General features: G+C 41.9%; 43 protein-coding genes and 1 tRNA gene (2 of these 44 cut by a window edge). 8 read left to right on the top strand and 36 right to left on the bottom strand.

Annotation, left to right across the window (positions count from 1 at the left end):
• The 6 genes from CC90_RS0119680 to CC90_RS0119650 form a co-directional block, all read right to left on the bottom strand.
• Positions 1-948 carry the 5' portion of a radical SAM/SPASM domain-containing protein gene (locus CC90_RS0119680; RefSeq protein ID WP_035315862.1) on the bottom strand. Its footprint begins 33 nt before the window's first position, so the window shows 948 of its 981 coding nt (coding positions 1-948); the start codon lies at positions 946-948; its stop codon lies beyond the left edge, outside the window.
• A 176-nt stretch (positions 949-1124) separates the two neighbouring features.
• Positions 1125-2645, bottom strand: a complete 1521-nt coding sequence (locus CC90_RS0119675; RefSeq protein ID WP_031392421.1) for a phospholipid carrier-dependent glycosyltransferase — start codon at positions 2643-2645, stop codon at positions 1125-1127.
• 137 nt (positions 2646-2782) lie between these two features.
• Positions 2783-4555 (bottom strand): DUF6044 family protein, encoded by a 1773-nt coding sequence (locus CC90_RS0119670; protein ID WP_031392420.1) that lies wholly within the window; start codon positions 4553-4555, stop codon positions 2783-2785.
• A gap of 78 nt (positions 4556-4633) precedes the next feature.
• Positions 4634-6058: a hypothetical protein gene (locus CC90_RS0119660; RefSeq protein WP_031392419.1), complete on the bottom strand. Its 1425-nt coding sequence runs from the start codon at positions 6056-6058 to the stop codon at positions 4634-4636.
• The gene (locus CC90_RS0119655; RefSeq protein ID WP_031392418.1) at positions 6042-6983 is read right to left on the bottom strand and encodes a glycosyltransferase family 2 protein; all 942 of its coding nucleotides are present in this window, start codon (positions 6981-6983) and stop codon (positions 6042-6044) included. Before CC90_RS0119655 ends, CC90_RS0119660 begins: the two co-directional genes overlap by 17 nt.
• Before the next feature lie 146 nt (positions 6984-7129).
• Entirely contained in the window at positions 7130-8467 is a 1338-nt protein-coding gene (locus CC90_RS0119650) for an MBOAT family O-acyltransferase (RefSeq protein ID WP_242843344.1), read from the bottom strand.
• A gap of 300 nt (positions 8468-8767) precedes the next feature.
• Between CC90_RS0119650 and CC90_RS0119645 the strand changes: the two genes are divergently transcribed.
• Positions 8768-9172 (top strand): VOC family protein, encoded by a 405-nt coding sequence (locus tag CC90_RS0119645; protein ID WP_031392416.1) that lies wholly within the window; start codon positions 8768-8770, stop codon positions 9170-9172.
• A gap of 8 nt (positions 9173-9180) precedes the next feature.
• Here CC90_RS0119645 and CC90_RS0119640 read toward each other — a convergent pair whose 3' ends face one another.
• The 3 genes from CC90_RS0119640 to CC90_RS0119630 form a co-directional block, all read right to left on the bottom strand.
• Positions 9181-9420: an acyl carrier protein gene (locus CC90_RS0119640; protein WP_031392415.1), complete on the bottom strand. Its 240-nt coding sequence runs from the start codon at positions 9418-9420 to the stop codon at positions 9181-9183.
• 80 nt (positions 9421-9500) lie between these two features.
• Positions 9501-11279, bottom strand: coding sequence for an HAD-IIIC family phosphatase (locus CC90_RS0119635; protein ID WP_031392414.1), 1779 nt, complete (start codon positions 11277-11279; stop codon positions 9501-9503).
• 171 nt (positions 11280-11450) lie between these two features.
• Positions 11451-12467, bottom strand: coding sequence for an SGNH/GDSL hydrolase family protein (locus CC90_RS0119630; protein WP_031392413.1), 1017 nt, complete (start codon positions 12465-12467; stop codon positions 11451-11453).
• A 293-nt stretch (positions 12468-12760) separates the two neighbouring features.
• Here CC90_RS0119630 and CC90_RS0119625 point away from each other — a divergent pair, with 293 nt between their 5' ends.
• Together CC90_RS0119625 and CC90_RS0119620 are read left to right on the top strand one after the other, a co-directional pair.
• Complete coding sequence (locus tag CC90_RS0119625; RefSeq protein ID WP_031392412.1) at positions 12761-14212, top strand: MBOAT family O-acyltransferase; 1452 nt, start codon at positions 12761-12763, stop codon at positions 14210-14212.
• Between the two features lie 8 nt (positions 14213-14220).
• Positions 14221-15264, top strand: coding sequence for a D-alanyl-lipoteichoic acid biosynthesis protein DltD (locus CC90_RS0119620; protein ID WP_157837570.1), 1044 nt, complete (start codon positions 14221-14223; stop codon positions 15262-15264).
• Here the strand turns inward: CC90_RS0119620 and CC90_RS0119615 are convergent.
• Genes CC90_RS0119615 through CC90_RS0119595 form a run of 5 tightly spaced genes read right to left on the bottom strand, consistent with a single transcriptional unit; the run spans position 15261 to position 21230 of the window.
• A complete protein-coding gene (locus tag CC90_RS0119615; RefSeq protein ID WP_031392410.1) occupies positions 15261-16358 on the bottom strand; it encodes a DegT/DnrJ/EryC1/StrS family aminotransferase in 1098 nt (365 codons plus the stop codon). The two genes, CC90_RS0119620 and CC90_RS0119615, sit on opposite strands and share 4 nt — an antisense overlap.
• On the bottom strand, positions 16342-17082 hold the full coding sequence (locus tag CC90_RS0119610; protein WP_035315861.1) for a glycosyltransferase: 741 nt from the start codon (positions 17080-17082) through the stop codon (positions 16342-16344). The genes CC90_RS0119615 and CC90_RS0119610 overlap by 17 nt, the downstream gene beginning before the upstream one ends.
• Positions 17083-17102: 20 nt before the next feature.
• On the bottom strand, positions 17103-18050 hold the full coding sequence (locus CC90_RS0119605) for a glycosyltransferase (protein ID WP_031392408.1): 948 nt from the start codon (positions 18048-18050) through the stop codon (positions 17103-17105).
• On the bottom strand, positions 18050-19180 hold the full coding sequence (locus CC90_RS0119600) for an FAD-dependent oxidoreductase (RefSeq protein ID WP_031392407.1): 1131 nt from the start codon (positions 19178-19180) through the stop codon (positions 18050-18052). The genes CC90_RS0119605 and CC90_RS0119600 overlap by 1 nt, the downstream gene beginning before the upstream one ends.
• A gap of 22 nt (positions 19181-19202) precedes the next feature.
• Positions 19203-21230, bottom strand: coding sequence for a DUF6311 domain-containing protein (locus CC90_RS0119595; RefSeq protein WP_031392406.1), 2028 nt, complete (start codon positions 21228-21230; stop codon positions 19203-19205).
• Between the two features lie 158 nt (positions 21231-21388).
• On the opposite strand from CC90_RS0119595, the gene CC90_RS0119590 reads away from it, so the two are divergent.
• Positions 21389-22651, top strand: a complete 1263-nt coding sequence (locus tag CC90_RS0119590; protein ID WP_031392405.1) for a hypothetical protein — start codon at positions 21389-21391, stop codon at positions 22649-22651.
• On the opposite strand, the gene CC90_RS0119585 is transcribed toward CC90_RS0119590, so the two are convergent.
• The 4 genes from CC90_RS0119585 to CC90_RS25035 form a co-directional block, all read right to left on the bottom strand.
• On the bottom strand, positions 22643-24022 hold the full coding sequence (locus tag CC90_RS0119585; RefSeq protein WP_132038504.1) for a DUF3329 domain-containing protein: 1380 nt from the start codon (positions 24020-24022) through the stop codon (positions 22643-22645). The two genes, CC90_RS0119590 and CC90_RS0119585, sit on opposite strands and share 9 nt — an antisense overlap.
• Complete coding sequence (locus CC90_RS0119580) at positions 24000-25235, bottom strand: protoporphyrinogen/coproporphyrinogen oxidase (RefSeq protein WP_031392403.1); 1236 nt, start codon at positions 25233-25235, stop codon at positions 24000-24002. Before CC90_RS0119580 ends, CC90_RS0119585 begins: the two co-directional genes overlap by 23 nt.
• A complete protein-coding gene (locus CC90_RS0119575) occupies positions 25232-25813 on the bottom strand; it encodes a GtrA family protein (protein ID WP_051869808.1) in 582 nt (193 codons plus the stop codon). Before CC90_RS0119575 ends, CC90_RS0119580 begins: the two co-directional genes overlap by 4 nt.
• 214 nt (positions 25814-26027) lie before the next feature.
• Entirely contained in the window at positions 26028-27536 is a 1509-nt protein-coding gene (locus tag CC90_RS25035) for a WecB/TagA/CpsF family glycosyltransferase (protein WP_330373255.1), read from the bottom strand.
• A 329-nt stretch (positions 27537-27865) separates the two neighbouring features.
• Here CC90_RS25035 and CC90_RS23410 point away from each other — a divergent pair, with 329 nt between their 5' ends.
• Both CC90_RS23410 and CC90_RS0119550 read left to right on the top strand, forming a co-directional pair.
• A complete protein-coding gene (locus CC90_RS23410) occupies positions 27866-32029 on the top strand; it encodes an Ig-like domain-containing protein (RefSeq protein WP_051869806.1) in 4164 nt (1387 codons plus the stop codon).
• Between the two features lie 967 nt (positions 32030-32996).
• Positions 32997-33069, top strand: a tRNA-Ala gene (locus tag CC90_RS0119550).
• Positions 33070-33170: 101 nt separating this feature from the next.
• On the opposite strand, the gene CC90_RS23405 is transcribed toward CC90_RS0119550, so the two are convergent.
• Positions 33171-35519 carry a type I phosphomannose isomerase catalytic subunit gene (locus tag CC90_RS23405; protein ID WP_051869804.1) on the bottom strand — a complete coding sequence of 783 codons (2349 nt, stop codon included), beginning with the start codon at positions 35517-35519 and terminating at the stop codon, positions 33171-33173.
• Between the two features lie 620 nt (positions 35520-36139).
• On the opposite strand from CC90_RS23405, the gene CC90_RS22685 reads away from it, so the two are divergent.
• Entirely contained in the window at positions 36140-38248 is a 2109-nt protein-coding gene (locus CC90_RS22685) for a collagen-like domain-containing protein (protein ID WP_081906063.1), read from the top strand.
• A gap of 562 nt (positions 38249-38810) precedes the next feature.
• The gene (locus CC90_RS23825; RefSeq protein WP_081906062.1) at positions 38811-40376 is read left to right on the top strand and encodes a collagen-like domain-containing protein; all 1566 of its coding nucleotides are present in this window, start codon (positions 38811-38813) and stop codon (positions 40374-40376) included.
• Between the two features lie 675 nt (positions 40377-41051).
• Here CC90_RS23825 and CC90_RS23395 read toward each other — a convergent pair.
• The 17 genes from CC90_RS23395 to CC90_RS0119440 all read right to left on the bottom strand — a co-directional run.
• Complete coding sequence (locus tag CC90_RS23395; RefSeq protein ID WP_031392396.1) at positions 41052-41939, bottom strand: AraC family ligand binding domain-containing protein; 888 nt, start codon at positions 41937-41939, stop codon at positions 41052-41054.
• 12 nt (positions 41940-41951) lie between these two features.
• Positions 41952-42893, bottom strand: coding sequence for a GDP-mannose 4,6-dehydratase (locus CC90_RS0119515; RefSeq protein WP_031392395.1), 942 nt, complete (start codon positions 42891-42893; stop codon positions 41952-41954).
• A gap of 62 nt (positions 42894-42955) precedes the next feature.
• The gene (gene gmd / locus CC90_RS0119510; RefSeq protein WP_031392394.1) at positions 42956-43987 is read right to left on the bottom strand and encodes a GDP-mannose 4,6-dehydratase; all 1032 of its coding nucleotides are present in this window, start codon (positions 43985-43987) and stop codon (positions 42956-42958) included.
• Positions 43988-44091: 104 nt separating this feature from the next.
• A complete protein-coding gene (locus tag CC90_RS0119505) occupies positions 44092-44571 on the bottom strand; it encodes a GtrA family protein (RefSeq protein ID WP_031392393.1) in 480 nt (159 codons plus the stop codon).
• A 36-nt stretch (positions 44572-44607) separates the two neighbouring features.
• Complete coding sequence (locus CC90_RS0119500; RefSeq protein WP_031392392.1) at positions 44608-45561, bottom strand: glycosyltransferase family 2 protein; 954 nt, start codon at positions 45559-45561, stop codon at positions 44608-44610.
• Entirely contained in the window at positions 45548-46474 is a 927-nt protein-coding gene (locus tag CC90_RS0119495; RefSeq protein ID WP_031392391.1) for an NAD-dependent epimerase/dehydratase family protein, read from the bottom strand. The genes CC90_RS0119500 and CC90_RS0119495 overlap by 14 nt, the downstream gene beginning before the upstream one ends.
• Before the next feature lie 2 nt (positions 46475-46476).
• A complete protein-coding gene (locus CC90_RS0119490) occupies positions 46477-48183 on the bottom strand; it encodes a thiamine pyrophosphate-binding protein (RefSeq protein ID WP_031392390.1) in 1707 nt (568 codons plus the stop codon).
• Between the two features lie 16 nt (positions 48184-48199).
• Positions 48200-49537, bottom strand: a complete 1338-nt coding sequence (rfbH, locus tag CC90_RS0119485; protein WP_031392389.1) for a lipopolysaccharide biosynthesis protein RfbH — start codon at positions 49535-49537, stop codon at positions 48200-48202.
• 18 nt (positions 49538-49555) lie between these two features.
• Positions 49556-50608, bottom strand: coding sequence for a CDP-glucose 4,6-dehydratase (rfbG, locus tag CC90_RS0119480; protein ID WP_031392388.1), 1053 nt, complete (start codon positions 50606-50608; stop codon positions 49556-49558).
• Positions 50608-51390 (bottom strand): glucose-1-phosphate cytidylyltransferase, encoded by a 783-nt coding sequence (gene rfbF, locus CC90_RS0119475; RefSeq protein ID WP_031392387.1) that lies wholly within the window; start codon positions 51388-51390, stop codon positions 50608-50610. The genes rfbG and rfbF overlap by 1 nt, the downstream gene beginning before the upstream one ends.
• Before the next feature lie 37 nt (positions 51391-51427).
• Positions 51428-53263 carry a hypothetical protein gene (locus CC90_RS0119470; RefSeq protein WP_031392386.1) on the bottom strand — a complete coding sequence of 612 codons (1836 nt, stop codon included), beginning with the start codon at positions 53261-53263 and terminating at the stop codon, positions 51428-51430.
• Between the two features lie 32 nt (positions 53264-53295).
• Positions 53296-54318, bottom strand: coding sequence for an acyltransferase family protein (locus CC90_RS0119465; protein ID WP_242843357.1), 1023 nt, complete (start codon positions 54316-54318; stop codon positions 53296-53298).
• A gap of 76 nt (positions 54319-54394) precedes the next feature.
• Positions 54395-55498, bottom strand: a complete 1104-nt coding sequence (locus tag CC90_RS0119460; RefSeq protein WP_031392384.1) for a DegT/DnrJ/EryC1/StrS family aminotransferase — start codon at positions 55496-55498, stop codon at positions 54395-54397.
• Positions 55499-55533: 35 nt separating this feature from the next.
• Positions 55534-56082: a GNAT family N-acetyltransferase gene (locus tag CC90_RS0119455; RefSeq protein WP_031392383.1), complete on the bottom strand. Its 549-nt coding sequence runs from the start codon at positions 56080-56082 to the stop codon at positions 55534-55536.
• 3 nt (positions 56083-56085) lie between these two features.
• Positions 56086-57021: a glycosyltransferase family 2 protein gene (locus CC90_RS0119450; protein WP_031392382.1), complete on the bottom strand. Its 936-nt coding sequence runs from the start codon at positions 57019-57021 to the stop codon at positions 56086-56088.
• Complete coding sequence (locus CC90_RS0119445) at positions 57021-57440, bottom strand: sugar 3,4-ketoisomerase (protein ID WP_031392381.1); 420 nt, start codon at positions 57438-57440, stop codon at positions 57021-57023. Before CC90_RS0119445 ends, CC90_RS0119450 begins: the two co-directional genes overlap by 1 nt.
• 6 nt (positions 57441-57446) lie before the next feature.
• Positions 57447-57671, bottom strand: partial view of a YfhO family protein gene (locus CC90_RS0119440; protein WP_031392380.1) — the 3' end only. It continues 2427 nt past the right edge of the window; 225 of the gene's 2652 nt are visible here — the last part of the coding sequence; its start codon lies off the right edge, out of view — the gene reads right to left on this strand; the stop codon is at positions 57447-57449.

Here is a 57671-nt window from a genome sequence, read left to right as displayed (position 1 = left end):
TATTTCATCATTATTCCTCAGTACATCGTCCACCGCATCCATACGGAGTCCTGCATCGATAAAGTCACAGTGCTTGCAGAACGGATAGTTCTGTCTCCCCGTCCGAATCGCCTCTCGAAGCTTCTGATACTTCTTGCTGTTCCACGCCTCTTTTAACGGCATCTCATGCAAATCTGCCAAATCCGTCACCTCTAAATTATCGCAGCAGCAAATTCCCAATTTCCCGTTCGGCATAATCCACATATCCGTGTAAGGCATAAGGCAAGTTTCAGTAATTACCTTCTCAGTGGCTTTCTTATTCGGAGCGCTGCCCGCACGGTTCGTAAGTACCTCTTTTAAATAGCGCATCTGAATTAGTATATCCACATCTCCAAACTCCTGCGGATGAGCCTTGATATAATCATAGACCACCTGAATGTTTTCGTGCAGCTTCATCTCCAGACTGTAATTATTTATAATGAGCTGGTCTACATATGGGATAACCGATTTCACCTTATCTACATCCAGCAAAAGTCCATTCGTAGACATGAAAATGAACGCCTCAGGAAGCTTTTCCCTTGCATATTTATGAAATTCCACGATGCGGGTGTCCAGCCACGGCTCATTATTACCATACATCGTCAGATGCCCTTTATATCCCCACTCTGCTAACTGGTCGATGATGCTGTAGAACAGCTCGTCTTCCATGCGCTTATAAGGCCTCTTTTCCGCATTTTTATTAGCCGTACAGAACTCACACGTGCTATTGCAGCGGTTAATCGTCTCCAAATTTACGACTAACGGCATGGGAACCTCTTCTCTTTCCATAAAATGATCTATGTAATTTTTCTGTAATTTTCTTCTTGTTATAAACTGAAGCTTCAGATAGCTTTCACTGGACAGCATCGGGAGATATTTCCTCGCGTTCCATCCTAATCTTCCCAAAAAGTTATGTATTCTTACCGCCATGTCTGTAAACGTTCTCCTTTCAAAAGTAAAAGAAACTCTGAAGTAATTCTGATTCTAAAAACCGCAAATCATGCAAGATATTATCGTATATTGCTCAATAGTAACGCCGATTTCTATCATACCATCCAACCTGAATATGGTCAAGATAAGGTATATCGCATGCTATATATAGGTATTTATGGCACAAAGACATTCCCATACATGGAAAACATGTTTTCTCCCTGCAAATAATACGGTATAAAGCGGTTAAAAAGACTGTAGGAAAAGGAAAGCATCACATATGCCATAATTCCCAGGCAAAGCAATTTACCGGCACTTCTCATCCGAATCCGTTCAAGTACTATACACGCCTTTTGAACTCCTATCGCCACCAGATACATGAACGGAATCAAAACCGGCAGGACATACCTTCCCTGAGGCTGAAATTCCCATGTATAAGAATAATAAATGCTAAGTCCAATCGTTATCGCGCAGAACAAGGCCATACAAGCATAAAAAACAACCGTATCCTTTTTACCCGTATTGCGATAAGACTCCCATATTGAAGCTTCCTCCTGCAGATTTCTCCCGCCTTTCTCAAATCCTTCACTCCTTCTTGCAAGTATCCCCCCTATTGCCTTAACCGGCAATAACGCCAATACACAAGCTATTATCCACAGACGCTTATAAAATATATAAATCAACCCATGCGTAGGAATCAGCATCGGCCCGAACATCGCGATGAAACTGTCTCTGAGCAGGGTGATATATCCCGTATCGAACAACATCTCATTTAAAGGAATCCCCTCTTTCTGATAGGTAAAGCGTGTCAAGGGATTAAACTCCGCCGTAGCGGTCTCTATGGCGCATTCCAGGCGGGCATTCATCGCTATCATATCTCCTCCGTAAAGAATCGCATTGCGGATAAACCACCAGCCGATACCGAGCAAAACAATAACGGATATAAAGCCGCCATTTCGTAACATTTGCCGCCATTTTACCTTTAGCTTCATGTTCCCGTCTTCGCCATCCTGAGCCGGCACCATGTTTATAAAACTTATGATAAAAATAAGTATCGCCGCCAAAATAATACCGTAAGCATTATAGTAGGACATTGCACACAGTATAATTCCTGCCGCCAACAGAAGACAGTCCTTCTTATCATAGCCCCTGCGCTGTGCACGCAAAAGAGCATAAAATATTATAGAGACCGATAGCATCGCCATAGAATCCGTATTGACATAGGAATGGATAAATATATTCTGCGGCAGGAAAACCACCAACAGCGTAAAAGTCCACTGAATATACGGGTTCCTCCACGCCTCCTTGGAAATAATGCGCACAAAATATGCCATTAGTACACCGAAACACACATTCACCATCCGCGCCGCAAGAAGAAGCACATATCCGTCAGCAGTAAACAGCCCCAGAAAACGAAGCAGATATCCTTGTATAATATAAGTCAATATAGGCTGAAAAGCATACGAAGCCCCATAACCGTTTAATATTACCTCCGGGTCCCCGCCATAAGGCAGCCTTCCATGATTCCTAATAAAGTTTACCACCTTGAACCGATTGATTTCATCCGGCGGGTCTCCATAGGTCTGAATCATAGCAAAACAAGCAATCGCCGCAAACACGAGCAAATAAAAAACGATCTCTGCCGCCAGTTCCCACTTCCTTTCATTCCCTTCCCGCGTAAATGTCAAACCTTTCATAAATTACATTTCTCCTTCTGCAACTATTCAGCCTACGGCACCATAGTAACAACTAATGTAGAACAAAAATGCGCTTCGCTCACAAAAATTATCTCGCGATGTGGACGGCCAAATAGTAACAAACTAAGATTTAAAAACTATTTCTCGTATAGATAAATTATATAAGGCGACTTCTCCTGCTCATATGCCTTCACGAGCGTAAGCCCCAGAGCCTTCGCGTTTCCAAGCTCAATCCGGGAAAAAATATATTTCCCCCCCAATTTCTCAAAGGCCTCGGTATCCATATATAAATCATAATCAGTTACATGTATCGTCTTTGTCGCGCTTACCACCGAAGCATCCGTCCCGGAATACACATACACCCGTGCCCCCCAGTCGTCATAATAAATTCTGCTGGCTTCTACCCTTTCCAGCGCAGGCGCTATCACCTTGCGAAACTTCTCTTTATATTGCTGGGAATAAAAACCCAGATAACCGTCCAGCGTAGCAATGCCGTTATATTCTAATACCGCCGGATGAATTCCATATGCCGCGGCCCATTCGCCGCCATAACCGATATCCTCTTTGATTTCCGCAAATAATTCCGTAGAATAGAATTCCCCGTAGGACATATCGTCGGCCACTTTTCCCTTGGCCAGCTCTAACGTCTTATTTTTGCAGGTGGCATACCAATCGTTATACCTGCCGGGAGTCAGAAGAATAATGGCAATCGAAGTTAATGCAAGTCCGTTCGCAAGACTGCTTGCCAGCCGTTTCATCACATCATTCCCTTTTATTTTTCCCGGAAAAGGCAGGCTCCGACAATCATAAAGACGCTGCAGCACTATAAAAAAAGATGCATACCATAAAAACGGGCTGAAAAATACGGTCCTATTAAATTGAAATCCTTTGAGCGGCGGCAGAAGAGTTTCCACCAGTCTGCGAAATCCACCCCAATTATAAATTCCATATATTATGCTGTTAAATAAAATCACAAATATGAGAAGGTTGTAGCTATCATGGAAAATCCCCCTCCAATTTTTGTCCTTCATATATTTACCGTTCAGATAAATAAAATATAAGATGCAAACAGGAAGTACCAGCTTCCCATGTACACTTTCCGCATGGAACATCCCATTTTTCCACACATCCCCGATCTGTCTCAGGACCTCTCCCGCCGTTAGATCTGCCTCCACCATGGTAGAACGGATCGTCTCCGTATCGCTAAAAAGCATTATGCCAAACAGCCGGTATTCAAAGGCCACATACCCTGCCCCAAGCACGAAAAGTGCAAGCAGTAAGGCTTTGGAAAGCTTTTTATCCCGAACCGCAAGCCAGATAACTGCAACGGTAAGGTAAGCGAGAATAAAGAAGCCGAAATAAGAAAAATAAGACAAAAAGGGATAGCAAAAAAGGGCCAAATACAACCAAACGGAAGGCTTCTTATATATCCTTCTCAGCAAGTAAATGACAAGCGGGATAGAGGTGAACGAAATTCCAAAAGCAGGAAACATGTTCAAGGCCCCATAGGCAAAACCAAGCAGTGCTATAAGCGAACGATACTCCTTCCTCTTCTCTGCATACCAGTCCCCTGCCAGCAGCCATACCGAAACCATCGCTATCACTATCTTAAGAAAATATCCCGTTATATACGCTGCGAAGGAAGGCAGACACATAAACAGCACTGTATAAAGCGAAAGCTCCGAAGGAAGATTATCCCTGCTGATTCCCCCTAAAAAGGGAACTTCCACATTATGAGCAAAAAAGCTCCCCGTATTTTTCAGCATCTGAAACTGTGCCACGAACAAATCGAGATTATCGTGTACCGCAATATAACTTTCTTCTCCAAAGCAAGCATAAACCCCTATCGATACTACGAAAAATGCTCCGATCAAAACCAAATACCAATAGTTAAGCACCCTCTTAATCATCTATCATCCTTACCCTTTTCCTTATCCGCATTCAAATTATATTTCTTCAAAATCCCCAAATTTTTACCGAAATACACCTCACGGCTTTCTCCCCTTCCAAGGAAGTAAATCATATGCCAACAAAGACAATGCTGTATAAAACACCCCCATATTATAAATCATATAGCGGGGCTGCGTAAATATCATGGCGCCTACCACAATCGAATTCACAATCACTCCGCCAATCACAATCTCTGCCATAGTCAGCGTACTGTCCGGTAACCTCCACCTCTTTCGCCTTGCCTTTGGCTCGTTGCCTTCGCAAGAAGAATACACGTACAAAAGAAGATAGAGCACATATGCCAAAACCGCGTAAAAATTCAGATAAGTATTCACCCGTGCGATAGAATTAACAAAGCCCTTCCACGTATTTGCCAAAAAGACCTGAAGCAAATCGCCCGTATCAAAGTGTGTTGCTTGGGAAAGCAGCGTCTTTGCCATCGCATTACAATATACATCATATTGAAGTACCGCATCTATTTCCGAATATTCGAAATGCTCTGCAATATAGTCCTGAACCACCGGATTAATGATACCATAACCTATGGCATCGTAGCTGTCAGCATAATGAGTAGATAAATCCACCCATCCTTCAGGCGCATACATCTTGCGAAGTCCCTGCTCATTTGCCTGAGCAAGTATCTCCTCATATAGACCGCGCACCGTTTCATCCTCGAACAAAGAAGCGTCCCCCTCCTTAGAGGTATAAATTAATGTGCACAGCATCCCCATAGAATTGCCGGAATGTTCGATCCAAACGCCCCTGACACAATAATTGTAAAAGCGGTCTGAAAGCTTGCCGGCAAAAAATAGGCATACGGTCAGTCCCAGCAATAACAGCAGCTTTTTCATGTTCCTCTTTTTTATGAGATAATACAGGATAAATACTGCTGCCATCAAAGCAAGCGAGAGGAGCATCTGCTTGCGAAGATTAACGAGAAGCAGGGCAAAGCATGCTGCAGCTGCCAGATTCTGCTTCTTTTCTTCCATGATATATTTGTATAGCTGAACGATAAAAAGTACATAGAGAGATAATCCGAGCCCTTCGGTCATAATGCTGTCGATATACGAAGAACCCCTAATTGCCACAAAGCGGCAAAGAAACGTCACACCGAACTGAAAGCATACGGACAAAAAAGCCAGCAGCCGGCTGCCGGCTTTATATTTCTTTACGGTAACAGCCAGCTTCCATGTCGCATACGCTGCCAAGAGGCTCTGAACAATCACCACGGGCATGAGATACCCTTCTTCGCCGAACAGGCTGCGGAATATCCATAAAAACGTAGGATACAAAGGCTCCCTCGTAATGTTCATAGTTGCATAGCTGGGAGAATCCGCGCACCACACCGGTCCGTCGTAAAACGGAAAAAAGAGATAGAAGCCCAAGCATACGATGAGCAGGCCCATATCCCATTTTTCCAAAGAAGCTGTATATTTTTTTATTTTATTAATCCACGTCATCATTTTTTATCTTCCCCTGAATCATATTCAAACGGAATTCGAAGTCCCTTCTGTTTTTCAGTGCCATATTGGACAAAATCATTCCGGAGAAAAAGGCCTGAACTGCCGCCAGCATAACGAAACAGCAAACAAACAGCGTAGGAAACTTATCCACCACACCCGTTCTTATAAAAGCCACCAGTATTGGAATGAAGAATACGGTAGCGATTACCGCAAGAATAAGCGCCAGAAGAGAAAAAAAGCCGAAAGGCTTGTAGTCCTTATACAGCCTTCCAATCGTTCCAAGCACTCTCATTCCGTCCGAGTAAGTGTTCAGCTTGGATTGGCTGCCCTCGGGCCTGTCCCTGTAATCCACAATGACATTTTCAATTTGCATGTTGTTAAACACTGCGTGTATGGTCATCTCTGTCTCTATCTCAAAGCCCTTGGAAAGTACCGGAAAAGTCTTGACAAAGCCGTAGCTGAATGCTCGAAATCCCGTCATGATATCCTTGATTTTACATCCGAACAGGCGATTGATCGTGCCTCGTACAAGACTGTTTCCCAAATTGTGAAAGGGCCTTTTATTCTCAGTAAAATATGTGGAGGAAAGCCTGTCTCCCACCACCATATCCGCATGGTGTTCAAGCACCTTCTCCACCATCTCCGGAGCATATTCCATAGGATAAGTGTCATCTCCATCCACCATGACATAGCACTGGGCATCGATTTCGCGGAACATCCGGCGGATTACATTCCCTTTTCCCTGCATATATTCATGCCGCACTACGGCACCCGCCGCAGCCGCCAGTTCAACCGTACGATCCGTAGAATTGTTATCATATACATAAACCACCGCCTCTGGCAGCGCCTTCTTCGTATCGGCCACTACCTTTGCAATCGTCTTTTCCTCATTGTAGCATGGTATCAAAACCGCAATTTTATCCATTTTAACTCTCTCCAGTTTCCTTCCAATCATGTGTTACTGTTCACTTTGTTTTCAGTAACACATAATTTCCTTTATACTATTTCTATTTTAGCAGAGTATCGCATGCCCGTCTATCAAAATAACCGGCAGACAACCCGTTCCCGCTCTTAAAAGCCCTGATAGATAAACTCCGCCGCACTATACCCCGGTCCATAATTTCCAAGCAATATGGTATAGAATAAAAGAGCATACCAGATAATCCACCGAACGGGAAGTTTCTTCTTCTCAATCCGTTCCCTGACGCTTTCCTTCTGCTGCATAACAGATACCGCAAACAGAATGAGCAGGGATACTATCGCTATTGTAAATTCTATAAAATCCAGCCCCAGCGTAAACACGGAGCCGTCAAACAATATTACGGCATTCCATACGCTTACCGCCCCCTTTAGCATATAAAAAGCATCCGCTGCGCTATCCGCCCGAAAGAACACGAAGCCGATGTTTACGAGGAAGAATGTGCGCAGCATGCGCAGTACATCCACCCACCTTTTCTTCGGATCGATATGAAGCTTTTCCATAAACTTATTAAAAAAAGGGGTCAGAAGCTCTCCTGATACGATGTAGAACCAGTGCAGCAGACCGGAACCGATGACATACTTCCAATCCCCGCCATGCCAGATGCCCACCGAAAACCAAAGCACGAACATTGCAAGAAAGGTCGTGAGCTGTTTTCCCCGCTTCTTACCGAACCGTTCTCTCATATTTTTGGAAAGACGGGTAAAGACTCCGGTACGAAGCAGCGGATAAAATACATATTCCTTCATCCATACGCCCAGCGTAATATGCCATCTTCTCCAGTATTCCGAAATATTCTTTGCAAAAAAGGGAGTCTCGAAATTTTCGGGAAGCTTTAGACCGAAAGTCTGAGACATTCCTAGGACGATATCCATACAGCCGGAGAAATTAGTATAGAGCTGAAACGCATAACATACCGTAGCCAGCCATATGTATGCACCGGGATAATCTCCGTAATTACCGTAAACCGTATCCACCACAAAGCGCATTCTCTCGGAAATTACCAAGGTCTTGAAAAATCCCCACACCATTCGCTGTAAACCGAAGGTCACTTCCCTATAATTGAAGGGATGATGTGTGAAAAATTGTTCTCCGTCCTCCCTATACCGCAGAATCGGTCCTGATAAAATAGAAGGAAAATACATGCCGTACAGCGCCGTTTTGAAAAAGTTCTTCTGAGGCACGGCAATTCCATTATACACATCTATCACATAGCCGAGGATGGAAAAAGTATAAAAGGAAATTCCGAGCGGCACCATAAACTTAAATCCGGTAAGTACCGCCTCCTCACTTCCAAATATCCCTGCAATTCCATTTACCGTATTGATGCCGAAGTTCACATACTTAAGCATCACCAAAGAACCGACGAGCAGTAAGACCACACCTGCCATAGCAGCTCTTTTTTTCTTCAGGTTATCCGTCCCGCTCATAATTCGTATACCCGCGTATGCTGCAAGGCATGCGCAGACCGGATACAAAATTAGTATGCCGTTTCCGGAAAGCAAATAATACGCGATGCTGGATAAAAGCAAAAATACCCATTGCGTTTTTGGGGGAATCAGATAATATATAATTAATATACATGCATAAAAGCACAAAAAATAAAAGGATGTAAACGTAGCTCCCATAAAAAAGAAATCCTTTCCGGGCTTGCAAGCGTGGTATCAATTGTTATCAGGAAGCCGAAGGCTGAATAGTAATATCGAATATGAGGAGGACCCGAAAATACAATGATAGATTTAAAAGTACACCATATCGGATATTTAGTGAAAAAAATAAATGCGGCAGCAGCACAGTTCCAGCAGCTGGGATATGTGCTCCGTCAGGATATCATCTATGACGATTACCGCAAGATCAATATTTGTTTTATGGAGAAGGATGGATACGTAGTAGAGCTTGTCTCCCCGGTCAGTTCCGACTCCGTCGTTGCCGGGCTTTTAAAAAAATATAAAAACACACCTTATCATCTTTGCTACGAATCACGCAACTTCGAAAACGACCTGGCATACCTTACCGAAAACGGATATACCGCCATCGATATGCCCACACCTGCTCCTGCTCTGGAGAATATGCGCGTGACCTTTTTAATGAACGCAAGTCTTGGGATGATAGAGCTGTTGGAGGTCCGCTCCTAACGCTTCTCTTAAATCTGGCTGATAATAATATCAGCCATTTCGCCTACATTCTTCATCGTGACCACTTGTCCCATGGTAAACTTCATACCGAATTCCTGCTCTACTGCAGCAATCAGATTAATATGCTCCAGAGAATCCCAATCTTCGATATCCTCTGAGGTAGTCGTTCCATTCACTGTAATGGTTTCATCGTCAAATACGTCCTGAAACACTTCGCTTAAAGTCTTAAATACTTCTTCTCTAGTCATAATTACTTCCTTCCTTTTCATACAGTAAGCCACGTTTTGAGTGATTTGCTTTCACACCTTCTTGACTTTCAATTCTTTTCCTATACTACTTCTATGACCTTATTCTTATTTTCATAGTTTTCGGGAATTTTATATTCCCATGTAGTATTCCCTTCGGAATCCTCTTCTATCTTGCTGAAGCCTTGCAGGTCATAAAAGTTTTTTACCATTTGGTTTTTGGCCGTGGGATAGTAATAACCTAAGATCGTATGAAGGTCTTCCTTCTTGCACTCCTGTACAAGACAATCCATCATGGCGTATTCCATATCTCTTTTCAGTACGCGGCAGCTCATAATCCATAATTCAATATGCAGTGCTCTGCTTTCCTTTCGGCCTATAACAACGGAAACTATTCCGTTATCTCCGAATTTATCCTCAAGCCTGCCATATAGGGCGATGTGATCTGCAGACGCTGCGGTCTGCTCGATTTCGCTTTGGGTATATCTTTTGGTCGTCAGGTTGAATTGATTGCTTTTATTAGTAAGCTGGGCAATTCTCGACATGTACATCGGTTCGAAGGCCTTTATGACTGCATGCATGCTAAGAGAGAGGAGGTACTGCGCGTAATCTGCAAATCCTGCCTGCTGCTTTTCACGGAGCAAATTGGCCTTGTACATTTCGTTTCTCTTTCTATCGTCCTGTGAAAGCCCTGTTACTTCAAAGAAGCCGGAGCGATCAAGAATATGAATGTATTGTTCCGGCCTTCCTATATCCGGCACAGCCACTCCCGGTACATCCACACTGACAATCTCCCGCTCCGCAGGATTATCGTCTACGAACACAAGGCTGTCCGGCAAAATATTCAGCTCCGAGGCAATCGCGTCTATATTTATGCTCTTCGGCTCCCAATTAGCCTTTATCAGAATAAAATCCTCGGGCTTCAAGATTCCTTCCGGGTGGCTCAGGCCGGCAAGCGCATTCTCCTCTTCATTCTTGGAGCTTACATTTAGCATCACTCCGATTTCCTTCTGCGCTTTTATATATCCCTGGAATTCGGAATACACCTGTCCAAGGGAAGTCTCCTGACCGATTTCCAAATTCTCGGCTCCGTCATCTCCCACAACGCCGCCCCACAGCGTGTTGTCCAAATCCAATACCAGAGCCTTTTTATTTTTGCCGAAAACAGCTTTGATAATATTGGATAAATTAAATGCGAACTCAGGAATCGCCTGCATGCACATGCAATACTTATACATATGCCAGTAAAATGGATCCGACCATCTGTCGAGGCCGTAAGCCGCCGCCATATAGTTTATATCGTTAATATAAAAATTTTCATGATTCTGTGCATAATCATAAAACCGCTCGTTCAATCTCGTGATAAAGCGGATGCGTCCATGAATGTCACTGGCATCCTTATTTCCCAGCATGCGATAGAACGGATATTCGAAGTTATTCTGTATGATCGGGCAATGGTACGTATCTCTCAGCTTGTCCCACATACAGGAAAAATGTCCGTATTGCTCTTCTAACAATTCTTCGACCTGCTCCTTGCTGTCCTCTATCTGCGGATATGCTGCAATATTCCGGTTACTCGTATGAAAAAAGATGATATCCGGCGCAAAGGAAGAAAGTTCCTCGTTTTCGAACATAGCTTCCTGAAAATACTGCCCGTATTCCGATTCATAAAATTCCGGTTCGATTCCCTGATTCAAAAGAAACAGCTCCAGCATACGTACGATGTCATGGGTAGTGCTCCCGCCCAGTACCGCTATCTTTTTCTTAAGGCGCGGCATAGACTCTTCCAAAAGTTCACGCTTCAGTCTCTTGGACTTTTTTAAAATATATTCACTATTAAAGGGATACTCCAATGCTTTCACTCTATGCTTCTCCTGCAAATTCTTTTTAGAATCAGTTCTTTTTCTGGGTGAACAAAAGGAGGCTTCGTCCACTTTCCTAATTATATGAAAAAAGACGGATGCTAAAACATCCGCCTTGTATTTTAACATATTTTACTATTTGCCGCAATCTCACATTGCATTGTTCAAATATTAATTATTCCTTGTTTCTTCATATCCTAAAATAACTTCCGAAAGCTTCTCCGCATATTTCCTGCGGCCTTTTTCCGACAAATGGATGCCATCCTCCAAATACTCATCCGCCGAATAGGTATTCAAACCTATTCCTTCGTAGGCATTTAGGAATAACGTGTGCTCATCTGCGGAAACATTGCCGCATACACGGTAGTAAGCCGCCAGCGTACCGCCCCCGTTATCCACCATGTTACCGTCTCCCAGATATGCTCCATCCTTTCCCCAAAACTGCGCATAGTTTGGAGAACACAGAACGATCTGCGCGTTGGGATAGTTGCTCCGCAACTGATTAATGGCAATTCTCAAAGCTCCAACATAGGTATACTCCTGATTGGTATTGGAATCGTTGTTTATCGGAATGGCACTGAGAAAATCATTCATTCCGTATTCAATAATAAAATAGTCCGTTTTGTCGAAATCACAGGTAGCAAACACCTCTCCTGCCCTGCTGCCATTCAATATACCCTCATCTACGTTACCGCAAATCGCATGCACTACCCCTTGAAGGCTGCGGGAACTCCAGTTCTCATATACAGCACTTTCATACTCCGTTAACGCCGCCGTCGTTCCCCCCATCGCGAGATTGTACACATCGGCATTGCACAGTGCCCCTGTAATCGACGCGATTCCGGTTTCATTCCGATAACCGTCAAGAATGCTGTCTCCAAGAAAGACAATCTGCAGGCGGCTGCCATCAGGCACCTCCGGTGGTGCTTCTGTCACTTCTTTCTCCTCGATTTCGGGTTCTATTAAATCCTCCGGCGAAACGACCACTATTCCTTCCTCCGGCTGGGATTCTTCCCGTTCTTTCTCATTCTCCTTGTTCATTTCTTCCGTAGCCTTGGGCGTTTCCTGCGCTGTTACCTCCCCCTGCGACGTCTCTTCTCCTAAATCCTGCTCTTTCGCTGCTGTTCCACAGCCTGCGACAAACAAAAGCATCGCTAAGAGAATATATTTTTTCATTTTTCTCCTCATTGTTATTCCTCCCGGAATTTATAAATTTTTTAGTTACCAAAGTATAAATCAGACTGACTTATGTGCACACTGAAATTATAGCACATTTTTTCATTAATAACTTTCTCCGTAAAATAATTAAGGAATTATTCCCATGGACTTAAAAAAAACTTAATAAATATTTGTTTTAATAAATTTGATATAATATGAATCGATAATGTATAAAAATTGATATTTTATGCTAATTGCCATAACTTTTAAAATCATCTATAATATATTATCAGCATTATTTTCGGAAAGCACTGAGGTAACTTATGCTATTTAATTCTATGGCCTTTGCCATATTTTTACCTGTAGTTTTTTTATTATACTGGATATGTCCTTCTAAATACCGATATGTTTTTTTATTAGCGGTCAGCTATTACTTCTATATGAGCCTCGACGTAAGGTATGTATTCCTTCTGCTGTTTACTACCGTGATTTCTTATTTGTTAGCCAGAAGCTTCAACATATCAAAAAGTCTGCGTACCAAGAGGATTGGGCTTGCTTCGGGAATTCTTTCTTTAACGGGTGTTCTCTTATTATATAAGTATTTAGACTTTTTCTTCGAAATTATAAATACCGCTGCGCAGTCGTTTTCAATTCCCATACAAACCCCTACCCTAAAGCTTATGCTGCCCGTAGGTATTTCATTCTATACTTTCCAGACTCTCGGATATCTGATTGATGTATATAAGGGCAAGTATCCTGCCGAAAAGCATTTCGGTTATTACAGCTTATTTGTGTCCTTTTTCCCACAGCTCCTGTCCGGTCCTATCGGGCGGGGAGACAAGCTGCTTCCTCAATTTAAAAAAATACGTCTCTTCGACTCTTCCAAGGCCGCCTATGGCTTAAAGCTCATGGCCGTCGGCTATTTTAAGAAGCTGGTTGTGGCAAATCTGCTCGTATCCAGCGTGGATTCTGTATTCGACAATGTAAACAGTTATATCGGGCTTGTTTATATCATTGTTACGATCATGTTTGCCATTCAGATTTATTGTGATTTTTCCGGCTATACGGATATCGCGGTAGGCACTGCTATGCTGTTTGGCATCGAATTGACCCAGAACTTCAAAAGTCCTTATTTTTCTCACAGCATAAAAGAATTCTGGAGCCGCTGGCACATATCCCTTTCCACATGGTTTCGGGATTATCTATACATTCCTATGGGCGGCAATCGGGTCGGCCGGTTCCGGCACGCTTTGAATTTGATGGTCACGTTTTTGGTAAGCGGTCTTTGGCACGGCGCGGGACTGAACTTCCTCGTATGGGGAGGCTTGCACGGTCTCTACCAGATTATACAAGATCTTTTATTTCCTGGTAAAAAAAGGGGACATACTGCTTCCCGCAAAGGCTTCTTTAGTTTTCTCTCTCTCGCCTTGACCTTTTTTCTCGTCTGCTTTGCATGGGTTTTCTTCCGTGCGGGCAACCTTGCAGATGCATGGCGAATGATCAGCTTAAGTTTATTCCAGATCAACGATTTGAACGAATATTTGAAAACAGCGGTAATTTGTCTGGATATGACTTACACTCATATGGTATATATCTCCATTCCCGTTATTTTACTCGGGATTTATGATTATGCCTCCTTGAAAACGGATGTTATTTCCTATATTTCCTCGAAGAAAATATGGGTGCGCTACCCCATTTATATCCTGTTTTTACTTGTCATTCTTTTATTTTCGGAGAAAGGAGTATCGACTGAATTCTATTATTTTCAGTTTTGATGGAGCTTATGAAAAAATCTTATATCAATTTTCTCATGAAATGTATCACAGTAAGCGGTATCGCCTTTTTGCTTTTGCTTTTGTTAAATTACCGTTATAAGCAAGTAATGGAAGACCCTTATGCAGACGCACATAAATTCGACTTTATGGATTCCACTTTTAACAATATCCAGATTGCTAATATCGGCAGTTCTCATGGGGAATATGCTTTTTATTATGAGGAGCTGACAAAACAGAGTGGCTACGAGTGCTTCAACTTCGCCATGGCGAGTCAGACCTATAACTATGACCTCGCGATACTCTCCATGTATCGGAATCATTTCGCCAAGGACAGCATCCTGTTTATTCCGGTTTCTTACTTTTCCTTTAACAACGAGGTTGTTAACGAAACGGAGATGCAATCCTTGAACGCCAAATATTATACCTTCCTTTCCCCACGGTATATCCCCGGCTACAGCCCTTATATCGATTTGGTAACACATAGGATGCCCATTCTGTCCGCCGGAGAAGATATTGTAAAGCTTTTCCCCCCGAGTATTTTATACTCGTTCATGCCCCTAAAAGCCTTTGCCGCAGAAAGCAGCGTTCTTACTCCCGAGGAAAAAGCAGAGGCGGAGGCTAAGTTTTACGAAAAGGCACTGAATAGGTATCAAAGGCATATGGAAAATAAAGAGGAGTATTTCATGCAGGAGCGTATAGACAATCTGTATGATATAATAAATCTTTGCATGGAAAACAGCATTACTCCTGTACTCGTTACTACACCTTACACCTCTTATTACACCGATATGGTTTCCGCCGAATTCAAAACAGAGTTTTATGATACGATTCATACCGTAACGGGCTCCACCGGTGTTCCTTATTATGATTATTCGCAGGACGAGCGCTTTACCAGCCACCTGGAATACTTTGCAGATGCGGACCACTTGAATACAGAGGGTTCCATCGTTTTTATGAATACAATAAAAGAAGAAATTCCCGAATATCGGGAATTCCTTCAAAATAACGATCCTATTCATAACGGAGATCCTAACTGGCAGCCCCCTTTTTAATTGTTATATTCATTACAAGCATCTATGACAAGGTTAATTTCATCCTCTGTCATTTCCGGGAACATAGGAAGAGTAATGCAGTGCTCTGCCAAATATTCTGCATTTGGACAATCTCCTTTTCGATAGTTCAAGTGCGCATATGCCTGCTGTAAATGACAGGGCACCGGGTAATGCCTATTGCATTCAATTTCCCGCTCATCCATAAAACGAAGAAAGTCTTCTGCATCCGGTACGGTAATGACAAATAGATGAAACACTGATTCGGTATTGCCAGGGTGTTCCTGCCTTCTGATCATCGGGTTAACTATCCCTCTCAGATAACGATACCCAATATCTTGCCTTCTGCGTGTCCATTCATCCAAATACTTCAGACTAACGCTGAGAACAGCTCCCTGAATTCCTTCCATGCGCATGTTATATCCCACTACATCGTGGTAATATCTCACCTTGCATCCCTGGTTCTTTAATATGTCGATGTAGTCTATATATTTCTTATTATTCGATGTCACGCTGCCCGCTTCTCCAAAAGCATAAAGGTTCTTTCCGGGATAAAAGCTAAAGCATCCGATATCACCAAGGCCTCCCACCATTCTTCCTTCATATCTGGCATTATGGGCTTGCGCACAATCCTCCACCACATACAAACCATGCCTGTCCGCGATTTCCTTTACCTCCCCAAATTCGAAGGGCTGTCCATAAAGGTGTACGCCGATAATCGCTTTCGTTTTTTCCGTAATCCTTTTTTCAATGGCTGCAGGATCAATTTCCCATGTATCCTCAGTACAATCTACAAAAACCGGAATCGCTCCGGTATAGGTAACTCCCCATGCGGTAGCGATATAAGTATTTGCAGGAACAATGACCTCATCTCCGGGACCGATACCAAGTGCCAGCATCGCAAGCTGAATGGCGGATGTTCCGTTATCCACTCCCGTTGCCGCTCTGACCCCAATATATTCTGCAAATTCCTGATCGAACTTATCTGCGAACTTTCCTCCTGAAAAAGCCGTTTCTTCGCAGACTTCCTCTATCGCCTTCATATACTCGTCCTTATGATTTCTATAATTTCTCCCTAAATCAACTCTTTTTAGCATTTGCTTTGTCCTCTTTCTTAAATTCCCTGTAGAGCCTTTTTATTTGCATTAGATAATTTCTTATCGTTTTCCATAACTTTACCGTAGTATTATAATCCTCCTGCCATTCCACCGGCATATCCATGATACGTATGCCTCCCCTCTCTGCGCGGAGCAGCATTTCAACCGTATAGAACCACCCGTTCTCATTCCCCGATACTTCGATTAATTCGTCTGCTACTCTTTTACGCATGAAAGTAAAACCACAGACTGCGTCAGTGGATTTCATTTTTAAAATACTTTTTAAAAGTATCAGAAGGCCTTTTGATGTGATTTTCCGATACCATTTCCTTCCTTGTGTATCCGACTGTCTGCTGAATCTTGTGCCATTAATGTATTCTACATCCTCTCTGTTCTCAAAAATGCGGATGGCCTCTCCCAGATGTTTAATATTCGTGGATAAGTCGATATCCATATACCCCACAATATCACTGGTGTTTCTCTTTATACCTTCTCTGAAAGCCACTCCAACCCCGCGTTCTTCCACCCTCACATATGTTACTTCTTCATACATTTTACAAAGTTCCTCTGCAATTTCAGGTGTTTCATCTGTCGATCCGTTATCTAAAATCATAAGCTTGCACGGCACATTGCAATTTTCTCGCAAATACTCAACTGTCGTAACAATACCGTTTTTAAGTCTGCGTTTCTCATTCAATACCGGAAATAAAATAGTAATATCCATTTTCAGCTCCTTCACTGCCTTTACCTTTTTGAGATCTTTTCCACATACTCCACTAAATACCTCTGATGTTTAAATATGAGATTCAATAGTACCGATAGGTACTTCAAAATAATCGCGAGTAAAATAAATACGCCAAAAAAACCGAATGCAAGAAATCCCATAGTGGATATCCAACCTTCCACCGGCTTATACGAACTAAAAATGGAACTGATAATGTAAATCAGAACACCAAAAGAAAAAATTAAAAACGCTCCGCTGATCAGTAATGCCGCTTTCTCCAGTACATTAGTAAAATAAATAAAAGAGTCCATTGCAAGACTTGTGCGCTCATTTCGATTTGTCTTATTCCGCGCTCTTCCGCTCTTTCGGATATCCTCATAATATATCGTATCCGTTTTTAAACCGCAATTCATATATACCGCCTTCCTATAAGGAATATAGGTACCGAGCGTATTCACTCTGTTAATTGCCCTTCTGGATAGAATTCGAAATGTTTCCGGACCGATTTTATTCTTTGACCAACTGGTCAGGTTATAAAAAAAGTAAAACAACTTCGAGGTCAGCTTAATTCGACTTTTACAACTGGTAGAGACGATATCATACCCATCCAGCAGCCTTTTATATACCTTCACGATAAGCTCAGGAGCATAATCGCAGTTCATATCGTCAAATTCGTATACAAAGTCACCGATTGCCAGATCCCTTCCTGCATTCATTGACGCTTCCAATCCTTGAAAATGACTCATATGCACGATATTTATTATATTATTCTCTTCACAGTGTGAAAAATATTCTTTTAATATCTCTATACCATCATCTACCGATGAATCATTCACACAAATAACTTCATATTTCTCAAAGGTATTCATAAATACCCGCAATGTCTGCTCAAAAAAACGAACTATATTCGAGCTGTCGTTATGTACGTACACAACAATAGATATAAACTTGCTTTCTTTTTTTTCCATTATAAAAGCTCCTCCAAATCATACACCGTATTGATTTTTCCCGATAATACGCTAACAAAGTATGGTTTTTCCGAATCTATCCGGATTTTTGTCGGCCGCGAATCATCCACCTCAGAAGATTTCAAAATCGGTTTCATAGAAAACAAAGAATCTACATATTCGTATTGATATTCATCCTTTAAATATTTTCTTGCTAAATGATCCATATATTGCCATGCAGTGGGCGGTTTATTCTCACATTCGTTACAATTTATCAACTGATTTTCGCTGCATTCCAATTCCTTCTGACAGGAAAAAACAGGTAATCTGTCATAACTGGTTACATGGGGGGTGAACGTTACCGACGTCAAAGAATGATACCCCGTCTTCCCAAAAGGCATAATGGAAAAAAAAGGGCCATCCATTACCGTAATTCCAACATCCTTCAACTTATCTCCCGGCTTACAAAGAATAATTTCACATAATTCATATTTAATGTCAAAAAGCTCTTTGCTTTCACTTTCCGGCTGAAGCAATCGCAATATCTGATTGGCCGAAGCATAAGTAGCATTTAATACAAATTCGGTTTCAAAGCATCCTCTGTTCTTTACGCTTACTTCAAACTTGTCTCCACTTTTTCTTATGCTTTCTATCTTCGCACCGTATATTTCTTCGACTTTGCTTTGTCCGGCCAGCTCTTTCACATAAAAATCTCTTAAGAGCATCGCATCATAAGTGTATTCCTCCGTCAGAAATGCTCCGTCGCACTGACCTTCCCTGAAATATCTCGACACCGGCATTTCCTCACAGCGAATGCATGCCGCTTCACAAAATGCGGTAAACTGCTTCGCATCAGTCCATGAATACTGTGCCGAAGTAGCATAAATCTGCTGAAATGACGAGTAAATACAAAAATCGAATTCTTCCGCAAACCGTCTGAAATACCCGGCCGATTTTACTGCTGTTGAAATACTTCTCGGATAATGATACCCCATGTGAACTCTTGCCTGGTTAATATACGTAGCTCTTTTAAACGGAGCATCCTCACATTCAAGGATTAAAATCTGCTCGCCCTTTTTGGCGCAGTATAACGCTGCATACATTCCATACAATCCTGCCCCTATAATAACCTTATCATATACCTTCCTCATACTAATCTTCTACCCTTTATTTTTATTCCTTTTCAATGATGATATCGGAAACGATCATATCCGCACCGCCTATATTCCACAAGGCGAATTCCAAATCCTCTGCGTGCTCTAAAAGTTCCACCTCATAGGTTATCTGCGTATCCCCTAGAATTACATTCTGCGGTTCGAGATTCTTATCTCCGCCGCTATAATAGCATTTTATATCTGTAGATACAAGATTACCTCCCATTACCGTAACCTTATATTTTCCCGCCTCAGCATTCAGATACGGTCCATAAGTATTTCCATAGGAATGTATGTTCCATGTGCCGTCCACGACCTCTCCGTTATTCATGAACTGGCCACTTTCAAGCTCATAACGGTATGTGGTCAGGTCTTTCTCTGTAATGGTCTGCATATCCCCGAGGGGAACACTGCATCCGACGATCAATCCATCTATCTCATAATAGTTTATCCCGTAATTCAGACATTTCTGCGCTTCATTTTTGAAAAAGATAAAAACGGTATCTGCAGGAAGCTCCTGAAGGGCCTCATCCCTAGCTATCCGCTCCTTATCCCCAATAGAACGGGCAAAATAAAAATTGCTTAGGGTCAGCCCGTAATTCGACCCATAATCGCCGAAAGAAAATAGCAGCTTCCTGTTATTTGCCACATCCGATACGAAGCATATATGCTCTGCATCCGTCTCCTCGGCCAGCATTCTCCAAGCCTCCGAGGGCAATAAAGTCTGATAGCTATTTACTTTATTGTATACCTCATTCTTCTGTGCCAGCATTCCCTTGATATCCGCAATCTGTAAAAGCAGGCAGAATGTCAGCAAAAGCCCTTTCGTCCGCTTGCCTATCGTCTTTATATCCATGCATACTGCACCGAGCACAAGGAGATATACTGCCGGCCATATTAGACGCCCTGTAGCCCGGAAAACGCTCCACATTTTATAAATAAAGCCGGAAACGGGCAGCTCGTATAATACCTTGTCGTTGTACATTACGATATTGGAAGCCGATACAATGAGTGTGACCATGATGATAAGTGCAAAGGAAAGTCCCTGAACATGCTCCTTCATCCATATGGATATCCGCACCTTCTTTATCGCTATACTTCCCAGCCATAAAACAAAAGAGAGGAAAAGCAACACCAAAATTCCAAGTCCCAAGTATGCGAAGCCCTCGTACTGGCTGTCCGTATAAGGCATGTCCTTCCAATAACCTGACCATCCCTGGGGATTAAAGAATCCATTCAAATTAAAACTGTAGTACCCTACTCCGTCGTTCCCGGCCTGCATTCCTGAGCCGAAGCCTCCTAAGAGGAAAACCACAGCCGATGCTGATCCTATGTAGGACAAAAGCGGCAGCAGCACTTTCCACTTCTTCCTTCCTCTTACGAAGTCGATCAGCGTAAATCCGAGAAGGATAATTCCGCACATGGGCAGAAAATATATGTGAATACTTGCGCACAACGCTCCTAACATTGCCCAGGCAATCATCGCATTCCTCGTCTTGCCGAATACTTCGTCATAATATACGATAAACGTAAGCGCCATGAGACACAAAAAATGAGCGGAAAGAGACGTCATCCAGTACATTCTGTCAATAAATACGGGACTCAGTATAAATAGCATCCCACCAAGCACTACCAAAAAATCATTTTTCAAATATTTCTTCACGAGAACCGCGCCGATCCCCCCCTGAAGCATGAAGCATAAGAGACCGAACCATCCGAAATACTGGAATTGTGCCGGCAGCATAAATCGAATCGCTTTAAAAAACACTGCGAAAAGCGGGATAGAATCGGTAAAGATAACCGAGGTCATATTGGGATATGCTATCGTATCGATGAGTCCAAAAGGAAATTTCCAGCCCGCATGCCGAAAGAACTTCCAGCCGAGATAATGTTGAGTCAAATCTCCGTCTTCGCTGGTCATAAGCCAGTCCGTATAACAGGGATTCAAAATATGTACGCCGTAAATCAATACAAATACTACCGCTCCCAGCAGCGCGCAAATCCATACCGGCTTATTGTCAACAAGCTTCTTTTTTATCTTTATCATCGTACCCCTTGTACTCCTTCAAAATTCTTTCAATCTTCCTACACAATATTAATACATGCTACGTCTAATGTCAAAAACTTCCAACTTCATACAAACCGAATTGTCAAACGAAATGAGGTGTGTTACAGTTAATTTTATAAAATACCGGAGGTATACACATGATAAGCACCACAAAAAGTAAAGTATTTATTCATAAAATTTTATCTAAATGTTACTCTTTCCGGAGAGAAGGCTGCATTTTTCTCTTCCTTCTTCTCTCCTTTCTTAGTTCGGCGCCGTCCGCGCTTCACGATTGGAACAGCGGCTGGTATGTCATGGACTATTCCCTTGGCTTCGATTCCAGGCTTCTTATCGGGTCACTGCTTCGTTTATTTTATCCCGACTATCTGCCTGCGGAAAGCGCATATACCTTTGTATTTTGCTCCATTATCGTATTCCTGATGCTGCTTTCCTACGTTCTCGGCTCCGCGTTAAGAAGGACAGACAAACTGCCTGCAAATACGGCCTTACTCCTTCTCATCGCACTTTATTTGCTGGGCCCCGGCTCTCCTGCCTACTTGTGGACCAGCGAGAATATGGGGCGGTTTGACCTATATCTCATTATACTGACCGTTTTTGCAGCCATTCTTTACATAAAAATATCTTCTGTGACAATGCGGCTGATTTCCTTTACAGTTATCGGCCTTATAGCTCTGTGCGTTCACCAAGTATTTATGTTTATTTTCCTGCCTCTTTTATTTACTATGTTTGTGGATACTGTCTCGGAAAAGTGCAGAAAATCCGATTTTGTTCTGGGAATCCAAGGCCTTTTTCTTTTGTGTGTAGCTTTTGTTTATCTGCAGGTTTTCTCTCATCTTAACACCGGCACATTAGGTGATCTTACCGCACTTTTGTCCTCCAGAACGGACTTGAATGTAAATGAAACAGCGCTCCGTTATGAATATTTTTGCACCATCGACACTGCCTTTTACGAGCTTATGCTAAACCAGCTCCCGGAACGTATTCGCTACGGCGCAGTGACCATCTTTCTTCTGTCCCCCTTAGCTCTTATCTACGGTTACCTTTGGAATCGCATCTTAAAAGCGGCCGGTGCTGAGAAATTAAAATATTCACTGTTTTTACTAAGCCAGTTGTGCTTCGTCCCGGCGTTCCTGCTTGCCATAGACTGGGGACGGTGGTTTGGCGCTTTTCTTACGGTTCAGGCATTGCAAATCGTCCTTCTGGCTGCAAAAAAGGATGCTGTGGTTTTAGCAGGACTTACCGAGCTTCGAACCTGCTTTCACAAACATCCTTATATGTTTATCGCTGCAGGGTTCTGGATGGCTTCCTTAAGCAAGTTCCAGACTACACTTATGCCGGATGCACCCGTATTCTTCGCCTCTGTGTACAAGCTCCTGCGCACGATATTATTTTTACTTTAATTGTTCCCAATTCTCCCTTGGCACCGCCGAGACACTATTCACCTCATAATAAGTAGCATATGCGACGTTTACCCAGTAACCGCTATCCTCACAGAGCTCGGAATTGTAAGCGTCGCTGTACTTCGTCTCAAAGGCCGGGCGAAGCAGAGGTACGGTGATGTCCATATTGCCTGATGCCTTCTGCTCTTCGATATAGGCAAATCGCTCCTCACTCTCTCTATAAATTCTTACCAGATTCGCCCCGCTGTCCATATACGTAAAGAGGAACGAAAGGGTAAAGATCGCCGTTATTCCAATTTTCAGCGCCTTCAAATACAAGTCCTTGTCCGACACATCGACAATCCCCTGAATACAACTAATCATGAGAAAAATGCCGGCTCCAAAATAAGCTCTTGCGACCGGTTCAGGAGTCAGTACCAATGCATAGCAGGTGGCTATAAAAACAAGGAAAAAGATAAGCATGTTCTTGCTGCGCTTCCACTGGGTCTGCTGCAGTCTGACGAGAACAAACACTGCAATGCAGATTGCCAGAAGGATAAAGAAGTGATTTCGAATCGCCAGATTGCATTTCAGCCATCTGGAAGCGATAGCAAGAAGTCCCGTATGCTCCTCTTCCATATACTGCTGCCTGTTAGCATTTCCCGGCGCCAGTATCATAAAGAGGAAGCCAATTATATTTCCCGTCACCCCGCTCATCATCCAGAGACGCACCTTTTTCTTCTCCCAGAAATAAAAGCCGATCCATATAAGTGTCAACAAAATGCAGCCGCCGGAGGTATTCTCATTGCACCAGCCCGCCGCGATTCCCACCAGGAATAAGCCGATTGCCGGCGCTGTCTGCTGTGAATCTCTGTAATTCTTTTTCAGGCAATAGCGAAATGCTGAAACATAACCGAGGATGATCGTGCTCCCCCACAAATAATTGCAGGCTCCCGTTTCCCACAGAACCGTCTGGGCAAAGGACACCGAAAACGTCCAGAGAAAAAGGTTGATAAGAAGATATACGAAAACGTCGTATTTTTTCTTAAACTCAATGTTGTAATACATAAAAAGCGTAAGCGCCACGAACGCCATACTGTTGAAGATATTAAAAATCCATTTATCTCCCGTTAAGAAGGTTCGGAGTATCATATGGTTGACGCTTCTTCCCGTCCACGTTGCATACTGTTGCATCTCCTGCCTGATCAAGTCGAGGAAGGAACTGGCACCCGCAACGATTTTCCCATAGGATAAATCATCGGTCATCGCCGGAGTAAACATATTATAAATAAAAATCATCAAAAAGGAAGATACGATTAAGAAATAAAAAATAATTCTCCTAAAATTTTCGTTCTTTATATCAAAAGCATCACGGTTCATACGAATTGCCATCCCTTTCTAAAAGCTCTTCAGCCAGCTTCATGGAAAGCTCCACAACAGCGTCAGAATTGTAATGCTCATGCTCTCCCCATCTGCCGAGGCCGTAAACCCTCTCCTTTTTCGCATAAGCTAACAACTGCTCCATAATCCTTGGCTTATCCACTGTATTTAACGGATAGGCATATTCATTCATGTACCGGAACCTTCCGTTCGCAGGCAGGATTCTCTCCTTGTTTGTCTCTGTCCAATAGCCCTTTGAGTCCGGACAGAAATTATGCCGCACCAATATTCTATGATAGGAAATCTCCCTCTGGGGGTAATAAATCCAATGTGTCTGAGTATCCAGCCGTTCGGGGTTGTATTCAGTCTGTATAGAGCTATATTTCAGCCTTCCGATATCCGCTTTCATTTCCTCAGACATTCCTTCGATCCGTGAAAATTCCATCCACGGTATGGTGGTTATGATATTTTCTCCGGCATAGCTGTTTCCATCTGTGCAAGATACTGTTTTATCCGTTAAGCTAAGTCCGTTTACAGCCACACCAAGCATAAGCTTATCCTTAATCGTCTCCTGCATTCTGAGCCAAAGCTCTCCGTAGCCGTACTTTTTCGGATAATAGAACTGTGCATGTCCAGGTTGTTTGCCATAAGCCCTTTTTTCTTCACAGCTGCGCTTTGTCTCCTCGTAGGAAACGTTAGGCAGTTTCTCCAACCAATAGGTTCCCAAGGCGTTTAAGTTGTCGCCGAACATTTTCTCATTATATGGAAGCATGTAATCTTCCGCGATCTTCTGCCCCAGCTTCCAATAAATCCAATCCACAAACTCCCCCGGCATCGCCGCGCCCCTATTGCAGCCTGCATCCGCGATGGAGTCCAAATATTCCTTCTGCTTCTCCGGCTTCATCTCCCATATATTAGCTTCGAAGGGATGATGAATGAAGCTCCCGTCAAAGGATATCCTTGAATCACGTTCGTACGCATCCCACTCCTCCTTTGGCATAAAACCGAATAAGAAGTCCACCACCTCAGGCCTTCTCACGTCGAGAAAATGTCCGCCGCCGATGTCCAGCGGAGAACCGTCCACCTGGGAGCTGCGGCATAAGCCGCCGGCCTCTTCTTCTTTTTCCAAGACGAGAAAGGATTCCTCGCCCATTTGCTTTAACCGATTTGCAAATGCCAGTCCCGCCGGGCCTGCTCCCAGTATCAAATACTTTACTTTTTTCATTTGCTTTCCATTCCATTCTGTGAGCTAACGATATTTTTATCTTTACCTTTAAATACAAAAAACTTTTGTCCTATAAAATTTAAAACAATAAAAATTCCCGTTCCCATTACTATTGCCACATTTTCTATAATTGTCTGCGAATATTCACTCAGTACACTTCTTACTAACGGTCTGGCTACGCCATAAGCAAGAAGGTAACATATCGCAATATTGAGTGCAAATTTAATCACATATTCTCTGCTGTTCTCCTGAACCTTAAAGGTAAGCTTCTTATTGGCAAAATAGGAAAAAACACTTCCAATCACATAAGAGGTCGCGCTGGCCACCCAATAATTCAGATGCAAAACGTTATAAAAAACCATGATAAGGAAAAACCCCAGTAAAGTGTTAATAACCCCTATTATGCCAAAGTGCAAAACTTCTTCAAATAGCTTCTTAATATCCATAATACTCCTTAAACCAATCCGTAAATTTTTTAATCCATCTTCCATAACCGTATCCGGTCGCTCTTTTTCAAACGAAGAGAGCAGTTCTTCCTTATCCGCTAAATCACGCTTACAAATATATATGATGCTCATATTTTTCTAAAATAGCAAGATGCACTTTCTTCAGCAAAACCTCGTAATAATCGTCCATTTTTTTGAGGCTGATGACCCGTTATCCCCTTTTTAAGCAGACTTTTTGACAAATGAAAACCGATGAAGCTTTAGCCACCGGTAATCAAATAAACCTTATTTTCATCCAATCGCTTCATAGATGCTCTCCCGTATTTGTTTTTGCCTGCCTAATGGGTCATCGTCCCGTAAGTATCAGCCATATAAACTGTATGTTGGAGCGCACATATCTCTTCAATAAGCGCTTCGGATCCTGAATCAGGCGGTACAGCCATTCCAAATAGAATTCCTGAATCCATTTCGGTGCACGTTTCGCCGTTCCTGCATGGAAATCGAAAGCCGCACCTACGCCCAGCATAACTGCATCGACCTTTCCTTTGTGTTCATACATCCAGCGCTCCTGCTTGGGCGCTCCCAATCCTACCCAAAGGAAATCGGGCTTTGTCAGACTTATTTTCTCCATGATTTCAGCATCCTCTTCCGGTGTCAACTTTCGAAAAGGAGGTGAATAAATTCCTACAATATTTAATCTTGGATAACGCTCCCTGAGATTAGCCTCCAGGGAATTCAACGTCTCCTCCGTACTTCCATAAAAATAATGCCGATATCCCTTTTCCTCCGACAGCTTCAATATCTCGGGCATTAAATCAGGGCCTGCCACGCGCTGGGCATCCTTATATCCCCGCAGCCTGCACATGAGAGACAATGGCTTTCCATCAGGAATTGCTAAAGCCGCCTCGTTCTGTATCCGGCAATACGCTTCGTCGTTATATGCCATTACAGTAGTATGCACGTTGGATACGCACACATATTCACCTCGCAGCCGCTCCAGATTCTTGGTCAAATAACCGATTACGGACCGCATATTCGTTACCGCAATGTCCACGCCCAATATGCTGCAGGTCTCCGGCTGGATTGCACTTACCTTACTTCCGCTTCCATATTTTCTATATTTCAGGAAAATGGGGAATATCTCCACGTCCTCTAATAGATAGCGCTTATATAATCTCCTCGGCTCCTTTACTAGTCTGTAGAACCATTCCAGTCCTACATAGCTGATCCACTTAGGAGCTCGTTTTACCACCCCGGCCTCAAAGTCGATAGTGGCTCCTATATGCAATGTAAGCGGCACTTTCAGCTGCTCCTTGTAGCGATGATAGAATTTCTCCTGCTTGGGTGTTCCCAAGCCGATACAGAGAATATCCGGCTTCGCCGCGTTGATTTTCTTTATAATATAAGAAATCTCCTCCACGTCGTTCTCAAACGCGTAGCTCGGAGAATATACTCCGGCAATCTTAAGATTTTTATACTTTTTCATGAGATTAATGGCCGCTTTCTTGGCAACTCCTTCGGCGGCTCCTAACAGGAACACCGAAAAACCTTCCTGCGCGGCCATCCTGCATACCTCCGGAAAGTAATCGGAACCGGAAATCTTCTCCTTAATCGGCGTCCCCATCCATCTGGACATCCAAATAAGAGGCTTTCCGTCCGTCAGAACCAAATCAGCCTTTTCATATATGTCACGGAACAGCCCGTCATGTTCTATTTTTACAATATGATCCACATTCGGCGTGACAACATAACTGTTCTTACCTTTCAGAATAAGCCTTTTGGCTTCTCTTACCGCTTCTTCCATCGTTAAATTGTCAACATGTGTATTCAGAAACTTCATTCGCTTCTCACTCATAAAAAAGAAACCTCTTTAAAAGTCATAATATAATACTTTACCATTATTATATCTTTTTTTCAAATATTATTGAAAATATTAATTTGTTACTGTTCATTCCGTTCTCAGTAACGCATGATTTCTGCAATACAAAATCTTTGCATGTAAATTTACTCCCTCGAAAACGTTACTCTGCATTTGATTTATGTTACTCTCTTTTTCTTTCTTTTTTGCGTAAATTCGTGGATTTTCGTCCCGTTATGGTTGACATAATGATTTTGGTATAATATAGTATATTTATCATAATAGGCTAATTATACAAAATTACCAAAGTAGCAGGGAGAAATAAAATGAAATTCAAACGAAAAAAACTTCAGCATTCCGTTCTTATTATGACATTGATTGCCCTATTGGGAAATTCATTGCCCGTTTACGCAACTGAAGCTGCCACTGCCGGAGCGCTGCCCCTTATCACTTCTTTTAAGGAGCTTTCTTCCGATATTTCCGGCTTAAGCTTCAACGACAGACCTGAGCTGTCTGCCATAACCGCTATGCTGCCTCAAAGTTTATCCGTCTATCTGGATTCCACTGAGACTCCTATTGACATTCCCATTATGTGGACATGCGGCTCGGATTATGATAATACCGACTACGAAACCTATGACTTCATCCCGTCCTGGGATCAAGCCTTATATTCTTTATCCCCTGCGCTGGACCCTGCGAAGGATGTTCCTCATATCAGCGTCAGTGTGAATGCAGCGAAGGCCACCGTCTATCTGTCGGATGCTGAGAATGCAAAGGCGGAGTTGACTACGCTGGCTCAGGGCAAGGAGATTCTCGCCCTCGTCTACCTTAGCGATTCCTACGATATTAAACAAAGCCCCTACAGCCGATCCTCTACAGCAGTTACCGTTTACAGCGGACAGTCCGTATCGATTACCGGAGTGGGTGAAGACAGTCAAAAGAATATATGGTATCAGGTATCTCTTACCTACGGAGGTACCTCATATAATGGGTATGTTGAACGGAAGAATCTCGCTTATTCCGATGAGGATTTGCTTTCCTGGGAATCAAAATATGTGACTACCCGAGTCTCAAAATTAAGGTCCTTCAGCATACAGAACGCTTCTGCAACTATGGTCTCTGCCGACATCAGCGCATTTCCCGCACATTATCAGGAAGCACTTACCGCACTGAAAACGGAACATCCGAACTGGACCTTTGTAGCGATGAATACAGGACTTGATTGGAGCAGTGTGATTGCCTCTGAAAATACGAAAGACAAAAGTTTGATTTCCTCTACTGCAAATATTGCATGGAAAAATGGAAGCTACGATAGCAGCTGGTCTTATCCTACCGACGGAATCCTCGCTTATTATATGGATCCGCGAAACTTTCTGAACAGCGATTACATATTCCAGTTCGAATTATTGACCTATAATGCGACTTATCATACCGAAGCTGCTGTACAGAGCATGCTTAACAGCTCCTTTATGTCGGGTGCTCTTTCAGCGTCCGAGCAATCGTCTTACTCTCAGGTCTTTACCTCCATTGGGCAAAAGCTGAAAGTGAGTCCTTTCCACCTCGCCTCCAGAGTGCTGCAGGAGCAGGGGACAGCAGGTAAATCCAGTTTAATATCCGGTAACTATCCCGGCTACGAAGGACTTTACAATTATTTCAATATTGGTGCCACCGGCAAAGGCGCCACCGCAGTCATCACGAACGGATTGACAAAAGCGAGATCCTATGGCTGGACAAGCCGTTCTCTTTCTCTGGAGGGAGGCGCTTCTATCGTATCCAATCACTACATACTAAAAGGCCAAGATACTTTATACCTGCAAAAGTTTAATGTGACCACTAACAACAGATACAACAATCAATATATGCAGAATATAGCGGCTCCTTCTTCCGAGGCTTTAAATTTAAAAAAGGCTTATACTAATGCGGGTTCTGCAAATAATGCATTTACATTCCGAATACCAGTATACAACGATATGCCTGGCAGCGCCTGTATAAAGCCGAGTGAATTAAAGACCGTAACTTTGTATGATACTGCTCTCACTTTGGCAGCCGACACGACTTCTTCCTTGAATGTCTTTGTAGATAATACTAAAGTCGCGGCATCCACCGTTACCTTTGTCAGCACGAATCCATCCATCGCTTCTGTGGATGTGAACGGCACTGTGACAGCACTGTATCCCGGAACGACAACAATTACCGCTACTGTACCTGGCGGCTCTACAGCCTCCTGCACGGTAACCGTACAGAAGGTCGATCCTGCCTATACCGTACCGTCCTTAGGCAGCGTAACCTACAGTCCAACTCTGACTTTAGGCAATATCGTACTTCCTGACCGCTGGACCTGGGATGCTCCGGCTACGGTTCCTGCGGTTACGAACTCCGGTTATCCGGCTACATTCACGCCTTCCGACACCGGAAAGTATAATACGATAAACAAGATCCTTACCCTAACCGTTGCGAAGGGTACTCCTACCTATATCATTCCTGCCGGTCTTCAGACTGTAGCTGGCAATACACTTGCTTCTGTTACACTGCCTGCGGGCTTTGCATGGGATACGCCCACTACCGTCCTTAAGGAAGGAACTGTTTCCTACAAGGCCTCCTATAATCCAGATGCCACTAACTATAATACGGTAACGGGCATTGACATTCCGATTATCGTAAACGCCGTTCCTATTACCAAATGCACCACTCACACCTTCGGTGAATGGGAACATATAACAACTGCTGCCTGTACAACATCAGGCACAGATTCCCGTTCCTGCCATGTATGCGGCTATAAGGAAACGAGGACAGTTCCTGCAACAGGACACCTTTATACATCTTCCGTAACGAAACAGCCTACGGAGACAGAGACCGGCATCCGCACTTATACGTGCAGCGTATGCGGTGATACCTACACGGAAGTCATCGACAAACTGCCTTCCACCCACAAGCACAATTATTCGGCTACGATAACAAAGGAAGCTACTTGTACAGTAAAAGGTGTAAAAACCTATCTTTGCTCCTGTGGCGATACTTACACGGAGGATATTCCCGCCCTGGGCCATAGTTACACCTCTACGGTAACCAAGGAGGCTACTGCCGCTGAAACAGGCATCCGTACCTATACGTGTATCCGGTGCGGTGACAGTTATACGGAAATCATTGCTAAACTGCCGGCCAGCCATACTCACAGCTATACGTCATCGGTGACGAAAGCTGCTACTTGTACGGAAAACGGGACCAAAACCTACACCTGTTCCTGCGGCAGTACTTATACCGAGGACATTCCTGCTCTCGGCCATAACATGGTGAACGGAACCTGCACTCGCTGCGGCTATACCGAGGTACAGAACAATTCGTCAGGTTCCTCCCCTTCCGGTACTGCTGCGGCACCAACGACTACGGCTGCACAGACTACAACGACTACTGAAACCTCCAATACAGGCAGTACGGGAACCAGTTCCGAAAGCACTACTGTTACTTCACCTGCAGACAGCAGTTCGTCAGGGGGCACTTCCTCCTCACAAGGCTCATCGACTACCGGCTCTTCCGGCCAAACGACGACCTCCAAAGGAAACAGTTCCTCCTCAAAAGCGGATGAGACAAGCGGACGTGCAACTATCGATATGAAAAATAATACCGTTTTGTACGAGGAATCCATTTCCTCCATTCGCGGACAAGATGTGGATGTAGTACTTAACATGGGCAACAGCATAAGTTGGACTATTAACGGCAGCAATATCGTAGCTGATGAAGCTACCGGTATCGATATGGGCGTAACGGTAGGCGCAGGAAACATCCCTTCCGGACTCTTAGATGCTGCGAAGGGGAACGATGAAAACAATACGATCATCGAGCTGTCCCTGTCTCATGACGGCACCTTTGACTTCACACCGATACTTACTATTAACACAGCAAAGGACAACGCCGGACGGATGGCGAACTTATTCTATTATAATCCGGAGGCCGGCAAGCTGGAGTTCATGGATGCGGTAGAGGTCACTGAAACAGGAGATATCTCCTTTACCTTCCATCATGCTTCCGACTATGTTGTTATTATCAGTGACACCTCTATGGCTGAGCTGGTATCTGTCGATGATGCGTCCATAGGCGAAGGCAACGCCGCAGATACTGAGGCGGCTGACACAGATGCGCAAAACGTTCCGGAGGCGGCAGGCGGCAATATAAGCCCAAGAACGGTTGCTGTTATTGTCGTAATCATTCTGGTGTGCGCTGCTGTTGGAGTTACTGCATTCTTCTTTTTCAGAAAGAGGGAGGAGGATTATGAGGACGATTCCCCCATTGATTCCGAAAGCGAAGATGATTCAAAAAATGAAGTGTATGATGAAGACGGAGAAGACGATTTCATCGACGATTATCACGAACCGGAGGTTAATGCTAAAAAGACCGGTAAGATTATTTCAATGAAGAAGCTGAAAGAGCAGGATGAGAAAGGGGACACGAAGCAGAAGGCCTTTGATAACGATGAGTTTGACGGGTTTGAATGATGAATAAATGATAAGATAGAGAAATGTCACAAAAGTTCCCTTGGCAGATTGATATGTTACCCCTATATAGGATATTGAAATATAACAATTCTTATATGGGGGTATTTCTATATATAGAAGAGGAAAGTGGAACCAAAAACAAAATTAGACATCCGATTCCAAGCACAGATTCATGCAAAATTATGCGATGGATTACACTTTACCAAAAAGGTTATGTCGTTTTATAATATCTCTTGTAAAAGGGGGAAAAATAGAGAAAAACTTTATATTTTCTGCTCGAGATAATTGGTAAATTTTCTTTACTTTAACCCATAATAATTTCTAATTTCTTCAAGAACTTCTTGATATGTAACTCCTTGTATTCCCAATTTTTTCACATCAATCAATTCTTTTTCTATCTGCGACAAGAAACTTGTAACATCTGCTTCTATTCGTTCCAATATCCTACTTACAGTTTCTTTCTCAATATTAACCGCAAGGCGAAACACATCATTTTTATGTTTCTTGATATTTATTATCTATGTTTTCCCCTTTTGTTTTATATGCATTGCCATAGCGGGCACGTACATTTGCCGGTCGCCAGATACCACCTCGCTTCAAGCCCAGATTCATGCAGCTTTGCGCGATGGATTACACTTTACAATAAAGTCTCTGTCGTTTTATAATAAATTTTGTAAAGGGGGAAAGAAATAGTGACTTGGGGCTTTGGCTTCAGTCACTATTTCTTTCCTATTTGGGAAAATGACGGGCAGCTGTTACTGTTCACTCCGTTCACAGTAACGCATGATTTCTGCATGCAGATTCGCTACGCGAAGCAGGAATCATCTCTTGAATCATATTCTTACGTAGCTTAACCGCAAGTGTTAAGCTACTGTGTGAACAGTAACCTGGCAACTTCCTGCCATAAGACTTCACGCAACAAATAGTTGCATTTACGTTCAAAAGTGCTATAATTATCCTTGTGTATGGGGATATAGCTCAGTTGGGAGAGCGATACGTTCGCAACGTATAGGTCACGAGTTCGAGTCTCGCTATCTCCATTCTCATTTATTTATTCCTGTTATCTTAGATTAATGACAAATAGTATCGCACTTGCCGTTTCGCAAGTGCGATTTTTATATAAAGGTCTTCGGTAAGACCTCTATACTCTTGTAATCAGAATTTCGCAAACGCCCTCTATCCTGCAAATCTTATCCGACTTAGGAAGAAAGATGCTTTCTCCTCCGTAAAAGCTCATGGGCGGATAGTCTAATTCATTTATTTCAACGCTTCCGCTTCCGTTTATGCAAATTAAAGAGAGAAAGGAGTCTTCTATCAGCGGAATTTCCATACTGCCTTCTATCGTGTATTTAACGCATTCGAAGTATTTACAGCTGCACAGTAAACGGGATTCATAAGTTTCCCACCTTTCTGTCCCTGCTTCAAATTTCTGCGGCATATATTGCTTGTAATCTATTACATCCAGTGCTTTCTCAATATGAAGCTCACGATAATTTCCAAAACGGTCTTTGCGATTATAGTCATATAGACGGTATGTGCAGGAGGAGCTTTGCTGAACCTCGCAGACCAGCAAGCCGCCGCCAATCGCGTGCACGGTTCCGGCAGGAATGAAGTATACTTCTCCTTTTTTTACCGAAATCTTGTTCAGTATCTCCGTTATGGTATTGTCCTCTATTCGTGCAGCTGCCTCTTCTCTTGTCACTTCTTTTACAAAGCCGCAGTAGATGTACGCCTCTTTTTCAGCATCTACGATATACCACATTTCATTCTTTCCATATTCATCCTCCACTTCCAGCGCATACTCATCGTCAGGATGCACTTGGACGGAAAGAGATGCACTTGCATCTATAAACTTAATCAGTATAGGAAAACGAGGCAGGGACTGGCATTTCCAGCCAAGACTCTCCCTTCCTACCTTTTCCAGATACTCGGCAAAAAGCATACCCTTATGACGGCCACTCATGACCGTGCTCTGACCATCTGTATGCGCAGACAGCTCCCAGCTCTCTGCAATGATATCGTAATCACAATTTTTGCTGTAAATCTCCTTGAGCTTTGTTCCTCCCCATAGGTAGTCCTTATAGGATGGCTGGAGCTTAACGTAGGGCTCCAGCTGATAACCCAAATCAGTCTCCGTAAGGTCTTTGCTGTCGATGGAAACCATATCCTCCTCCGATACGTTTTCTCCCACAGACACTTCTATAATGATGAGTGGAACGATTCCTATATTCGATACCTGATGCACCATGTTCCGGCCCACATCGATGACATCGTTCATGCCGAAGCTGCCGCACGTTCCATCCAGTTCAATCTTAGCCGTTCCTGATACCACGGACCAATGCTCACTGCGATATTTATGACTGTGCGCATAAATGGTTTTTCCCGGATAAATAATAATCTTCTTAACACGGTAAGTCGCTTCGTCTACCACAAGCTCGTAACTTCCCCATGCCCGGTACATGATTCTGCCATTCTTTACAAATTCTTCAATCTGAGGAGATTCCTTAATAATGCTCTTAAGCTCGTCCGACTTCCCCTTTTTACCGATATAAACAGCATCCGGCGTATTTACCACCAGTATGTCCTTCAATTCGTTAGCCACTACCGTGCTTCTGCTGCATTGATTTATAATCTCAGTATTCTCACAGTGATAAGCTACCTGCTTGCTTACTTCTGCAGTCTCCAGCTCCGTCGCCTTTAAGTCCTCCAGACTGCCGATATCCTTCCAACGGAAATTGCAATGTACCACCTTGGCGCGCTTCGTATGCTCAAATACCGACTTCTCTATAGCTGCTGCCGGTATTGTTCTTAGTATGCCTTCTGTGTATAGCACATGGCTCTTTATATGCTTTCTCGCCTTATAAGCGCTCCTGCATGCTTTCTCCAGCTCAGGTGAATACTTTTTAAGTTCCTGAAGCATATTACCTACATTGAACATAAAGGTGCCGCTATTTACCAGATATTCTCCGCTCTTCTGATATTCCAGCGCCTCGGCTCTGTCCGGCTTTTCCGTAAACTGAAGTACATCCTCTTCGCAAAAACGAATGTAGCCAAATCGCTCCTCCGGCTCCTCAATTTTCATCCCAAAAGTCACAAGATACCCGTCTTTGCTAAGCTCCTTCGCCCGAAGCACCGCTTCCTTGTACTCTTCCCCTTCGATCAACTGGTCTGTGGGCACTACAAGGACCGTTTCAGACATAGGAAACTGGAGACACGCAAGGATGATTGCCGCCGTTGTCTTACGGCCCAGTTCCTCAAAAATGCAACTTTCCGTTAAGCCTTGAAAGACACTGAGCTGATTTTCTATGATAAATTCATACTCTTTATTCGTAACCACTACAAATTCATCACAAAAAGGTAAATTTCTCGCTATAGTCTCTTGAAACATAGAGTGAGTTTTCTGCAACTTAATAAACTGCTTTGGATAATTTTTTCTCGATAATGGCCAAAGACGATCCCCACGACCGCCTGCAAGTACAATACATTTCACAATAAAATTTCCTCTCGTAATAAAAAGTTTATTTTTTTGTTATAAATTCTTAATTTTTTTCTTGCTTTTTTTGTAACTATGTGCTATATTTTAGTAGAAGCAGGTTATATCATCCATACGATGATGTCTCCCAAACCATTGGGTAGCGCGCCTTGTGGTTTATATATGCCTTGTCGAAAGACAAGGCATATATTTTTTGTCTGAATACATGAACATCTCACAAAATATGTTGCCTATTGTTCCTACATGCTTTCTATAAATCAAAGTATACTACATTTTATTAGAAATGGCATCAAGGAATTTCCCAGTTGATTTGTGTTATAATCGCTCCCATTTTTCCCACTTTCCAACGTATACAAAAGTCTCTCTGAATTATCATTTTTTTCTTTTCGGCTAACTTTTTATACATTAACTGATCTCATGCCCTAACAGGCTTCTGCTCATAAATCTCCGCTATACCGGCGCCTGAGTAGTGCTATACATCTTTCACTTTTCACAAAACAAATGACTAATATATTAGTATATGACCTAAAGCGACAAAAGATGCTAACACTTTACACTTATACACATATAATAAAATGAGGATAAAGTAATAAACAATACCATAAGGAGATGAAGATATGTCATTACCCAATTTTCCGGAGGTAAGCCCTCCGATTAACAGAGATGATGCAATCAATTATATCCTGACCTCTATAGCTTTAGAGGAGCTGGGATTAAGTCATGTAATAAATGCTGAAGGTGAAAAAATTCAGTATGCTTTGGGGACACTTCCGGGTATAACCGGCCCCAATCCGAGTATTGAAGAAATCATCGAGGTAAACAAAAATGTTCGTGGTATTTTGGACAGTACCGCTCAAAACCAAATTATTTTAAATTCTAAAATGAAAAATGCTCTCGCAGCACCCACTCTTCAAGGACCGACCGGGCCAACCGGACCTACAGGACCTTCCGGTGGGGTAACTGGGGCTACTGGACCTACGGGGGCTACCGGAGCTACTGGTCCTACCGGCGCTACCGGACCGACCGGGATTACCGGGCCTACCGGATCTACCGGGGTTACCGGACCTACGGGTGTCTTTGTTCCGGGGGACCTGCTTTTTAATGTTATAGGTCCTATAGGAACAGCTGGTGTAGGTTATGGAGAAACTATCACTTTCCAATCATCTACTCTTGATATTACCGTAACTCCGGGCTCGGCAATTGTTACGATAGAAGATCCCAATACTCCCGGTCCTACCGGACCGACGGGGGCGACGGGACCTACTGGTGCTACTGGAGCGACCGGGGCTGATGGGGCTACTGGTCCTACCGGCGCTACTGGTCCGACCGGCGCCGACGGGGCTACCGGACCGACTGGCGCTGACGGCGTTACTGGTTCCACGGGCGCTACCGGACCGACCGGTGCTGACGGTGTTACTGGTCCGACCGGCGCTACCGGACCGACCGGTGCTGACGGGGCTACTGGTCCTACCGGTGCCGACGGGGCTTCCGGACCGACTGGCGCTGACGGCGTTACTGGTCCCACTGGCGCTACCGGACCCACCGGCGCTGACGGCGTTACTGGTCCCACGGGTTCTACCGGACCGACCGGTGCTGACGGTGTTACTGGTCTCACTGGCGCTACCGGACCGACCGGTGCTGACGGTGTTACTGGTCCTACCGGCGCTGACGGCGTTACTGGTCCCACTGGCGCTACCGGACCGATCGGCGCTGACGGCGTTACTGGTCCCACTGGCGCTACCGGACCCACCGGCGCTGACGGCGTTACTGGTCCTACTGGCGCTACCGGACTGACCGGCGCTACTGGTCCGACCGGCGCTGACGGCGTTACTGGTCCCACTGGCGCTACCGGACCCACCGGCGCTGACGGTGTTACTGGTCCTACCGGCGCTACCGGACCCACCGGCGCTGACGGTGTTACCGGTCCTACCGGCGCTACCGGACCCACCGGCGCTGACGGCGTTACTGGTCCCACGGGCGCTACCGGACTGACCGGCGCTGACGGCGTTACTGGTCCCACGGGCGCTACCGGACCCACCGGCGCTGACGGCGTTACTGGTCCCACCGGCGCTACCGGACCTACCGGGGCCGACGGGGCTACTGGTCCCACGGGCGCTACCGGGCCGACCGGGGCCGACGGGGCTACTGGTCCCACGGGCGCTACCGGGCCGACCGGGGCCGACGGGGCTACTGGTCCCACGGGCGCTACCGGGCCGACCGGGGCCGACGGGGCTACTGGTCCCACGGGCGCTACCGGGCCGACCGGGGCCGACGGGGCTACTGGTCCCACGGGCGCTACCGGGCCAGCCCTCGGTTCTACGCTTATGGAGGCCGAATGGGCTACTGGTGGGACTACGACATTAGACGACGGAAATGCTGTACCATTCGACAGCATTACGGCAAGTAAGGGCAATATTTCTTATGTGCTTGGTTCTGGAGCGTTTATAATAAACGAAACCGGCTTCTATCTTGTAAATTGGTGGGTAGCAACAGATGGGGCCCAAGCATCTCCTACTATCACTTTTGACCTTGAACTGGACAATATTACGGTGTCTCAGACGGCATCTCCTATCGTATCAGGACAGGTAACCGGTACTGCTTTGGTTGTGGTTTCGACAACCCCTTTGACCTTAGAATTAGTTAATAATACGGGGGCGGATATTTTTATGCCAAACACCTCCATACAAGCAGCTCTTACAATTGTTAGAGTTTCGTCACTCTCTTAATGTAACAATTTTCTTAAATTGACCCTCTTACCAGCTCCGCCAGATATTTGAAGATAATAGAATTTACTTTTATAATTGACAGTTACTAAAGAGGACTTCCACAAGCCATAAAATGACTTGAGGAAGTCCTCCTCTTTTATACAACGTAAGTGCTTAATAGATTCCTTCCATAGTTAGTTAATTTGATACTTACCGTCACCAAATGCTTCCCGTTTAATATTCAGCATTCAGTAACAATAAGATTCAATGCCAATTTTATTGGTATTGCACCAGTTAAACACTGTTTGACCGCTGGCTTTGCCTTCATGGATTCGCAAAAATCAAAGGTCAAGACTGCGTTCATGGGTAGTTAACGCCAAAGAATCCATATATAAGGCTCTAATCCATTAAGGCACTTAAGAACATTAAGACTTTCTAGAATTAGGGTTATAATCACATAGATGAATTCAAAAAACTACATACTAACTTGTTTGACACTTACAAAGATGCTAACCTTTTACATTTATACACATATAATAAAACGAGGATAAAATAATAAGCAATACCATAAGGAGACCAAAATATGTCATTACCCAATTTTCCGGAGGTAAGTCCTCCAATTAACAGAGATGATGCAATCAATTATATTCTGACTTCTATAGCTTTAGAGGAACTAGGATTAAGCCATATAATAAATGCTGAAGGTGAAAAAATTCAATATGCTTTGGGTACACTTCCGGGTATAACCGGTCCCAATGCAAGTATTGGAGAAATCATTGAAGTGAACAAAAATGTGCTTGATATTCTGAATAGTGCTGCCCAAAATCAGATTATTCTAAATTCCAAGATGCAATATGCTCTTGCTGCTCCTACTTTACAAGGTCCAACTGGCCCTACTGGAGCTACCGGAGCCACTGGGACAACCGGGGCCACGGGCGCTGGCGGAGCCACTGGGCCGACGGGGGCGACAGGGGCCACTGGGCCTACCGGCGCTACCGGGATTACTGGCGCTACCGGGATTACTGGCGCTACCGGACCTACCGGGGCCACTGGGCCGACGGGCAATGACGGCGTGACGGGACCGACTGGCGCTACCGGAGCTACCGGAGTCACTGGGCCGACGGGCAATGACGGCGTGACGGGACCGACTGGCGCTACCGGACCTACCGGAGTCACTGGGCCGACAGGTACTGATGGCGTGACGGGACCGACTGGCGCTACCGGACCTACCGGGGCCACTGGGACAACCGGGCCTACAGGGGCGACTGGGCCTACGGGAACAACTGGGGCTGATGGATCTACGGGACCGACCGGGGCTGATGGAGCCACTGGATTGACGGGCGCTACCGGAGCTACTGGAACAACCGGACCGACGGGCGCTACCGGGGCCACTGGAACAACCGGGCCTACAGGTCCTACTGGAACAACCGGGGCTGATGGAGCCACTGGATTGACGGGCGCTACTGGAGCCACTGGAACAACCGGACCCACGGGCGCTACCGGGGTCACTGGAACAACCGGGCCTACAGGTCCTACTGGAACAACCGGGGCTGATGGAGCCACTGGGTCGACGGGCGCTACCGGAGCCACTGGAACAACCGGGCCTACAGGTCCTACTGGACCTACCGGGGCTGATGGAGCCACTGGGTCGACGGGCGCTACCGGAGCCACTGGAACAACCGGACCCACGGGACCTACTGGGGCTGATGGACCTACAGGACCGACCGGAGTAGTTGTTTTGGCTTACGGATCCTTAAGAGGAGCTAGTGTAGAGGTACCTGGGGCAACCTTTACACCTGTGCCGTTCAGTGTGGTTGGCCCCCTATCAAATGTAACAGTTAGCCTGTCGGGCAATGGATTAGTGGTAGGGCAAAACGGAATTTTTCAAATAACGATATCTCTTAACGCTGAAGCCACTGTTAATCCGGATCCGGATCAACCATATCTTGACGCTATTATTACTGTCAATGGGATACCAGTTTTTGGCGACACTACTACCTTTTTTAAGATAGCTAACAGAAGCAGTTCATCGTTTATCGTTCAAGCTTCCTTAATAGCAGGCGATGAAGTAGGCGTAAGTATTAGCACAGCTTTTCCTGCTTTAGGTTATATGAATCGCTCATTAACTGTCGTTCAGTTAAGTAATTAAGTAATCTTAGGTTGCAATTATTCATTCACTTTTTTAAAGATATGCGAAGAAATTAGTTCTAGAAAATCATTATCCAAGTATTTTTGCTGTTCTTTAATCCAATGAATGATTTTTCTTCTAGAAGAATAAGACACATTTTAACACCACTAATATTCTTCTAACGCACTGGCGCATTAAAATAATACCAAAACTGATAAAAACAGGTTTAGACTAAGTAATTCTTTTCCATTATAAAGACTTCATAAATAAATTTTTTATTAGAAAAACGGCAATATCAATTCTCTATTGCCGTTTTTTTATACATTACACATTACTTCCACTCATCGAAAATACATATATTGGATTAGCCGGAGTGTGCAGACTATCGTAGAACATAGGAGATGATACATAAAAGGTGTATGTAAGATGATATTTTTCAAAGCCATACACAGGATCGTTGTCCTAAAGCGTCAGATAAACAAATAAATAGCAGCAGCTATTATCATAGAAGATCAGTATTTACAGACTTTTCTTCACACACTCCTCTTCCTGCTCCCCTAGCGGAACCGGAGAAGCCTATTATATCCCCAAAACCTCTTCTGTATCTGATAGCTTATATTCCCCTTTTCATTGAGAATATTAAAAATGGTTCTTCTCCTCATAATACAAATAGCCTTTCTTAAATACTACCATTGCTCATTTAACCCACTGAGACCACTTCATCCGATATTCCTCAGCCGTCATTCCTTCACTATCCTGAAAAAGTTTATATAGCAAGTCCTCACTTCTAATTCCTGACTCCTCTACTACTTTTTCTATTGGCTTTATAGTAAATCTAAGGAGTTCTTTTGCTGCAGTAAAGCGTCTATTTATAATGTAATCTCTTAGCGCAATACCATACATTTTTTGGAAATATGAATCTAATTCTTCTTCTTTCATCTTATACTTTTTAACCAACTCCTGAATAATTTCATGTTCCTGATAATGCTCATTAATATATTCCCGGATTTCCTTACAAATAGTTCTATATGTTTCGTGATCTTCTTTCTCTTGATGCATTACAGAAATTAAACAAAAATTCACCAATCGGAGTAAATATTCCCCAGTTAATAATTCTGATTTAAAATCTTTTTCTTTCTGGCAATTCATAAGATTATCTATAATATCCCTAATTTCCCTCAAACTAGCTGGTCTAAAAATACCGTGCGACTGATTATGTTCATGAAACAATTCAAAATACGAGTCGGCCATATTCCCATTAAAATGCACCCACATTAACTCCCACGGTTTATTTTCGCTGCTCTCATGAGAATAAATATTTTTACAATTTATAAATGCACAATCTCCCTTCTTTACTTCATACTCATTTCCGTTAATGGTAACTATCCCTTCACCACTTAAGACACTTAAAAATAAATATGAATCAAGATTTTCCCGTTGTGATTTATGAGGAGTAAGACTCTTGAGCTTTCCAACCTCCTGAACATATAAAAGATTTTTTTTTGCAAAAACCCCTGGCGTATGCAATATTCTGTTGGAATCCGTTACTCCACTAGTTGTAAACAGCGTATTATTTGTATCCATAAGCCCCTTCCCTTATACCCTTTCTCTCCAATAATTTAACGTTTCTTTAATAGTCTGCTGTAAAGGAATTTTAGGTTTCCAGCCTGTAAGCTCCTTTATTTTTGCTATATCCGCCTCTATAATAGGGACATCCACCGGGCGTATCTTATTTTGATCAATTTCTACCTTTATATCTTTATCGGATAAGGATATTATCAGGTTCAATATTTCTCTTATTGCCACTGCACGTCCACTGCCCACATTATATGTTTCTCCCGGTTTCCCAATTTCCATTAAAAGCGCATATGCCCGCACCACATCGCGCACATCTGTAAAGTCCCGCATAGAATCGAGATTCCCCACATACATTACAGGATCTCGCATGCCCTTTTCGATTTCTGCTACCTGCTTACAAAAGTCGGATACCACAAAGATTGGGGCCTGAGTTGGCCCAATATGATTAAAGGCACGCACCATCATAATTTCCATATCATATGCCTGTGCATAAATACTGCCAATCATATTTTGGCATACCTTGGTTGCCGCATAGATATTTCCGGGACGGATCATCGTTTCCTCACTAATAGGAATCTCATCTGACTTTATATGTCCATATTCTTCACCTGAACCAATCAATAAAACTCGAGGCTTGTAATAAAGTTCCCTTACGGCATCCATCACATTGACGCTGCCTTTAATATTTATGTCAATCGTCACTCCTGGATTTTTCCATGCCATACCCACTGAGCTTTGCGCTGCCAAATGAAATATATAATCCGGACGTATTTCAAACAAAAGAGATACAATCTCTTCCTTCTCTAAAATATCCAAATCATATTTTTTAATATTTTCATCCTCGATATCCTGATACGGAAGCTTCGTAGCATATACCTCCATATCGCATTCATCCAGAAGATGTCTTGCGAGATAACCACCGACAAATCCTGATGCCCCTATAATTAATGCTTTTTTCATCTTTTATACCATAAAAGGGAATTCTCATACAGAATTCCCTTCTCCAATTTTATCTTGTTAGTTTATAAGTTTATAGCAACAATTTCTTTGGCTACTAAAGACATATCATTTTCTACCATACGCTCCACCAGTTCATCAAAAGAAATCTGGCGTTCCCATCCCATTTCTTTCTCTGCCTTTTGGGGATTGCCCAGTAAAATATCGACTTCTGCCGGACGGAAAAAATCCTTATTCACTTTTACAAGTATATTTCCGCTTTTTTTATCTTTACCAACTTCATCCATACCTTGTCCGAACCATTCGATTTCTATACCAACTTTATGAAATGCAGTCTCTACAAATTCTCTAACAGTCCTTGTTTCATTCGTAGCTATTACATAGTCATCCGCTTGTTCTTGCTGAAGCATTAACCACATCGCATACACATAATCCTTAGAATGCCCCCAATCGCGCTTGGAATCCATATTTCCTAATTCCAAGCAGTCCTGCAGACCATGCTTAATCCTTGCAACTGCATCGGTAATCTTACGGGTAACGAACTCTTTCCCTCTTCTTTCACTCTCATGATTGAAAAGGATGCCGCTGCATGCGTATAAATTATAACTCTCTCTATAGTTCTTCGTAATCCAATGTCCATATAGCTTTGCAACTCCGTAAGGACTCCTGGGATAAAATGGCGTTGTCTCACACTGCGGAATAGCCTGCACCAAACCAAACATCTCGGAAGTAGATGCCTGATAAAATCTACAGGAAGGGTTTGTCAGGCGAATAGCCTCCAGAATATTCGTAACGCCCACTGCATCTATTTCCGCTGTCGCCAAAGGCTGTTCCCATGAGGTAGCCACAAAGGATTGAGCAGCAAGATTATATACTTCATCCGCCTGTGATACCTTCATGGCGTTGATTAAGGATACTATATCCGTCATATCTGCATATATGAAATGAATCTTGTCCTTAATATGGTCAACATTACCGTAATCCACTACTGATTTGCGGCGCATAAGGCCGTATACATTATATCCTTTTTCTAATAATAGTTCGGCTAAATAAGAGCCATCTTGTCCGGTAATACCGGTTATTAATGCATTTTTCATCTTCCTTAACTCCTTTAATGTTATTTATACTTTATATTATCGCGGGTATTATTGATAAAAAATTATTTGCTACAATAAGTTATATACTAAAAAGCTGGTCATTGCTACTTAAATGCCCAAAACTTATTTATAAAATAATTTAGCGGTATGGTAACCAGTAAATTTATGAGCGGTGCAATTGTTTCGGCTATATAAAATTTATCAATCCAAATAAAAAGTAGAATATTAGATATCAATAATCCCGTAACTCCGTATGCCACAAATGTCTTCAATAACATAATAATACTTTTTCTAATACCACCAGATGCCTCAAAAACATATTTTTTATTCCAATAAAATGAATTCAATACGCTGACTATAAATCCAATCGCGTTGCCAGTAAAATAGTGTGCCCCTAAATGGATACTAATAAGATAAGCAATATAATAAATAAATGTATTGGATAATCCAACCAGCCCAAACTTGATAAATTGGAGAATTTCTTTATATTTTTCATTAGATAACTCTATCCCAAATATTTTAAAAATTATATAAAAAGTTTTATTAATAATAGTTCCTATTATACTTATAAGTCTTTTCAGCATTTTTTCCTCACTGCATTACATTATTTAAAGCAATGCCTAACGTAAATCGTTTTGATCTGAAAAATTAATCCGTTCTTCCTCTATTACCAAAGGGCGGTTCATGATCCTTGCATTAAGGCTAAGAACATATTCGCCAAGTAATCCTATGAAAATCAATTGTACTGAGCTAAAAAGCAGAATACCGATTAATGCCGGTGCCATTCCAGCAGCAAAACGATTCCAGTAAATTAACTTTAAAATAAGATATATAAATGCCAAAAGCAGACTAAGAACACTACAACCTGCACCAATAAAAGTTGCTATACGAAGTCCTATTTTTGTATATGAGGTAAAACTTAACATAGCAGCATCATATAAACGATAAAAATTATTACTGGTTTTTCCTGCCCTTCTTTTTTGCTGCTCATAAGGAATATCTTTTCTTTTATATCCTAATTCCGCCACAATTCCCCTTAAAAAAGGGGTGGGATCCTTTAAATTCCGTAAAACATCGACAAATTCTCTATCATATAATCCAAATCCTGTAAAATGCTCTATCTGTTCTACATCCGAAAACTTCTTAATTATTTTATAATAATAAGACCTTAAAAAATACATCATTTTGTTTTCTTTACTCGTTATCTTTCTCCCTATGACAATTTTATAACCATTTTCCCACTCACGCACAAATTCAACAATTAGTTCAACCGGATCTTGAAAATCTGCACAAAGTAGCACTACACAATCACCTGTAGCTTGCAGCAACCCATAATAAGGAGAATTAAATTGTCCAAAATTCTTAGCGTTAAATATTGCCTTAATATTTTCATTTTGTTTACATAATTCTCTTATCAATAATCTAGTGTTATCGCCGGAACAGTTATCTATGAATATTATCTCGCATTTATACTGTGGAAGTCTGTCACAAAATAAATCATTAATTGCTTTACTCATCGGTATTACATTTTCTTCTTCGTTATACGTAGGTATTAATATACTAATCGTTTTCATTTGCAATATTTATTCCTTCCATACATCGTAAAATGCCAGCTTTAAAGCTTGTACCTGGCAGCCACTCCAGAGTAGATACCAATTTATCAATATTAGGTCTTATTCCCCGCAAAGCATCATGTCTATCCAAAGCTTCATATTTCAAACAACTTTCAGAGCCTAAAATTTCCTTCAATTCCATAATATAATCTTTTAATTTTCGATTATCTTTTGATGCAACGTTGAATATTCCCTTAGCCTCTTGTTTAATACCCAACCGCCACAGCGCCTCCGCTACATCAGCAACATATATATAATTCCAGTCCTGCTCTCCTTGCAGCAATTCAATAGCTTCATTTTTCCTCATTTTTTCAATACAGCTTGATATTAAACTGCCGGGAGTATCGTGTATACCGTATGCACTAAATATTCTCCCCCAAATAAAACGAATATTATTTTGTTCTGAAATTTTTTGGCCATCATCACATAACATACACTTAAATCTTCCATATTCGGTATCCGGATTCACTTCCATGCTCTCTTGCATTTCACCCAATATACTGCCATATTCCGCTTGAGAACCCACTCCCACAAAGACCTTTGTATTCAACTTTATCGCTTCTTTTAGCACAGTAATTGAATTACTATAATTTTTATATTGTAATGCTTCATCGTCTCTATGCTTTCCCCTTATACCTTCCCAGGAAAGATGGAAAAACATATCAATATTATCATGAACCTTATCCGCTAATAAATTATAATCCTGCATTTCACACTCTACTATGAAAACATTCTTCAAACCCTCCAAGCGGTTTATGTTGACTGAAGCCGGCCTGACAACGGCATATACTTTACATCCTTTTGCTACACATAACTTTATAAGCGGCACTGCCAAAAAACCCGTAGCGCCTGTTACACAAACCTTCTTTACCATAACTACAGCTCCATAAGTTTCTGATATAAATCCCGGTCTATAAGCGGCTCTTGGTCTTGATTCGGTTTGCCAAATTCTAGTTTGGGAAAAACGTAAGTTTCATCAGGCAGAAACACCTCCACAAATTTCGGTTTCGTTCCAGCAAAAATATGGCTCGATATATCTTCTTCATTTTTTACTGCACAATATTCTATATTATAAGAATTAGCTATTAATTCAAATTCCGGCGTACTATACCCTCCACGCTCTACTGTCTGTGTATAATTAGAATCAAAATACATTTCCTGGAAATGCCGTATCATCCCGAGCGATTTATTATTAAACAGCACAATCGTTATTGGCAATTGTTCGCGCACTATAAACTGTAATTCTTGCATGTTCATTTGAAACCCGCCATCACCACTTATACAAATAACAGGGTTCTTAGACGCATAGTATGCTCCTATTGCCGCCGGCAGCGAATATCCCATTGCCCCGTGTCCACCGGAAAACAAGACTTGCTGGTTTTCTTTAATCTCGAAAGACTGCGCTACCCAGACTTGGTTTTGTCCAACATCGGTTGTAATTACCCTGCAATCCGGTACCATATGACTCAATTTGCGCAATAATACATTCGGGAGTCTCGTATCTATATCATTTAATTCTCGTTCAATAATACGGCAAACCCCTAACCAATTCTTATCACAATTTATATATTGCCCTATATCAAATAATTTGTCTATAAAATATGGAACCTCACACTGAATCTGCAGTTCATCTCCCTTAATTTTATTCGACAATTCACCCTCATCTATATCTACACGAATTAGTTTAGCCCGGGGCGCAAATCCCTCTTTTCGAGCACCTACCTGCCTTATATCTAATCTTGTTCCAATAGCAATTACCAAATCACTTTTCGCTAGAATAAAGTTCCCTGCTCTATTTCCATAAGCCCCAATAAATCCGAAATTATTCTCCATCCTTTGGGGCATAACATCAAACGCCAGCATGCTGCTGACAACAGGCAGCTTGAATCTGGTGCATAAATCTCTTAATCTGCCAACGGAATTGCTCGTCTTTATCCCTGCACCGATTAATAAACAAGGTCTTTGGGCGGCTGATAATAATTCAATTATCTGTTGTTCTTGATATCGTGAATTTTCATGGTTTTTATATGGTCTTACAAATCCGCCCAGATCGTCAATATCGACATCAGCCCTCAGAATATTCATTGGAATATCCAGTAATACAGGACCCGGTCTTCCTTCACACGCCCAAAAATATGCCTCTTCCAGATAATATTTAATCTTTTCAGCAGATTCCACATATTGGCTGTATTTCGTTACATCCCTAACCATTCCTATAATATCTGTTTCCTGAAATCCCTTTTGCCGAACTCCCAGGCTTCCTTTTGCTTCAAACGTATTAACTTGTCCTGTAATAAAAATGGTTGGAATAGAATCAAAATATGCGTTACAGATTCCCGTAATCAGATTAGTCGCTCCAGGACCACTGGTAGCATATGCCACTCCCGGCCGCATCGATACTTGTGCATATCCGCAAGCAGCAAATGCGGCTGCCTGCTCATGATAATTCACATGCGCCGATATAGAATCTTTATATTTTCCAAAAGAATCCATCAGGTGCGTAACCATGCCCCCCGGATACCCAAAAACATCATTTACTTTTTTATCAATAAAAAACTCTACAATATAATCTGAAACTTTCACCTTCGACCAACTTTCTTTATATATTAGCAGCCTCGCAAATCACTTTTGCCATATAATCAATCATCTCATCCGTCATACCAGGATAGACTCCTACCCAAAAAGTATCCTTCATTATTTTGTCCGTGACCTCGAGATTACCGGCGACACGATATCCTTCCCCTGTATTCCGCATATTATCAAAGCATGGATGCTTAATTAAATTACCTGCAAATAACATCCGCGTTTGAACACCTTTGTCTTCAATATATTGTACTACCCGATTTCTTTCCACACCCTCTTTACATGTGATTAAAAAGCCAAACCAACTTGGATTAGAATCTTTACATGGCTCGGGCAGGATTAATTTATCCGAAACACTTAGCAAAGCACTTTTAAGCCTGTTAAAATTGTGCTTTCTTCGCTCGACAAAAGAAGGGAATTTTTCTAATTGTGCACAGCCAATCGCAGCCTGCATATCAGTTGCTTTCAAATTGTAACCAAAATGCGAATACACGTATTTATGATCATACCCTACTGGCAACTCGCCATACTGTTTGTCAAAACGATGCTGACAAAGATTATCTACACCTGATGGGCAAACGCAATCCCGCCCCCAATCCCTGAAAGAACGGATTATTTTATTCAATAATGGATTATCCGTATATACAGCTCCACCTTCACCCATCGTCATATGATGTGGCGGATAAAAACTTGAGGTGCCGATATCTCCAATGGTACCAGTAAATTTCTCCTCGCCATCCATTAGATATTTTGACCCTAAGGCATCACAATTATCTTCTACCAGCCAAAGATTATGCTTATCACAAAAACTCTTGACTGCGCTCAAGTCAAACGGATTTCCCAGCGTATGGGCAATCATAACCGCCTTCGTCTTATCCGACAACGCTTCCTCCAGCATCGTAACATCAATATTATATTGGGGAATTGTAACATCTACAAATACCGGAACTGCCCCAAACTGTATAACAGGCGATACCGTAGTAGGAAAGCCTGCTGCTACAGTTATTACTTCGTCCCCTCTTTTTATCTGACGTTCTCCTAACAAAGAGGAGGTCAGTGCCATAAACGCATTTAAATTCGCGGAAGAACCCGAATTAACCAGGGAACAGTATTTTACTCCAAGATATTCAGAAAATTTTCGTTCAAACTCTTCTGTATATCTTCCGGAAGTCAGCCAGAATTCCAACGAACTGTCTACCAAATTTACCATTTCTTTGTGATCATAAACTCGTTTCGCATAGGGAATCCTGTTTCCTTCTTTATATTCGGTATTATTATGATACCTTTCACAGTATTCCTGTACCAAGCCTAAGATCTCTTGCCTTGCCTGCTTTTCATTCTTATTTTCAAACATTTTTTTGCCCACCTTATTTCACGAAATAAAGAATTCTTTTATTTGTTTTTTCATACAATTGCTTACATCGTCGCCGCTTAAATAACATTTTGTCCATTCAACCGTCTTTTCTATTGCTTTGTCAATATTCCAATGTGGCTTCCAGGAAAAAACATTTTTAAGTTTTGAACAATCAAGTTTTAAGAAATTGGCCTCGTGAGGACCCTCTTCGCATTTATTAATCCATGCGGCACCTTCACCATATATATCACAAAATTTTCCAACCAACTCACCTGTCGCAATACAATCCGTCTCATCAGGCCCAACATTATAATATCCCTCGTATGCTTTATCTTCATATTGTCTTTGTGCAATCATAAGATAAGCATACAAAGGCTCCAGCACATGCTGATATGGTCTAACTGAATAAGGGTTCCTAACTACAATCGGCTCTCCCTTTGCTGCTGCTCTCACACAATCAGGAATAATCCTATCATCTGCAAAGTCCCCTCCTCCGATAACATTACCGGCTCGTGCCGTTGATATTCTCACCCTGCCATCTAAAAAAAATGATTTCTTATAGCTATGAGTAACCAGCTCTGAGCATGACTTACTGTTCGAATATGGGTCATAACCATCCAATGGTTCATATTCACGATATCCCCATTCCCATTCCTTGTTCTCGTAAACCTTATCTGTCGTGACATTTAACACCGATTTCACACAATCATTTATCCTGACACATTCTAATAAATTTACCGTTCCCATAACATTAGTTTCATATGTATAAACAGGATTCTTATAGCTTTCCCTCACAATTGGCTGTGCTGCCAAATGAAATACAATCTCCGGCTGTACCTTCTTAAATATGGACGATATTTGTTCAAAATCCCTTATATCCCCTAAAAAGGACTCCATATCATCTCCGACTTTAGCTATATTAAACAAACTGGGGCTTGTTGGCGGCTCCAAAGAAAAACCATAGACATGCGCACCTGCTGATGCTAAAATTTCACAAAGCCACGCTCCCTTGAACCCGGTATGGCCCGTAATTAAAATTTTCTTGTTCTTATAAAAATTCAGATTTAGCATTATTTATCCCACACTTTCCAGGGTGCTTGTCCGGATTCCCACAATTCCTCAAGCTCTTCTTTCTCACGCTTTGTATCCATGCATTGCCAAAAGCCATTATGTTTATATGCTTTTAACTGTCCGCTTTGCGCAACCGTCTCCAATGGTTCCTTTTCGAATACAATTGTATCGCCTTCAATAAAATCAAAAATGGCGGGTTCTAAAACCATGTAGCCTGCATTAATCCTTGCACCATCCGTACTTTCCTTTTCACGAAACGAGTTAATACTGTCATTCGCCGCATCAATTCCAAGAACACCAAATCGCTGTCCTATATTAACCGCTGTTAATGTTGCTGTTTTTTTATGCTCTTTATGAAAATCAACAAGTTTCTTTATATTTACATCGGAAACAGCATCTCCATAAGTAAGCATAAATGTCTCATTACCGATATACTGCTGTATTCTCTTTATTCTGCCGCCTGTCATAGTATTCAGCCCTGTATCCACTATAGTTACTTTCCAAGGTTCCGCAACATTGTTATGTACAGCCATTTCATTATTTTTACTAAAATCAAATGTAACATCAGAATTATACAAATAATAATCCGCAAACCATTCTTTTATAACATGCTGCTTATAGCCACAACAGATAATAAATTCATTAAACCCATAATGAGAATATTCTTTCATGATATGCCATAAAATCGGCTTTTCACCAATCTCTATCATTGGCTTTGGTTTTAAATGGCTCTCTTCGCTAATTCTGGTTCCGTACCCACCCGCTAAAATTACTACTTTCATCCACTCGTCTCTCCTCATAAGGCATTATTGGGTTACGCTACTTCTGTATAACTATAGTCTTATTTAATAATATCATTTTAGATTCCCCCTCATTTTCCAATATAAGGCCCATCTGATATTCTCCGGCATCTAAACCAACTAATTCTTTATCAATACTGAACTTTGAATTCCTATACATCTCCGCTTCATTCATATTATCAGTTATATTGATTTCATATAGATATACCTTATCAGCTGAACATAGTGCAAGCTTTAGTTCGCTTTTACTGGAATCCTTTTCTAATGCAACAATATATCCTGACATCTTAAGATGCGTTCCGTTTGTCATCTCTAATGACCACACATCATAATTAATATTCAGCTCATCATGATTCTCTTCTATTAACGTAGTTATGTCTTTTTTTTCCAAAGAATAGCCATGTTCAAAAAACAGGCTGGAATAGTTGAAATCTTCAAATGTAAAATTCCATATGGAATTTACGCATCCAAATAAAGCGATACTGACAATTGCAATTGTAACTGTTTTCTTTTTCAACAAATTCCATACTTCTTTCCAAGGGCATTCCGAGGCTAAATACATATATAATATTACATAACAAGGATAAAAATAGCGTGCTTCTACATGTGTACCTGCTAAATGTATCAATGCCGGCAGAATAAAAGCAAATATATATAAAAAGTATCTCTGGAAGAACACCTTAATATTTTTAAATTGTGAACTTCCTCCATTCTCCACATCTCTATTTATTTGTATACCTAACCCTAAGAACATAGACAACCATAACAAAAAATTGGAAACCATAATTAAATATTGTCTCGAATTCAAATCTTTTACATATACTTCATTACCATACCTCGGATCAATATAATTAGCAAATTTAGTTGTATACAATCCCAAAAATTCCAGCGGGTATTTCACTGCCAGCTTAAGAACAGTTGATATCTTAACATCCCTGCCTTCGATATCTTCTGCTGCCAATATATTATCCGCTAATTTACTAGATGAAAGCATTACTACTTCCGGGTGTATTCCCGTAATATTTGTCTCATATCTTATATCTTTTATTCCGCTGTAATATTCCAGTCCTTCTATTCCAGAGGTGAAAAAAATGGGGACTTCATATGAATTTACATTATTGGATGAAATATTTAACATTATTTGTGGAACAGCTGAAATTCCTATTCCCAATAACATCGCAACTATAACACCAATTTTTTTAACATATTGTTTTTTTAATTTATAAACGATTACAATTGCCAGCGCTAAAAAAACAATTGGCTTACAGCCACTTCTGATATAATAAGATACCCCCAAACAAACACCGCATAATACGGCCGTGATTAAGTTGATGATAACATGCTTATCCGATGATATCTTAATTAAAAGCATTAATGCCCAAGATACCGTAACAACAGATGGAATATCTGATAGTGGATATATGATAAGCCCATTCCAAAACAATATCGTAATAATAATAGGTATAATTCTTTGAAAAATAGAAACCTTTTTTTCAAAGAGTTTCTCAAAAACTTCCGGTAACGCATATGCTAAACCGCTGCTCATAAAAATAGCGGCAAAGAACCAGTATCCTATTTGCGTATCCATACTAAAGATCTTACAAACAGCCATGATAAACGGCCAAGCATATCCCCTTATTGAAAAAAGATATTTTTCTATTATATCTTGCGGTATATTTAAATAAAAATTAAATAGCCCTTCTTGCTTAAAATAATTTGCCATCAAGCTATAGCCGTTCGCATCACCATATGTCTCTCTGACATTACATATCAGTAAATCTGCAAATATCAATATAGTACCTATACAGAACCCAATAACCTTGTAATTTCTTCTCATAAGTTTTTTTAATTCCATTAGTTCTCCTTACACATATTACCGCTTCTTCTTTATTGTAATGCCTGTTTTTCTCCTATTATATACTTAGATGCCGTACTTTTAAATTTATCCCATATATACCGTCCAATGACAGGAATAGCAAACATCATGGAATATGCTGTGAAACGCATAAGCCACATATTAGGTACATATTTCCATACATAAACAACAAATATATTCTGAATCACAATGTGCCATAAGTAGATATCCAGAGAATATTTCCCTAGTATAACGAATAAATTAACAGCAATCTTACCTTGCAGCTTTTTAAAAATAAACGCAAACAGTAAAAAGCTGGATAACATATATAATATAACAGATATATTCGGCGGATTTAATGTCCATGGAGAAAGATATTTATCTATACCGATTGTCCGGCTAAAATCACCACCACACCAAAAAGTAGTTTTCGCCATATAAATTCCTATTCCCCAAAAGAATACAAAAAAGATGATTTTTTTACCGTTTGCAATCCACTCTATTAATTTTTCATATTTTCTTCCTATCTGTATTCCCAGTGCATAAATGACCAAATAACTGCTTCCTAACAGAGTAAAATTATTTCTGGTAACAAATCCTATAAAAAAACAAGTAAATAGAAAGCAAACTTGAAGTGTATATCTGAACCTCTTGTCGGCCGGTTTCTCAGCCATTTTCCATAATAAAAATAAGTAAGGCGACAAAATAGATAATATGATATAGTATTCCATAAAATAAAATGGCCCCACAACATCAAATTTAAAAATCAACTGACCAAGCTCTATAAAGCTCCAGCCATTCCATTTCTGATAATAGACTCCGCATACCATACAACAAACCACATAGGATAAAAGAGCTGGTTGCATGCTCTTAAATGTATATGAAAAAAGTTCTCTCCCTCCGGTTTTATTAATATATCGTTCTATGGAAAATGCTTTTGTAATCCCCATGCACAGAATCAGCATAGGAACAGAATATATTGTCAAAAAATTGATCCAATCAGAATGATGCAGGAATGCAATCTGATGGCAAACAACCACTCCTATAATGGCCATACCTCGAATTGCATATAATTCGCTATACTTTTTCATCTTGTACTTTCCCTCATATTATCCACAACCTATTGTTAAGTCAGTCACTAAGCTGAAATGTATTAATTGCCTTAATCACATACTTCTGTTCTTCCAGTGTCATTCCATTGTATAACGGAATCGACAGTACCTCTTCTGCATATCTCTCCGTTACCGACATGCTGCCTTTATTCAGGCCCAAATAAGAGTATGCTTCCGATAGATGCGGTGGAATAGGATAGTGAATGATAGTCCCTATCTCTTTCGCATTCAAATAATCAATCAACTCCTGTCTATTACGGCAGCGGATCACAAACTGATGCCATACCGTCGTAGCTCCTTTACGTACAGTTGGCAGGACTATTTGTTCATTGTGAATCTCATTCAAGTATATATTGCACAGCTTGATTCTTTCTTCCGTTAACTCTTCCATATGTGAAAGTCGTACTCTTAATAAACCCGCCTGCAATTCATCTAATCTTGAGTTTGTTCCGACCAGCTTATTATAGTATCTCTTCTCACTTCCATAATTCCGGAATATTCTAAAATCTTCTGCTATTTTATTATCATTCGTTACAATTGCCCCTGCATCGCCGAAGGCACCCAGATTCTTTGATGGATAAAAGGAAAAGCAGCCTATATCACCGAATGTTCCTGTCATCTTTCCATCAAAACAAGCTCCATGTGATTGGGCACAGTCCTCTACAAGACGCAGATTATACTTCTGTACCAACTTCATAATTGTTTTCATGTCAGAGGCCTGTCCATAGAGATGCACAACAAGAATCGCCTTTGTTTTTTCTGTAATTTTCTCTTCTATCTTGGATACATCTATGTTGTAATATTCGTCCGGCTCTACAAAAACAGGAGTCGCCCCATTCATTGTAATTCCCATGACACTTGCTATATAAGTATTCCCCTGTACGATTACTTCATCTCCCGCACCAATACCCAACACCCGGAACGCAATCCAGAGAGCATCCAGTCCGCTGGCAAGTCCCACACAATGTTTTGTTCTTGTATATGCTGCAAATTCCTCTTCGAATTGTTTTACCTCGTTTCCAAGGACATACCACCCGGAGCGTAATACCTCTAAAGCTTTTTGCTCGAATTCCTTCTGATACATTCCAAAACCTTTATCTAAACGATTGGGCATTATTTTCATGAACTTGTCTCACTTTCTCTTGCTGGTTCCTGTTTCTAATTATTTATAGGTATTCCATACTTACCCTGGTATTCTGTCCTCAATATCGAGTACCACTTCAATGATTTATACTCGCCTTCCACGACTAAGTGATTACGGAACTCACCTTCCAATACAAGGCCGCATTTTTCGTATAACTTAATCGCTGGGATATTATCTGAAAATACATTCAGATATACTCTTTCAAGATTATATTTAACAAATGCAAGTCGAAGTATTTCTTTTGTCGCTTCTATTGCAATTCCTTTTCGTTGTGCTTTCCTTCTAAGACTTATTGCATATTCCGCATGCTTATTGGCTATACTTATCGCTTTCAAGCTAATCGTTCCAAGATATTCATCGCTCTCTTCATCTGCAATGGCGTAATGAATGGTATTTCCTTCTATTGGTGCACGTAAAGCGCTCCCTGCATTTTGAATAAAGCTCAGAACACTTTTCTCATCTATTTTATCCGAACCAAATCGGAAATTCTGCCGTATATATGGATCCGTCATCCATTCCAGCATACCTGCCATATCTTCCCTTTTCAACTCACGCAGCTTCATTTTTTAATCCTCTCCCCCCGGCTCGTTCTCTTCTTCTATAATATATGGCGGTCTGTTTCGTGAAGCATCAAAGGTTCTCCATAAATAGCTGCCTAAAATTCCCATAGTCAGCATGATGATTCCAAAGCTGAATAAATTGAATATAAATAGGGTAGTCCAACCATCAACCTCTATTAATCCTAGTAACTTAAAAGTCAACACGAATATTGCCCAAGCTAAAGCACCGAAAAATGATACGGTTCCAACCCCGGCGACTAAAGTAATTGGCAGAGTTGAAAAGCTAAACAAAGTATCCGCTACTAATCTTATCTTCTTTTTAAATGTCCAGCGGCTGGTCCCTATCTCACGTGCCAAACGAGTATAATAAACCTTCTCTGTCTTGAAACCACTCCATAGGATTTGCCCCGTCAATGCGCTATTCCTCTCGTCCAATGCCATTAACACATTGATTACTTTTCTGTCTAGTAGATATACATCAAATCCACCTTTTGGCATAGCAGGCAAAGATGTCTTTCTTACCAGATTGTAATACAAATTGGAGAAAAGTGTCTGACTCTTCTTTTCCTCTCTTCCACTTCTTACTGCGAGAACTACATTATTCCCTTTGTTCCAGCTTTCTACCATTTCAAGAATCAATTCAGTAGGTTCCTGTAAATCCGCCGCCTTAACAACAGCACAGTCGCCTGTACACTTAGAAAGTCCGCATAAGATGGCGGCGTGAGAGCCGAAGTTTCTGGATAGGCTAATTATCTTAATATTAGAATCCACTTTTACCAGCTTCTTCATCACCTCATAGCTCTTATCCTTGGAGCCATCATTCACAAGCACAATCTCGTAATCATAATTGATCACATCTATAATTTTCTGCTTCATATCATCGTATAATGGCTGCAGGTTATCTTCATTATAATAGACTGGTATCACTATTGATAACTTCATTACCCCTGCCCTCCACTTATAAGCTCTACAAACTTATCATAATCACGTATATATTCCTCCGTATCATAATGTTCGCTGGCAAGGCAAAGGAGCACAGAACCCTCACTAAAGTCATACATATCTTTCCATACCATCTTTGGAAGATAAATACCTGTATGTGGACGGTTCAAAGCAAAAATAGCCTCATTTCCTCTTCCATCCTTCACGCGGACCTTGCTTTGTCCGGAAACATTTATTAATACAAATTCTGTTCTTTTATTGGCATGCTGCCCTCTTACTACTTCTGAATCCGAACCATATATATAAAATATTCGCTTGATGTCAAAGGGGATATCTACTCCCCCCTCTACTATAACCAATTGGCCTCTCCCATCGCCTTTTTGTGGGAATTCCAACATTTGTACGCTCTGTTTTTCCATCTTTGATTATAACTCAATTACTTCCCTATGAAAATAATTGAATTTTCCTCCTTTCGCATTTCCTCGATGTAACCGCTCTAAAAAAATCAAAGTAACTAATATTATTGCTGTAATCGTTGTTACAATTGCGCCCATTTGGATACTTGTAGGCTTATAGGCAATCACAACATTATTATTTCCTTCACTTATTATTACACCGCTAAAGCCTCCATTAATACGCAAGACCTCAAC

Source organism: Kineothrix alysoides (assembly GCF_000732725.1).
GTDB classification, from domain to species: domain Bacteria; phylum Bacillota; class Clostridia; order Lachnospirales; family Lachnospiraceae; genus Kineothrix; species Kineothrix alysoides.
The sequence above is the reverse complement of the archived record's forward strand: the minus strand, read 5'-3'. Positions and strand labels throughout refer to the sequence as shown.

Excerpts from the sequence above, each read along its gene's own strand:
- CC90_RS0119670 (WP_031392420.1), bottom strand. The coding sequence starts at position 4,555 with ATGATTAAGAGGGTGCTTAACTATTGGTATTTGGTTTTGATCGGAGCA.
- CC90_RS0119600 (WP_031392407.1), bottom strand. The coding sequence starts at position 19,180 with ATGAGGAAGGTATATGATAAGGTTATTATAGGGGCAGGATTGTATGGA.
- CC90_RS0119445 (WP_031392381.1), bottom strand. The coding sequence starts at position 57,440 with ATGGAAAAACAGAGCGTACAAATGTTGGAATTCCCACAAAAAGGCGAT.
- CC90_RS25035 (WP_330373255.1), bottom strand. The coding sequence starts at position 27,536 with ATGAGTGAGAAGCGAATGAAGTTTCTGAATACACATGTTGACAATTTA.
- CC90_RS0119595 (WP_031392406.1), bottom strand. The coding sequence starts at position 21,230 with ATGATAAAGATAAAAAAGAAGCTTGTTGACAATAAGCCGGTATGGATT.
- CC90_RS0119675 (WP_031392421.1), bottom strand. The coding sequence starts at position 2,645 with ATGAAAGGTTTGACATTTACGCGGGAAGGGAATGAAAGGAAGTGGGAA.
- CC90_RS23825 (WP_081906062.1), top strand. The coding sequence starts at position 38,811 with ATGTCATTACCCAATTTTCCGGAGGTAAGTCCTCCAATTAACAGAGAT.
- CC90_RS23395 (WP_031392396.1), bottom strand. The coding sequence starts at position 41,939 with ATGGATACAAATAATACGCTGTTTACAACTAGTGGAGTAACGGATTCC.
- CC90_RS0119460 (WP_031392384.1), bottom strand. The coding sequence starts at position 55,498 with ATGAAAATAATGCCCAATCGTTTAGATAAAGGTTTTGGAATGTATCAG.
- CC90_RS0119605 (WP_031392408.1), bottom strand. The coding sequence starts at position 18,050 with ATGGAAAAAAAAGAAAGCAAGTTTATATCTATTGTTGTGTACGTACAT.
- CC90_RS22685 (WP_081906063.1), top strand. The coding sequence starts at position 36,140 with ATGTCATTACCCAATTTTCCGGAGGTAAGCCCTCCGATTAACAGAGAT.
- CC90_RS0119645 (WP_031392416.1), top strand. The coding sequence starts at position 8,768 with ATGATAGATTTAAAAGTACACCATATCGGATATTTAGTGAAAAAAATA.
- rfbH (WP_031392389.1), bottom strand. The coding sequence starts at position 49,537 with ATGTTTGAAAATAAGAATGAAAAGCAGGCAAGGCAAGAGATCTTAGGC.
- CC90_RS0119465 (WP_242843357.1), bottom strand. The coding sequence starts at position 54,318 with ATGGCCATTATAGGAGTGGTTGTTTGCCATCAGATTGCATTCCTGCAT.
- CC90_RS0119640 (WP_031392415.1), bottom strand. The coding sequence starts at position 9,420 with ATGACTAGAGAAGAAGTATTTAAGACTTTAAGCGAAGTGTTTCAGGAC.
- CC90_RS0119450 (WP_031392382.1), bottom strand. The coding sequence starts at position 57,021 with ATGAAGTTATCAATAGTGATACCAGTCTATTATAATGAAGATAACCTG.
- CC90_RS0119625 (WP_031392412.1), top strand. The coding sequence starts at position 12,761 with ATGCTATTTAATTCTATGGCCTTTGCCATATTTTTACCTGTAGTTTTT.
- CC90_RS0119610 (WP_035315861.1), bottom strand. The coding sequence starts at position 17,082 with ATGGATATTACTATTTTATTTCCGGTATTGAATGAGAAACGCAGACTT.
- rfbG (WP_031392388.1), bottom strand. The coding sequence starts at position 50,608 with ATGCTAAATCTGAATTTTTATAAGAACAAGAAAATTTTAATTACGGGC.
- CC90_RS0119620 (WP_157837570.1), top strand. The coding sequence starts at position 14,221 with ATGAAAAAATCTTATATCAATTTTCTCATGAAATGTATCACAGTAAGC.
- CC90_RS0119505 (WP_031392393.1), bottom strand. The coding sequence starts at position 44,571 with ATGCTGAAAAGACTTATAAGTATAATAGGAACTATTATTAATAAAACT.
- CC90_RS0119650 (WP_242843344.1), bottom strand. The coding sequence starts at position 8,467 with ATGAGCGGGACGGATAACCTGAAGAAAAAAAGAGCTGCTATGGCAGGT.
- rfbF (WP_031392387.1), bottom strand. The coding sequence starts at position 51,390 with ATGAAAGTAGTAATTTTAGCGGGTGGGTACGGAACCAGAATTAGCGAA.
- CC90_RS0119455 (WP_031392383.1), bottom strand. The coding sequence starts at position 56,082 with ATGAAGCTGCGTGAGTTGAAAAGGGAAGATATGGCAGGTATGCTGGAA.
- CC90_RS0119630 (WP_031392413.1), bottom strand. The coding sequence starts at position 12,467 with ATGAGGAGAAAAATGAAAAAATATATTCTCTTAGCGATGCTTTTGTTT.
- CC90_RS0119655 (WP_031392418.1), bottom strand. The coding sequence starts at position 6,983 with ATGGATAAAATTGCGGTTTTGATACCATGCTACAATGAGGAAAAGACG.
- CC90_RS0119515 (WP_031392395.1), bottom strand. The coding sequence starts at position 42,893 with ATGAAAAAAGCATTAATTATAGGGGCATCAGGATTTGTCGGTGGTTAT.
- CC90_RS23410 (WP_051869806.1), top strand. The coding sequence starts at position 27,866 with ATGAAATTCAAACGAAAAAAACTTCAGCATTCCGTTCTTATTATGACA.
- CC90_RS0119495 (WP_031392391.1), bottom strand. The coding sequence starts at position 46,474 with ATGGTAAAGAAGGTTTGTGTAACAGGCGCTACGGGTTTTTTGGCAGTG.
- gmd (WP_031392394.1), bottom strand. The coding sequence starts at position 43,987 with ATGAAAAATGCATTAATAACCGGTATTACCGGACAAGATGGCTCTTAT.
- CC90_RS0119580 (WP_031392403.1), bottom strand. The coding sequence starts at position 25,235 with ATGAAAAAAGTAAAGTATTTGATACTGGGAGCAGGCCCGGCGGGACTG.
- CC90_RS0119500 (WP_031392392.1), bottom strand. The coding sequence starts at position 45,561 with ATGAAAACGATTAGTATATTAATACCTACGTATAACGAAGAAGAAAAT.
- CC90_RS0119590 (WP_031392405.1), top strand. The coding sequence starts at position 21,389 with ATGATAAGCACCACAAAAAGTAAAGTATTTATTCATAAAATTTTATCT.
- CC90_RS0119615 (WP_031392410.1), bottom strand. The coding sequence starts at position 16,358 with ATGCTAAAAAGAGTTGATTTAGGGAGAAATTATAGAAATCATAAGGAC.
- CC90_RS0119660 (WP_031392419.1), bottom strand. The coding sequence starts at position 6,058 with ATGATGACGTGGATTAATAAAATAAAAAAATATACAGCTTCTTTGGAA.
- CC90_RS0119575 (WP_051869808.1), bottom strand. The coding sequence starts at position 25,813 with ATGAGCATCATATATATTTGTAAGCGTGATTTAGCGGATAAGGAAGAA.
- CC90_RS0119470 (WP_031392386.1), bottom strand. The coding sequence starts at position 53,263 with ATGGAATTAAAAAAACTTATGAGAAGAAATTACAAGGTTATTGGGTTC.
- CC90_RS0119585 (WP_132038504.1), bottom strand. The coding sequence starts at position 24,022 with ATGGCAATTCGTATGAACCGTGATGCTTTTGATATAAAGAACGAAAAT.